The sequence below is a fragment of the Blautia sp. CAG:257 genome (genome assembly GCF_000433815.1).
GTDB classification, from domain to species: Bacteria; Bacillota; Clostridia; order Lachnospirales; family Lachnospiraceae; genus Blautia_A; species Blautia_A caecimuris.
Map to the genome: position 1 here is coordinate 22,749 of NZ_HF999085.1, position 49,090 is coordinate 71,838.

The window sequence follows — 49,090 nt, forward strand, 5'->3', positions numbered from 1 at the left end:
GTTGTGCCAAAGTCAGAACCCCAGATATCAGGCTCCTTTTCTCAGTCTTTGATTTTCCTTTAAGTGTTGTTATTTTCAGAACATAATATACAATCATACTTATCAGGTTTCAGGCATACTTTCTATTCTCTGCTGCTTGCTTTTATTCCATAATCCACGCACATACATTACTGCTGCAAATACTACTATATCCACAATGATTCTGCATATTATATTTATGTATATATTTTCTGATATAAGCCAGATTCTTTTCATCCATGTACTGTCAATCCCATGTATCACAAGCATATAAAGAGAATTTTTCCCCAAATACAGCAAAGGACTGATTATCTTTTTTTGCTTACAAAGTATTACACTAAGCTCTGCAATCATTAATGTTCCTAAAATAGCGGGCAAAAAGCAAAACGGATATGATGGGTATTGTCTGCTGGCATAAACCATATAGGGATATCCATTACATCCCTCGTTTATTTTATAACATAAATAAAATGTTACAAACCAACCAGTTCCAAATATCAATAGTTTCAATACCGGCTTATGTTCTACACAAAACTTCCTCAAAATATATCCAATATAAAACATTGGCATAATTGTTAGTACAATATCAAAAGACAATGGTAACCATTGTAATCGACTGATTGCCACTCCTGTTACTGAAAGGAGTAAACAACCTACAATCAGTTTTCTTTCTGATAATTTTAAATGCATATAGTCAAACAATGTTTTTCCCAAAAACATAACTACTAAAAACCATGGAATACCCAAACCTTTAATTTCCGCTGATAATACATGTAAGTTAACTCCGGATGAAAAAACCATTGTCAATAAACTTTCTTTTAGAAATTTTCTCACAAATTCCCAGGAACGAAATTCTGAAATGCACTTAGAACTAACATAAATTAAAACTGTAATATATATAAACAATGCCGGAAGAATTAAATGTTTAAAACCTTTTTCTGTTTTTTTCACAAATTCATCGTTACTATTTGAAAGTTTTCCTGTAACACAGCTTACTACAAAAAACAGCGTCATGTGAAAAGAAAATATTCCTGCTCTTACCATATTTGAAGCATCAGTACTTACTGTATGCCCTATAATAACAAGCAACAAAGTAATTCCTTTTGCGCAATCCACCCAATCTATTCTATTCTTTTTCATACATATCCTTCCCCTTGATTCTACCATATCATATCTTTAAGTACCGTTGCCCTTCTCCAATTTTATAATTTTTCACAGTAGATATTATTTTTATAATTTTATCATACTGCCTTCAAAAAGAAAACAAAAACTTATTTTACTCAGGGATTTCGCTTTTAACTCTGCATATTTATAAAACCCTTCTTTTTTCTGCTGCTTTCCGACTTTTCTCTTTCCATACGGAAGAATACGCACAAACTGCCCCTATCGCATCTATTATGGATTTTGGGATTTCCCATCCTGTTCTCAAAGTTCCTTATCATCTCCAGTTCCTATCCGTTTTCTCCATACAAGATATTCTTTACCTTCTCTGTCTGCAGATCATCACAAAAAATCCGGCTTATGCTCTTTCTGACCATCTCATACCCTTTTTTGACATAAGCATCTTGATAGAGATGCTTTTCCGGAGAACATTTATTGCGTTCCGGACAGCCGTTGCAGACATAAGGCGGTTTAGAGAGTCTGGGGCAAATATATTTTTCATAAAAAGGCAGGAAAAGGAACATTTGACACAGAATCACTCTTTGCGGAAGGAACATTCACGACAAACCATTTGTGCAGAGCACCAATGTAGAAAATCCAGGCGTCAAACATTGAAAGCTCTGCCATATGCCCCACTGTTTTCAAAGCAGATGTGATTTTTCACTTCTTCGGAGATGGTCGTACAATTCTTACTTAAAAACCGACCAATCGCTTTAAAGCTTTCTTCCTTGATTAAATTGCCATTAAGTGTATTACCCTCTTCCTTGGTATCTGTACCAAAAAATCCTCAAAAATCACAGATATTTTGTCCTGTACAACATATGCCTCTGATTTTTCCCGTGGTAAAATACAGATATGAATTTCAAGTATACTTACAGGAGGGTTTTTAATATGAAAGTTGTTGTTGCAGTTGATTCTTTTAAGGGAAGTATGACATCTATGGAAGCCGGTAGTGCAGTGAAGTCCGGTATTCTGGCTGCCCACCCTGATGCGGAGGTAATAGTCAGACCTCTGGCTGACGGAGGAGAAGGAACTACCGATGCCCTGACGGAGGGCTTAAACGGAAAACGAATCAATCTGACTGTTACAGGGCCCATGGGAGAGCCTGTGGACGCTTACTACGGCTATCTGGAAGATTCAAACACTGCAGTTATGGAAATGGCCTCTGCTGCAGGAATCACAATTTCAGATCACGCTGATCCCATGAAAGCAACCACCTTTGGAGTTGGAGAAATGATTCTTCACGCCATAGACAATGGTATCCGCAACTTTATTATCGGAATCGGAGGCAGCGCCACAAACGACGGAGGAATCGGAATGTTAAAAGCCCTGGGCTTTACATTTCTGGATAGAGACGGAAATGACGTAGGCGAAGGCGGACAGGCTCTTGCAAAAATCTCCTCTGTAAGGAGCTCTGACAAACAAGAACTCCTTGCCCAATGCTGTTTTCAGATCGCCTGCGATGTGACAAATCCCCTTTGTGGGCCCCGGGGCGCTACCTATATCTATGGCCCCCAAAAAGGAGTTACAGAAGAAATGGCTCCGGTTCTTGACGCCGGCATGAAAAATTATGCAGAGGTTACTGCCTCTCTGACCGGAAAAGATCATTCCCCGGCAGAGGGCGCAGGCGCAGCCGGCGGACTTGGCTTTGCCTTTTTAAGTTATCTGAATGGCCAGCTTACTCCCGGAATCCAGCTGATTCTGAGTGCGGTTCATCTGGAAGATGAAATGAAAGATGCAGATATTGTGGTTACCGGAGAGGGCCGCCTTGACCATCAGACTGCTATGGGAAAGGCTCCTGTAGGGGTTGCAAAGCTGGGAAAGAAATATGGAGCAAAAACAATTGCTTTTGCAGGCAGTGTTACAAAAGATGCCGCAGACTGCAACCAGGCAGGGATTGACGCTTTCTTTCCAATAGTAAGAGGAATCACCACTCTGGAAGAAGCCATGGATACAGAAACAGCAAAATACAATATGCGCTCCTGCGCCGAGCAGGTATTCCGCCTTCTGTAAAAAGTCTCCCGGATGAAAAAGGACAGCTTCTGACTGAAACATATCCTTATTTTAGGCTTTTTTAAATAATTCTGCCCGTTCGACAACCGCTTTCCGCTCTGGTATAATAGGCCATATACCCAATACCTTTTATAATATTATTTCAGGAGGAAAGCATGAATCCATATATCAGCAAGTCGCTTGCCTGTCAGATTGTAAATACTGTCAGTGATCTCTGCGGGCAGAATGTAAATTTTATAGACTGTTCGGGTATTATCTTTGCGAGCACAAATGAAGAACGGATCGGAAATTTTCACGAAATCGGCAGACAGGCGGCAGTCAGCGGCAAAGTAATCGAAGTAACAGAAACTGACAGATTTACCGGAACCCAACAGGGAGTCAATCTTCCTGTTTATCATAATCATAAGGTAATTGCTGTCATCGGAATTACCGGAAATCCGGATGAGATCCGAAAATATGCTCATCTTGCAGAACGTATTACCAGACTTCTGATCCGCGAGAAAGAACTGGATGCTTTTCATCGCACAGAAGCCGAAAAGAAAAACCATATTCTCCAGGGTCTGATCGAGCATAAGGATATTCATCCGGATTATCTGGCAGAAAATTTTTCCCGTTGGGGAATACAGGAAAACAGCCGGTATCATTTAATCCGTATTTATATTAATCACGAAAATACGCTTTCCGGTTCCCATGCAGACTCTCATAACGATACAGCTTTTCTGCTTCCGGAACCGGTGATACATCAGCTTTTTCAGAAACTTGGGATCACTCTTTATACATTTATGTATCCTGATCAGTATCTGGCAGTACTGGAACATTCTGTTTTTGAAAACAGCAGACATATCCTAAAAGCTTTTCCGGAAAGCTCAGGTCTTCCTGTACAAATTGCTGTTGGAAATGCCGTGCCTATTCGTCAGATCAGCGATTCTTATGACGAATCTGAAACGGTTCTGCAAAGTCTCCTGACTTCCGGCAGAACCTTTGCAGAATTCAGCGACCTGACCCTGGAACTGATTCTTTCCTCTGCGCCGGCCAGAATCCGCTCCGCCTATCTTTCAAAGACTGTCAGCAGCCTTTCGGACAAAGATCTGGACCTTCTGAACACTTATTTTAAATGTAATATGTCACTGAAGGACACCTGCGAAAAAGCTTTTCTTCACAAAAACACACTTCAGTACAGACTGAATCAGATTTATCACCGCTGCGGCTACAATCCCCGCAGCTTTCAGGATGCAGTTGTATTGTATATGGCTCTGAAATTATCAGGCAGGTAGTTTTTATAATTCACAGATTTTTTTCCATATCTCAGGATCAACCGGAATGCCCAGCTCTGTATTCTCTTTCCTGCGAATCAGAGTCCCCTCTCCCGGATAACGGATTTTTTTATTTGCATGTTCCGGCACAGAGTTCTGAATGTCTTTCAGGGTTTCCTCTGCAAGTGCTTTGGCTGCCTCCGCATCCCCGCTGAGAAGCTCCGGCTTCACAGCAATAAATACCTGCGTCAGCCCATATTCTTCTTTACACTCTTTCCCGATTTTAGATACTGTTCTCCCAAGGGTGAGAGCTGCACCTGCAAGATCCAAAAGGATTGACATTCCGGATCCTTTCCAATATCCGATAGGAAGGACGCGCCTTGTCTTTTCAATAGCTGCCGGATCACAGGTCAGAACTCCGGCTTCATCATATCCGCCCGGATAAGGAAGATCTGTCTGAGCCTGTCGGCATACAGCCAGCTTCCCATAAGAATACTGAGCCATAGCCATATCAACCACCACAGGTTTTCCCTGGGGCCCGGGAACTGCCATCACAAAAGGATTATTCCCGATCTTACTGTCAACGGCTCCCCAGGCAGGCATATTTGGCATGGTGTTTGTCCAGCATATTCCAATATATCCGGACTCTGCTGCCTGCCATCCGTAAGTGCCTCCTCTCATCCAGTGATTCGTATTACACATTGCCACAAGGCCAATTCCAAACTCTCCGGCCAGCTCCATAGCTCTTTTCATAGCAGACGCTGCATTCAGATTTCCCATTCCGAGATGTCCGTCCCAGCGTTCTGCCGCGCCGACTCCCGCAAGCTTTTCCGGTATCGCATTTACATGAATATATCCCTTGTCAATATATTCTATCACACGGGGAAATCTCTGATACCCGTGTGAGTAAACACCGTCAAGAGACGTATCTGCAAACATTTTTGCCGAAGTCTCCGCTCTTTCCTGACTGAATCCTTTTTTCAGAAGAACCCGTTCAAATTCCCTTTTCATATCCTCGTAAAAAATTCTCATACTTATCCACAGTCCTCCTTTTTTTGCTGTTTTATATCCACATATCTGTATTTATAAAGCTTTTTGCCTCACCTGTTTGTACAAAAAATGCTGTCCTCACATATCCGGTGGATTTATATCTGGGGGTATCGCCGGATACATAAGGCAGCATTTTTATTTACAGGCTCAGAACTCTTTCTGAACCTTTATACCAGTTTCATTTCTGCAAGAACCTGATGGAGCTTTTCTTTCTCCTCCGGTTTAAGCTCTGCAATCGGTGAAAGACATTTTCCTACCGGAATTCCCTCCTGTACAAGACCTTCCTTAATAACGGCCGGAAATGTTCCCATACTGCAGGCAATACGCAGAGGCGCTAAAGTAAATTGGGCATCCAGAGAGCCTTTCAGATCTCCCGCCATATACTTATCATAAATATCGGCAGTGATACGGGGAGCTACATTGGCACAGGATGCAATGGCGCCTGATGCTCCATAGCAGAGCGCAGCATGAATCAGAGTATCTCTTCCCATCAGTACATGGAAATTATCATTATCACGCGTCAGACGGATATACTCTGCAGTATTGGTCATATCTCCTGTACTGTCTTTGACCGCAATAATGTTGTCGATCTCTGCCAGCCTTGCTACAGTTCCCGGGGCGATCGTAACATTTGTCTTCGGAGCATTATTATAAAGAATGATCGGAAGCTTTGTACTGGCTGCTATCTCTGCAAAATAATCATAAAGCTCTTCCTGTGTCTGAGATACAAACATCGGTGTCAGAACAGAGACTGCATCTACTCCAACCTCTTCACAGATTTTTACAAGGCAGATTACGCCTCTTGTTGTAATATGGTTTGCTCCGCCATATACCGGAACACGTCCTCTTGTTTCGTCCTTTACTGTTTCCAGTATCTTACGGTATGTGTCATCGTCAAACGCATAAAACTCGCCGGTTGTTCCAAGCGGAAACAAACCGTGCACTCCATTGTCTATCAGATGATTTACCATCTGTCTCAGAACAGGATAGTTGACTTCACCCTCGTCAGTAAGAGGAGTGATAATCGGGGGAATAATACCTCTTGGCACAAATCCCATTTTTGGTACCTCCTTCGCCTAAAAGCGATAAATTATTTTTCTTTTTCTACTGAAACCTTAGATATTTTTTCATAATATTTTACAATACTGCTGTGATCTTCCTTTTCACAGCCATCCGCTTTCAGAGACTGCATGATTTCCATAAGCTCTGCTGTAAGAGGAAGTGCTGCATTCACTGCATGTCCTGCATTTAATGCATTGTTCAGATCTTTCATATGCAGTTCAATACGAAATCCCGGCTTAAAATTTCTGTCCATCATCATCGGAGCTTTTGCATCAAGCACCGTGGATCCTGCAAGTCCTCCTCGGATCGCCTGATATACAAGCTCAGGATCTGTACCTGCTTTTGTCGCCAGAGTCAGAGCTTCTGAAACAGCCGCTATATTCACTGCTACAATAATCTGATTGGCAAGCTTGGCTACATTTCCGGAGCCTATCGGACCTACATAGACAGCTGACCCTGCCATATTCATAAGAAGTTCATAGTATTTATCAAAGGTTTCTCTTTTTCCGCCAACCATAACTGAAATCGTTCCGTCAATGGCTTTCGGCTCCCCTCCGGATACAGGTGCATCCAGCATATCGATTCCCTTTTCTGCAAGTACTGCCGAAATCGCTTTGCTCTCTGTAGGGTCAATGGAACTCATATCAATCAGAACAATTCCCCTTCTGCCACCTTCAATAATTCCGCCTTTTCCAAGCGCAACTTCTCTGACCTGAGGAGAGTTTGGAAGCATGGTAATAATCACTTCTGCTTCTTCTGCTACCTCTTTTCCATTATGAACTGCTTTGGCGCCCAGCGCCTCCATCTCTTTTAAGGTATCCGGATTATGAGTAGTAACGATAAGATCATGACCTGCTTTAATCAGATTTTTGCACATAGGTTTTCCCATAATTCCAAGTCCGATAAATCCAACCTTCATCTTTTACCTCCCAATTTCAATAAATTGTCTTACAGAAACTATTAAAATACTGTTCTTCTGCTACTCTGTTTCATTGATTTTACTGTCCCTATTGTAAAATATTTTTCTGTAAAATTCCATTGACAAAAGACTCAAAAAAAGAAAAGTTTTTTATCACACAATTCCTTTATTTCATATTTTGAAATATTTATTTCATCCTAATCCATTAATCGCAGCAGATTTTGTTTTTCTGTTTGATTTTTTATCATAAAAACTCTTCCGGCAATTAATTTTATTAAATTACTCATCCAGCATATCCTTAAAAAAATTTAAAAATGATATGCTACTATAGATTTTGTGCCAAATACCGCGAAATCGAAACTTAGCTACATAAAACTGTCCGTAAATCAAAACATCGGAACTTTCTTGATTTTAATACCTGGCGTACACTGTTTCTACTTACTATAGTCTACGATCCTCTGCAATGTCCAAACTGTAAAAAAGAAATGCTCTTTCATCTTCAATCTTTTCCATACTGTACTTATTACAGATAGTACAAAAAAGAGATGCTCCCTTACGAAACATCTCTTTCTAAATCATTATATTTACTTTTATTTAACTAAACAGATCTGCAAGAATCTGATCTGCTGTTTTATTTTTATATCCGTGGGGATCACTCAGGGTGGAAGAATTCCATCTGAAGTAATTTCCTCTACGGACATAAGCGCCTGATGAAGTATGGTAGAAGCTACTGTTGGTCTTCTGCATTTTCTGATACCCCGGGAAACGTTCCATATACTTTTCTGCAAGGGCAATTGCCTGGCTTCCATAATTTCCATTCGGTGTAGGCGTTCCGGAAATCTGTACACCTGCATTCGGTGTGGAGTGAAGGATCACCGCACTCTTATCTTTACATTGTCCCAGAATCATCCAGGTATGATTCTCATCATATCCTATATCCCCCGGATACAGTTTATAAGCATGACTGCTTAGATAATTTTGATTACAGATAGTACCCCAACCGTATCCTTTATACAAACTTCCAATGTTTCCTGAAACGTCTGTGGAATAACGTCCTGTTACCTGATAAGTAGCCCAGCCTATATATCCCGAGCAGTCAAGTCCAAGCTCTGTCTGATATCTGTAATTATTGTAATTATAGCTGCTGTTCTGACTACTGAAGAATGATGTCCACTTAGGGCTGATTCCCTTTCGTGTGGAATCTGTGTCATTATGCCCTCCACCCCAGATGTACAATGTTCTTCCTACCGGTTGCAATGCATTTAAAAGATAGTTCTTAACAGTACGTTCAGAAGTAGGAGTTGATGGAGTTACAGGCTTATTATAATCATCCTCTGAAGAAATCAAAAGTCCCTTGGAATCAAACGTATAAGTTTTTCCGTCAATGACCCTTGTTCCTGTTACCATAATTAATGTTTTAGGATCAAAGTATCTTTTTCGACCGTCTTCATTCAGCCATCCGCCTTTGGCAACACCATCGATTTTGCTGAAATAATACCAGTTTCCGTCAACTTCTTTTTTTGCCTTACTCATGACACCTGTTTTAGGGTCAAAATATCTTTTCTCTCCCTCTGGTGAAGTATGCCATCCTGTTGCCATAGCATAGGTTCCTCCACCATAAAAATATCTCATTCCAACCTCGAACTCAATGAATCCCTGTTTTGCAGCTCCTGTCTTAGGATCAAAATAATAGTATCTTCCATCAATAGGACGCAATCCTGTCTTCATTCGTCCGTTTCCTTTTTCAAAATACCATTTCTGATTTTTTGAATTTTTCATCCATCCGGTAGACATGGTAAATGTTGCAGGCTGAAAATATCGTGTATATCCGTTGACTGTCTGGAACCCCTTCTGAGCCCATCCTGTTTTTGCATCAAAGTAATAATACTCACTGTTAATCGGTCTCAGTCCGGTTCGCATTTCCCCTGTCTTTTTGTCGAAATAACGTCTGTCACCCTTACTGTTCTTGTACCATCCTTTCAACATTGCACCTGACTGATTGGGATCAAAATAATAATACTTATTATTCACTTTCTGAGTCCCGGTCATTTTCTTGCCATTCTTATAATAATATGTTTTTCCACCTACTGTATGAAATCCATTCACAGGTGCCGCCTGAACTTCTACAGTAGTGGAATGCATGGAAAAGCCGGCTGCAAATAGCATCAGCCCCAGTAAAATACCCCAGAATTTCCAGCGCTTGCATACCTTATTCATAAACATTTCCTCTTCTCGGACTTTATTTTTTACAATCTTGTTACAATATTGTGTAATTATTATATCTCAACTTTTTCCATGCGTCAATATTTTTATTACAAATTGTAAAACAGAACAAAAAAGAGCAAAGTCTTTCTGACTTCACTCTTTTGTAATATTTGTCTTATTTATTTTTAAAGGAGGTGTTTTCTCAGCTCTGCTCCGTCCATAGCGCTCAGATATGCCGGCGCAACATCAAAAACAGTTTTGCAGCCTTTCTGTCCTTCCTGGCTCATACGGTATGCAGCTCTTGCATATGCCACGATCACGGAAGATGTAAATTCCGGATTAGAATCCAGCTTCAGGCTGTACTCGATCACATGCTTATTTTCGTTATCCCATCCGGTGCTTCCGGTACGAATAACAAAACCGCCATGAGGAATCCCGCTGTGATCACGTTTCAGCTCTTCTTCAGAAATAAAATGTACGGTTGTATCATAGTCGGCAAAGTAGTTTGGCATGGTCTTGATCTCCTGCTCGATGCGGGCCAGATCTGCGCCTTCTTCAGCAACAACAAAACATTCTCTTGTATGTTTCTGTCTTGTTGTCAGCTCAGGATTTTCTCCGTTTCTTACAGATTCCAGAGCAGCCTCTACCGGAATTGTATACTGCTTGCCGTCTTTTACTCCGTCAATTCTTCGAATTGCATCAGAGTGCCCCTGGCTTACGCCTTTTCCCCAGAAAGTATAATCTTTTCCATTGGTAAGAATGGCATTTGCATACATTCTGTTCAGAGAGAACATTCCCGGATCCCAGCCTACAGAGATGATTCCCACATGGCCGCTTTCTTTTGCCGCTTTATCCACATTTTCGAAATGCTCCGGAATTCTTGCATGTGTATCAAAGCTGTCTACAACATTGAACCACTGTGCATATTTAGGTGTCTGTACCGGAAGATCTGTTGCGCTTCCGCCGCAGATGATCAGAACGTCGATCTCGTCCTTCATCTTCTCTGCTTCGTCCACATGGCAGACCTTAGCTGTCTCTGTAAGTATTTTTACTGTCTCAGGATCACGGCGTGTAAAAACTGCCGCAAGTTCCAGATCCGGATTGTGTTTCACTGCACATTCCACGCCTCTGCCCAGGTTGCCATATCCCATGATTCCAATTCGAATACTCATAATAATTTCCTCCTCGTTTTTTCTGCTTATATATTAATCTTCCAGAGGAATAATGTCAATTTTTTTCTTTTGTTCCTGACAAATTTCTGCCGCATCAGTTACTGTTCGCTTCATTTACGGCAGCCTGGTCAGAATACATTACAAATAATCTTCGGTAATGGCATATTACATTACCATTCGCGGCGGCCTGTACCATCGCTGTCAGCAGCAGATGACTCCGCTTCCCGGACAGCAGCAGCTGCAGGCAAGATTTGCCATCAGACATTTCATACAGAGATCATTGCCAGCTGTGGGCATTCCGCCAAATGGATTCTGCTGTTCCTGATACCAGCTTCCGCCGCCCTCCATACGCTGAAGCATCATGCGGTACTGCATATTATCAGGCTCCAGACGCACAGCCTCACGGATATGATTCATGGCATTTACATTATTTCCAAGTCCCATATTTGCAACTGCTGACAGATAATACCACTGAGCATTTCTTTCTTTTAATGAGGACAGAACATTCATTGCTTCCTGATAATGACCGCTCTGAACATAATTGGAAGCAGCCTGTCTGCGAATGGCCTCCTCATCCTGATATCCGCTATTGCTCTGACTTCCGCCATAGCCGCCAAATCCGCCGAAGCCTCCATATCCCGTATTTCCGCCATATCCATAATTTCCCGAAGAACCATACTCCCGTTCTTTCATGATCTGATCATAGGCCTGCTGGATCTCTTTAAACTTTTCCTCCGCCTGGTCCTTATTGGGGTTATTGATATTTGCATCCGGATGATACTTCCGGCTGAGCTTTCTGTATGCCTTTTTTATTTCCTCATCAGATGCATCCCTCGACACACCCAGAATACTATACGGATCAAACATGTTCTTTCTCCTGTTTCTTCTTCCTTTGCTCTGAAACTGCCTCAAACCGGCACCATACGCCGGAGTACAAAATATTTCGCAGAATATCTGCATATTTAATAATAGGAAGTTTCTCAAATTCCCGGCACGCCTCAGCCATCATCATAATCAGTATCTGGCATACGCGTTCCTGAAACCCTTCCATTATATAATCCTGAGCAAAAGGATTGTAATTTCCTTTTTCCAGATCCTTCTCCACATCATCATAGGCATCCATCAGATAGATAAATTTTCCCAGATAAAACCCCATTCGCCTTAAGGCAGGTTCCCATTCGTCCTCCCTCCAGGCAAGAATCTCCTCCATAATTTTCCCAAAGCATCCGGATATTTTATCAATATCCGTTTCTCCTGCTTTTTCCATGGCAGAAATCTCATTCAAATGTTTTATAATGACTGCTGTCTTTTTCTTCCAGAGAGCCTCTGCCTTTTTGTCCTTATTTTTCAAAAGTCTGCTGTATGCCAGTCTGGAAAGCTTTTTTTCATCCTTCCAGTCGTCCACACATTTGTAATAAGCAAGAAACACGTTCATGTCAGCCGCATATTCTGTCACTTTATTTTTGCGTACCGGCTGTTTTCTCACCGGATGAACCATGCAGCGGCTGGTTCCTTTTTTTGTGGGCGGTTCATACAGACCGCTGAGAAGAAGGATTACAAAAGTCATATCATAGGTCAGTGTGATCTGACCTGAGATTCCATAGCGCTCCCTCAGTTCCCTGCATAATCCACAGTAAAAAGACCGATACAGATCATAATCTTTAAATTTTATTTCCGGCCGGTTCATCACAACATACCCAAACATAACTCCTCCTGCTTATCCTCAGGCTTTTCAGCTTTTTTTGATGAATTTTGTATGACACTTCGGACAGTCGATCTCAATTTTTCCCTTTCCCCTGGGTATCCTGATTTTCTGTCCACAGCTGGGGCAGGTATAAATATGATGCGTTTTTCTCTGTTCCATCATATTTTTTTCTTTTCTGAACCACTGTCTTATATTTGCTGTCATGGAAAGATATTTCTGATTTTCCGCATAGCGTTTCTGAATGTTTCTGGAAAGCATACGAAAATATGTATAAATGATGGCAGCCAGACCCACTGTATTCAGAATTGCCCCCATGGTACTTCCATTACGGAAAAAAACAGAAGCCACAATGCATACCAGGGCAACTCCCATGGTAAACCGTGCAAATCCATCTACACCATAACGTCCTTCCATAAATTTTATAAATTTTTCCTTCATGTCAATGCATCTCCTGTCTTTACTTATCGTTCACTGCACACCTGAAAAATATAAAACTTCAGATAATAGGATTCATCAGATGACCATAAGATTGGGTGATCCGGAGCCTGTGTTCTGTATTCTACCTGTCTCAGTCTCTTATGTGCGCTGCGCGCTGCCTGACCGATTGTTTTTGTAAAAAGCTCATAGGTCATAAAATGTGAACAGGAACAGGTTGCCAGAAAGCCGCCGTCTTTTACCAGCTTCATAGCTCTGAGATTGATCTCTCTGTACCCCTTCACCGCATTCTTTACAGAATTTCTGGACTTTGTAAAAGCAGGAGGATCCAGAATCACAACGTCAAACTTTTCTCCGCGTTCCTCAAGCTCAGGAAGAAGTTCAAATACATCCTCACAGATGAACTTAACCGTACCGTCAAGCCCATTCAGCCGTGCATTGGCAGACGCCTGATCCACAGCAAGCTGAGAAGCATCTACTCCGGTCACTTCACTGGCGCCTGCAATTCCCGCATTCAGGGCAAAGGAACCTGTATGGGTAAAGCAGTCCAGTACTTTTGCATTTTTGCAGAGCTTCTGGATAGCCAGACGGTTATATTTCTGATCCAGGAAAAATCCTGTTTTTTGCCCGTCTTTGATATCCACCTGATATTTTACCCCATTTTCTTCAATTTCTACCAGTGTAGGAAATTCCGGACCGATAAAGCCCTTGTAAAGCTCCATTCCCTCCTGACGCCTGACTTTTGCATCGCTTCTCTCATAAATTCCTCTGACCGTAATGCCGTCTTCTTCCAGAACCTTCTTAAGAAGTTCCAGGATCTGCAGCTTCAGGCGGTCAATTCCCATGGCAAGAGACTGAACAACAAGCACGTCAGAAAATTTGTCAACAACAAGACCGGGAAGAAAATCAGCTTCTCCGAAGATCAGCCTGCAGCTTCCTGTATCTGTTACCTTTTTTCGGTATTCCCAGGCATCTCTTACTCTCTGCTCAAGAAATTTCTCATCAATCTTCTGATTTTCATCCCGTGTGAGCAGTCTCACTGTAATCTTGGAGTTCGTATTAATAAATCCTCTTCCCAGAGGATATCCGTCAAAATCTCTTACCAGGACAATATCTCCGTTGAGAAAGCTTCCCATCACAGAAGCTATCTCGTTGTCAAACACCCACATTCCGCCGGATTTCAGGAGACGTCCTTCCCCTTTTTTCAGCGTTACTACTGCCAGACTCATGTATTTTTCTCCTTTCGGAAACATATTTCCACTGTATTCGTCAGCATTTCCATTTATTGTAGCACACACAGTCTGAATTTTCCAGTATTTCCGCTAAGACACAAAATAATCACATTCTATGAAGGATGATATTCTGGCGTGACTTTTCCGTATTTTGTAAAAACAAAAAGGACAGATCTGCTTATCCTAAAATCTTTGTGGAATGTTTTGTTATACTAAAAAGTTTGTACCTGAGATACTCTCTCCTGATAAGTAAAAGATCCCAGTATTATTTCTAATACTGAGATCTTAATATGTTATCTTAACTCATATCTGCTCCTGGGCATAACACCCTTCTCACCGATATGGCACAGCCTCCATATGCAGGATTATTCCATTACTTCTTCCTGTGTGGTTTCAGCAGAAACGCTGCTCTCTCCATACAGATTTTCAAAGAATTTCATAGTGTCACTGTAGAGTGCCTGTCTTGTCTCCGGTGTTTCATTTACCAGAATGTCATCCTCAGCCGGATCCAGTTCCATACTGAAGATCAGTCTCATCTCTGCATTTACCATGTTCAGCTCTGCTGACAGATATATGTCTGTATCAGCCGGAACATAGCTCATTCCTCCATCTTTCAGTACCTTGATATAGGATTCCAGTACCTTCTGAGTCAGATCTGCACCAACCTCCGGTGTAATTGTAACTGATGCCATGGCATCCTCTCCCATTACACTCTGAAGAGAAGCCGTATCTCCCTCATACTCTCCCTTACAGAAGCTTTTTGCCTGTTCAAAGGATGCTTTTGCTTCTTCACTTAAAGAATCTGTATTCAGAGGATCTTCTGCTGTATTTTCCTCCGGTGTCACACTCATGTCATCCTGGGCTGTTCCGTCAAGAACAGTTCCGTCCTCTGTGGCTTCAGGAATCTCCTCTGTATTTTCTTCCGGAGCTACAGCCATATCATCCTGGGCTGTTCCGTCAAGAGCGGTTCCGTCCTCTGTCGCTTCCGGGATTCCTGTTTCTTCATCAACTGCGCCGTCCTCGCCTTCCACAGCCTCTCCCATGGTTTCTTCCTGAAGAGACGGATCCTCTGTGGAGCTTTCTTTAATGTCTTCACCAAGAGCGTCCGGATCTACATTCTGTGTAATATCTTCTCCGTCTGTACTGTCCTCGTCTACCAGATTGTCATCCTCTGCATCAACTACGCCGTCATCCTGAGCTGTTCCGTCAAGAACAGGATCATCTGCAGCTTCTTTATCCAGATTCTGCTGGATATTTTCCAGAGTCTCTTTCATCTGCTCGATATCGTAGCTCTGCTGCGCGATCTCCTGAAGAAGAGCAACGATCGTTTCCATTTCCTCCTGGCTTAAAGTAACATTATTCTGAACAGCAATGTTGTTTACAATATTATAAATTTCATCTGCGTTCTGGATATTATCGCCAATGATCTGAAGCTTTGCCTGATTGATGATATTGGTCGCATTATCGTTTCCTACCTGCTGCGCAAGATCACCGGTCACCACAACCTCTTTTGTTGCAAGATCTTTTTTGGTGCTGTCAAGCTTCTGTCCGCTTGCGCTTTCGTATGCCATGATCACACCTGTCAGAGCGCCTGTTCCGGATACTTCATAAGGGCATGCCGCAACAGCTTCACAGTTGGTTACTCCTGCAGTAGAAAGTGCATTGGCGATCATATTTCCGGTTACATAATTCAGATTTGCAGTACGGACCTTGATTCCGCCTGACTGTGTAGGTTTTACATAAGCGCAGCTCAGGGTTCTTGTTCCGATCTGCTCCAGCGGGATATAATCTCCCAGATGCTCTCTTTCATCCTGATTGGTGATAGTAAGGATCTGAACCTGGCTGGCATCTGTTTTAAAATAGCGCATCATGGTATCCTTCTGATCCTGGGTAAGGTCTGCGCCAAGTGTTACAACTCTGGCTGAATCTGCCATAGCCGGAACCGCACCTCCGGCTGTCAGACACAAGCTGCAAAGTAATGCTGCGATCACACTTCTTTTTTTCATAATCCTGTCCTCCGTTTAATTAAAAGTAAAATATACTGATACTGACATTCTGATATTCTCTGTTCCGTTTACAGTTTTGCGGAACCTGCTGTGAGTTTTATTATAACACACCTTCCGGCATATTTGTATTCCATATTTTCTCACGGCAGTTATATACCCTTAAAACTGCCGTTTCCCTTTTTGGCGCCATACGGCATTCATTTCCTGCTATAGAATCATCTGAATATATCAGAAAATCTTCCTGTTTATTCCATAATGTCCGCAACCCTGTGATAATATCTCCACTCCGCAGTCTGATCACTGTATTTTCGGATACACGCTTACAGTACTTCCAGAAAAACCCTGATCCTTCCTCCACAGACGAGCCCCTCCTCTTCTGCCTCCTGTCCGGACATGTCCTCAAGCACAAGACGGCTTTGGGGTTTTTCCTCTTTCAGCATATGAAGACACTGATTCCGGATGCGGCTTTCCATACATCCGCCTCCGATCGTACCAACGATTCTTCCGTCTGAAAGTACTGCCATCTTTGTTCCGATTTCTCTGGGAGCAGAGCCCTGCCTTGCCACAATAGTCGCAAGAGCCTTTTTCTGCTCCGGATAGCTTTCCCCTGTCAGGCATGCCAGAAGTTCTTTATCATATCCGCCTGTTTTTTTTATACTGTTTTTTACCATAATCAGTTCTGCTACTATGGAGACTGCAATTTCCTCCGGAGTCTCCGCATGAATGGAAAGTCCTACCGGCGTATGGAGAAGTTCTACCTCACTTTCCGGAAATCCCTCTTCCACCAGCTTTTTTTTCAGAAGGATCCCACGCTTCCGGCTTGCCATCATTCCCACATATGCCCGTTCCTTTTTCAAAATTGCAGTAAGGCAGATTCCATCATACCGATGGCCTCTTGTAACAACCAGAAAATAAGTATCACTGCCTCCAGGAATTTTTTCCAGGGCTGAAGCAAAATCATCACAGATTACCTGATCTGCCCCTGCCGCCCGGGCCTGATCCGCAAAAAACGGACGATCTTCAAGCACAGTCACATGAAACCCTGTATGTTTTGCCAGAATTACTGCCTGCTGCGCCACATGACCTCCGCCACAGATCACAAGCTTTCCGGGTTTTCCCAACAGTTCCACAAAAATCCGGCATCCGTCCGCTTCAATAATACTGCTTTGCTCTGTCTCTGCCAGCCGGCTTATCAGCTCTGGTGAAAGCCTGTCTTCTCCGCTTTCGGCCACAAGCCTGCCCTCAGTAAAAAAAAGTCGTTTTCCTGTATTTTCTCCTTCTATTACTGTGGCCAGCATATTTTTATTCTTCTCCATATGGTCTGCCATAATCTGATACAGTTCCTGATTCTTCACCCGTTTTCCCCCTTAATCATAATGCTGAACTTCACAAAACTGTGTACTTTATCCTTTTCTGTCTGTTGCTTAACAGAAGAAACCAGTTCCTCTTCATTAAATATGGTCACTATTCCCCATAACCTGCTCAGAATACATCCCGGATTATCTGCTGTAAATGATCAAATTATAAAGTACACATTCTCGTTATTCTGTCTTTGCAGGATGCACATATATAGTTTAAAATTTATTCGTGTCCGTATATTATTGTGCAAAATTCTGTACTGCCTTATTTAGCGATATAAATTTTAATATTTATTCACTTACAGTTACCTGTTTATTTTATCATACATCCACTGAAAAATCAGTATGGAATGTACGACTTTCCCGGCAGACAAAAAAGGATCCCGGATTCTTTGCGAACCCCTGATCCTTCTTTTTACAGGCTGTGGTTTCACAGCCTCTTTTCTGAATTTTCTGTTGCTGTAAGAAATATAAACAGCAGCTTATCTCTACTCCAGTATATGTTCCCTTCCCTGGGCGATCATTGTTCGTACATGATCGTCTGCCAGAGAATAAAACATGGATTTTCCTTCTCTTCTGTTCTTTACCAGACGGCTCTGTTTCAGGATCCGAAGCTGATGGGAAACTGCCGACTGGGTCATATTCAACGCTCTTGCCAGATCACAGACACACACCTCTGTCTCAAAAAGAACAAACAGGATCCTGATTCTGGTAGGATCTCCGAAAACCTTAAAAAGCTCTGCCAGCGAATCCAGTTCTGTCTCATCAGGCATTGTCTCATCCACAATCTTTAAAAGCTCCTCATGAATTTCCTCTGTATCACAGCACAGACTCTCTTTTGTTTCTGCCATGTAATTTCCCTGCCTTTCCTTTTTATCATATCACATGCAGGGATTTTCTGCACGGGTATTATAATTTTTTTACAAACAGCGCGCGAATAGCATTCAGAACTGCAATTACCATAACGCCTACATCTGCAAAAATAGCAATCCACATATTTGCGATTCCCACTGCGCCCAGAAGCAGGCACAGAATCTTGATTCCAATAGCAAAATAAATATTCTGGTAAACGATCCTCATACATTTTTTTGCAATCCTGACTGCCTTTACTACTTTCAGAGGATCATCGTCCATCAGAACCACATCTGCCGCCTCAATGGCAGCGTCTGAACCCAGAGCTCCCATTGCAATTCCGATATCTGCCCTGGAAAGAACTGGGGCGTCATTGATTCCGTCACCTACAAATGCAAGCTTTTCTCTGGGGTTCTTTTTCTCCAGAAGCTCTTCTACTTTTGTTACTTTATCAGCCGGAAGCAGCTCACTGTATACCTGGTCTACTCCCGTTTCTGCTGCTGCCTGCTGAGCGACCCGGTCAATATCACCTGTCAGCATTACTGTTTCACGAATACCTGACTTCTTCAGCTCTGCTACCGCAGCTTTTGCAGTTGGCTTCAAAACATCTGCAATCAGGATATGGCCTGCATAGGAACCGTCAATGGCAACATGGACAATGGTTCCTACTTGATGACACTCCTTAAAGGCAACTCCCAGCCGCTCCATAAGCCGGCTGTTTCCGACTGCAACGGGAATCCCGTCCACTCTGGCTGTCACGCCGTTTCCGCTGATCTCTTCAATGTCCTCTACACGGGTACGGTCTATTTCTTTTCCGTAAGCTCTCTGGAGACTCCGGCTGATAGGATGGGAAGAAGAACACTCTGCCAGAGCCGCATATTCCAGGATTTTATGGTCTTCCATTACATTGTGATGCACACCGCAGACCTCAAACACACCTTTTGTCAGTGTTCCTGTTTTATCAAACACCACATATCTGGTCTGAGCAAGAGTTTCCATATAATTGGATCCCTTTACCAGTACACCGGCATTGCTTGCTCCGCCGATTCCTGCAAAAAAGCTGAGGGGAATACTGATCACAAGGGCGCAGGGACAGCTGATTACCAGAAATGTCAGCGCACGGTAAACCCAGTCTCCCCACTGGGGATCCAGTCCCATAAACATCAGCCGGACAAGCGGCGGAAGAATTGCCAGCGCCAGCGCACTGTAACAGACTACAGGCGTATAATAACGGGCAAATTTGGATATAAAATTTTCGGATCTGGATTTCCTTGAACTGGAATTCTCCACCAGATCAAGGATTTTGGAAACCGTAGATTCCCCAAACTCTCTTGTGGTGCGGATTTTCAGAACACCTGTCATATTAATGCATCCACTGATGATCTCGTCGCCCTCTTTTGCATCTCTGGGCAGGCTTTCTCCTGTAAGAGCGCTTGTGTTAAGCGTTGTTTTTCCCTCTGTGATAATTCCGTCAATGGGAACCTTTTCTCCCGGCTGCACTACAATGATACTGCCGATCTCCACTTCATCAGGATCTACTTTTTCCAGACTTCCGTTTCTTTCTACATTGGCATAGTCCGGACGGATATCCATAAGCTCGCTGATATTCCGGCGGCTTTTTCCCACCGCGTAGCTCTGAAACAGTTCCCCGATCTGGTAAAACAGCATAACTGCTGTTCCCTCTTTAAAATCTCCCAGACAGATGGCGCCCACTGTAGCTACTGCCATGAGAAAGTTTTCATCAAATACCTGTCTGTTTCTGATTCCCTTCCATGCTTTTAAAAGAATATCATATCCGATCACCAGATACGGAATCATGTACAGAACTGCCCTTAGATACCCCTGAACAGGTACCAGAGACAACGCTGCAACCATTATTGCTGCAATAAGGATACGAGTCAGCATTTTTTTCTGTTTTTTGTTCATATCCGCACCTTATCCTTTCACTTATTACAGATAGATCTCACAGTCATCTTCCACTTTTTTACAGTTTTTCAGAACCTCTTTCATAACAGCCTTCGGATCCTGTCCGTCCTCAAATTCCACGTTCATTTTTAACATCATAAAATTCACAGTGGCATCTTTTACTCCGGCTGTTCTTTTTGCAGCCTCTTCCATTTTGTTTGCGCAGTTTGCACAGTCTACTTCGATCTTATAGGTTTTCTTCATTTTTTATCTCCTTTTCGTTTACGTTTTATCATATGAACAGTTATTCATATGTTTGTTTATATTATATACAGGAAAAAGGAAAAAGTCAATTACTTTCTGTTTTATTTCACCGGTATTTTCAAAAAGTGTTTCTTCCTATATAATAGTCTTATTCAAATAACTGATTACCTTAAAAAGGAGACTTCCATGGATACACCTCTCAGGCATCAAAATCTTAAAAAACTGAAAACTCTTTTTCTTTCCACTTTATATATCAGCGCTTTTACCTTTGGAGGCGGATTTGTGATCGTGGGATTTATGCGCAGAAAATTTGTCCATGATCTTCACTGGATCGATGAGGAGGAAATGCTTGATTTCGCAGCTCTGGCTCAGTCCTGTCCCGGAGCAGTAGCTGTAAATGCCGCCATTTTAATAGGCTGGAAAATCTGCGGATTTGCAGGAATGCTTACTGCTGTTCTGGGAACCATTCTCCCTCCTATGATCATTCTTTCAGTGATCTCCTTGTTTTATTCCGCCTTTGCCTCCAGCCCTCTGATATCCGCTGTCCTTCACGGCATGGAAGCCGGAGTTGCCGCCACAGTTCTGGATGTTGCCTGCGACCTTGGCTTGGCAACTGTTAAAACAAAAAGCAGCCTTTCCGTTTTTATTATGGCAGGGGCTTTTGTTCTGAATTTTGTTTTTCATGTAAGCGTCATCTATATTATTCTGGCTGCTGCAGTCATTGGGACTGTCAGGCTTCTGATAATCCGGCGCTTTCACAGGGAGGTATCCAGATGATCTATATACAGCTTTTTTTCAGCTTTCTGAAAATAGGACTTTTCAGTGTAGGAGGTGGCTATGCAGCTATTCCGCTCATCCAGAGTGAAATTGTAAACGGTCACGGCTGGCTCAGTATGCAGGAATTTACCAATCTTATCACGATTTCTTCCATGACCCCCGGCCCTGTGGCAATTAATTCTGCTACTTTTGTAGGACTTCGTATTGCCGGACTGCCCGGAGCTGTAACAGCCACTCTTGGCTCCATTTTTCCTGCCGTTATCCTGGTTTCCCTTCTTTCACTGATTTACAGAAAGTATAAAGGAACCACTGCCATTGATACAGTTCTCGGATGTCTGAGACCTGCTGTTGTGGCTTTGATTACTGCCGCAGGCCTTTCTCTTATCCAGACCGCATTGTGGGGAGAGTTTCCTGTGTCTCTCTCTTCTGTTGACTGGATCAATGCACTGCTTTTCCTTGGAGCCTTTTTCATTCTCAGAAAGTGGAAGTGGAATCCCATCCTTGTTATGTGCCTTTGTGGGGCAGGCGGTCTTATTTCTTTTCTGGCCGGTAAGTTTTTCTGATATTTCATATTTTCTGAACAAAACAACTTCACGGAACCAGAATAAAACAGGCTGATCCTGTTTTCCCCTGAATCAAAACAAATAAAAGAGCTGTGTCCCAGGGCCACAGCTCTTTTATATTTCTTCTTGTATATATTTTTATAATTTTTCCATCAGTTCTTCCCTGCTGAAATTCACAAGTACAGTCAGGGCTACCGGAAAGGCAACCAGCCCCACCAGACCAAAAAGCTTCAGTCCCAGGAAAAGCGCTGCCAGTGTTGCCAGAGGATGCAGCCCGATCTGCTTTCCTACAATTCTTGGCTCTACCATATTTCTCACAACAAGGATCACCAGATACAGAATCAGTATCCCCACTGCCAGTCCATGTTCTTTCATAATAAAAAGAATTGCCGCCCAGGGAAGAAGCACACCGCCGGTTCCCAGAACCGGAAGAATATCAAACACTGCAATACACAGGGCCAGAAGCGCCGGATAAGGCATTTTCAGAAGGAACATTCCGATGCACAGCTCTGTAAAGGTCAGAAGGAACAGAAAGCTGTAGGATCTGATATAAATAAACAGAACGTTTTTTACATAGGATTGTCCTTTTTCCACCAGCGCTACCTGTTTCGGTGTCAGAAGCTTCTTAAAAAATGCAATAATTCCATCATAATCCCCAACAAAGAAAAAAGTTGCCACAACAGTGATCACAAGCTTAATAACAAATCCCGGTACTCCGCTGATCCCTCCGGATATGATCTGTACAACTTTTACAGACAGACTGGATACATAGGAGCCCAGATTATTTGTCATTTCCTCAAAGGAATTTTCAATGGTATTTGCCACAGAAGGATGTACCGATGTCATGGACTCCTCCAGATAATTGGAAATTGTCTCAAATACCGGAACTATTGTAGTATTATAAAAATGCGGAACCTGCCGTATCAGATTTTCCACTCCGTCCAGAAACTTCAGACTGGCCCAGGCTGCCAGCAAAAGCAAAAGCCCGTAAAATACAGCACAAAAAACAATAGACAAAAGCTTTTTCTGCTTTTTTGATACCTTGAACTTCCTTACCGGTACCTGGATCAGAGCCGCTACCAGAAAAGCAATGATAAACGGCATCATCGGTGAAACCAGATATTTGCATCCGACCCATACAAGTACCGCAATCAGGGCATAAAATACAACGTTTATAATAAATTTTTTCTTTCGCTCCACTTTGTTTTCCATGCCTATCACTCCCTGACAAATACCGCCACAGCCTCCGTCCAGACTGTCTGACAGAACTGATCTACACAGCAGGCTTTTTCCAGACGATAGCCTGCATGAAGAAAGGTTTCCATATCTCTGGCAAGACTGGTGGCCTTACAGGATACATACACAATCCTCTTTACCCCATAGGAAAGGATTTTCGGAAGCGCTTTTGGATGAATCCCCTCTCTGGGCGGATCCAGAACAATCATATCCGGCTTTACCTCCAGGTCATCAAGAACCTTCAGTACGTCTCCCGCAATAAAACGGCAGTTGGACAGCCCGTTCAGAGCAGCATTCTGTCTGGCTGCTTCCACTGCTTCTTCTACAATCTCCACACCGATCACTTCTTTTGCTACCGGCGCCAGAAGCTGGGCAATGGTTCCGGTTCCGCTGTAAAGATCAAAGACCTCCATGCCTCTTGCATCTTCAACATATGTGCGGACAATCGAATACAGAACCTCCGCCGCCAGGGAATTTGGCTGAAAAAAGGAAAACGTACTGATCCGGAATCTCAGCCCCAGGAGAGTTTCATAAAACCAGTCCTGACCATACAGGATTCTGGTCTCGTCACTTTTTACCACATCGGAAAGAGAGTCATTGATGATATGCATGATCCCTACAATTTTTCCTTCCAGAGGCAGTGCAAGAAGAAGATCCTTTAAAGGTTCCAGATCATGCTCCTCCTGACTTGTAGTTACCAGATGGATCAGAATTTCTCCTGTAGTTACCCCTCTTCTCAGAAGCAGATGACGCAGATATCCTGTATGCTGCATTTTTTTATAATAGGGTACCCCTTTTTCCAGAAAATAATCACGCACACAGGTAAGAATATCTGTCATGTCTTTATGGACCAGTTTGCAGTCGTCTGTATTTAGCACATCATAGGTACTTCCTTTTTTGTGAAGTCCCAGAGACAAAGGCCCGTCCTTATATTCATCTCCAAAAGAAAATTCCATTTTATTTCTGTAACAGAACTCTTCCGGACTTCCATGGATTCCCTCCCACACAAAATCTGCTTTTCCATTCAGGTCTGTCTGTCCTTCCTTTACCAGGACTTCCTCCAGAAGCTCACGAATCTGTCTTTCCTTCATATGAAGCTGCTCTTCATATGGCATTGTCTGGTACATGCAGCCTCCACACTGGGGAAATGAAGAACATACAGGCTCTCTTTTTTCCAGAGGTGATTTTTCCAGTACCTCCAGAATACGGCCCTGAGCTCTTCCTGAACGTTTTTTCTGAATAACAAAGCGGATCTTCTGACCAGGCATTCCGTTTTTTACAAGTACTTTCTGATCCTCCACCATTACATAACCTTTATTGGGAAAATCCACTTTTTCTATGATTCCTTCGTATATCTCGCCTTTTTTCATATAATGTCTATCCTTAATATCTCCTTTTCTGTGATTCTCAGGTATGGCATGTTTTTTGCCCAACGGACCTGCAAGAAAACAGCCCCGGTATCAACCGGAGCTGTCGGTTTTTATTCTTCCTCATCCTCAAAATAATCGTCAAAATCATCATCGAAATCTTCTTCAAAATCCTCCAGATAATCCGGAGCGAAGAAACGGTAAACGGCAAACGCGATTCCTGCTACTGCTGCCACAGCACCAATGATCGCCAACACCCAGAGGACTGTATTTTTCTGTTTGTCGTCTTCCTTTTTCTTTAAAACTGCCAGCAATTCTTCGATTTTTGTATTCATATTCATATGCACACCATCCTCTCTTTCTTTATCGGCATCCATGCTGCCGTTACGCAGGTCAGACATCCGAATACTCTGCCCGCACTGTTTTCCTGTAAGCTATAGTATATCACTATCCTGTGGATTTTACCATAAGATATGTAAAATTTTAGATTTTCTTAAGTTATGACTGATTGTTATGAATTTGAATAGTATTCCCCTGTCTCCTATGCTATAATAATTCCGATTACATCGTGTACTCACGAGAAAGAGAGGAAAAGAGTGGAAAGACAAATTATCCAAGTAGAAGAAAAAGTACCTGTAAAACTGTTGATACCATTGAGTATCCAGCACATGTTTGCCATGTTCGGAGCTTCTGTGCTGGTTCCTTTTATGTTCGGAATCAATCCGGCCGTGGTACTTCTGATGAACGGTGTGGGAACGCTGCTGTTCATTCTTATCACAAAGGGAAAAGCGCCTGCCTATCTGGGATCCAGCTTCGCATTTTTATCCCCGGGCCTTCTGGTTGCAGACAAGTTCGGTTATGAATATGCACTGGGCGGATTCGTGGTTCTCGGAATCGCCGGAATGATCCTTGCACTGATCATCCGCCGCTGCGGAACTGACTGGATCAACGTTGTTCTGCCTACAGCCGCTATGGGACCTGTTGTGGCCCTCATCGGACTGGAGCTTGCAGGAAGCGCTGCCAGCACTGCCGGACTTCTGGATGACAAAATTGACTCCAGAAACGTGATCGTATTTCTGGTGACTCTGGGAGTGGCTGTATTTGGCCAGATTCTTTTCCGAGGCTTCCTGTCTGTTATTCCGATTCTGATCGCGATCATTGCCGGATATGCAGCAGCAGGCTTCTGCGGCATTCTGGATTTCACGGCAGTAAAAGAAGCTTCCTTTTTTGCTCTGCCCAACTTCCAGGCGCCGTCCTTTAATATTGAAGCGATCCTGACAATTCTGCCAGCGCTTCTTCTGGTTACCTCAGAGCATATTGGTCATCAGATCGTTACCAGTAAAATTGTAGAAAAAGATCTTCTGAAAGATCCAGGACTTCACCGTTCTCTTTTTGCAGACTTTTTCTCATCTACCCTTTCCGGTCTGGTAGGCTCTGTTCCTACTACCACTTATGGGGAAAACATTGGCGTAATGGCAATGACAAAAGTCTACAGCGTACAGGTCATCGGCGGAGCAGCCGTACTTTCTATCTGCTGTTCCTTCCTTGGCAAGCTTGCAGCCCTGATCAACACCATCCCGGGGCCTGTTATTGGCGGAATCTCCTTCCTGCTGTATGGAATGATCGGAACCTCAGGTCTTCGTATGCTGGTAGATAATCAGGTGGATTACGGAAAATCCCGGAATCTGGCGCTGACTTCTGTGGTATTTATTGTAGGACTTTCCGGAATCGCTCTGAATCTGGGAAATGTAAAACTTACCGGAATGGTTCTTGCCTGTGTGGTTGCCATGATACTGAGCCTTGTATTTTATGTACTTGATAAACTGCATCTGACAAACGATCTGTAAAATATTTTTAAGGCGGTGATTTTATGCCATCATTTATATCCAAAGTAAAGAAAAAACTCAAAAGTGGAGCCTGGTATCCATTTTATAATACTTTCTATGAAAAAGTTCCTGTTGACAAAAAAGAAATTCTTCTTGTTTCACGAAGCGGCCTTGCGCTGGAGAGCAATATCCTTGCTATTTTAAAGGAACTGAATCAGCCGGAATATAAAGAATTTTATAAAGTCCTGGCTGTTCAGAAAAACAAAAAAGAGCAGATTCAGAAAAAACTGGAACGGTACGGGATCTCAGTAGATAAATTTGTTTACACCAGAGAACCCTCCTATTACTATCATCTGGCAAAAGCCGGATGGCTGATCAATGATACTACTTTCCCCGGCCGCTACATAAAAAAAGACGGTCAGACCTATCTGAATGTATGGCACGGAACACCGCTGAAGCGAATGGGACAGGACAATCCGGAGGAACGGTATGATACCGGAAACGTAATGCGGAATCTTCTTCAATCTGATTATCTTGTATTCCCTAATCTTTATATGGAAGAAAAAATGTCCGGAGCATATAATCTGAAAGAGCTCTATCAGGGGACTGTTCTTCATGAAGGCTATCCCCGCAACTGCATATTCTTTCATCCTGAGCAGGGTACAAAACTGAAAGAACTTCTCGGATATGCCGGCACACAGCTGAGTATCTATATGCCCACTTTCCGTGGAACCTCCTCTTCCGTGCAGGAAGAGGATTATGTAAATCAGATAAAAGACTATCTGAACCGCATTGATATACTGCTTCATGAAAATCAGATCATGCTGGTAAAGCTACATCCATTTGTACAGAGCCAGTTGACATTAGATTCCTACCATCATATCCGTCTCTTTCCAGAAGGATATGACACTTATGAAGTTCTCAATGCCTGTGATGTGCTGATTACAGACTACTCCAGTGTCATGTATGATTTTGCCGTTACCGGCCGCAGGATCCTGCTTTTTGCTTATGATCTTGAATACTATCAGGGAAGCAGAGGAATGTATGAAGATATCTCTGATTACCCCTTCCCACTGGTACGTACACCTGATGAGCTGGTAAAAGAGCTGAATACTGATTCCGGACATCCGGATGATGCTTTTCTCCAGAAATACTGCACTTTCGAACAGACAAATGCAACCAGAAATATCTGTCATCATGTTCTTCTGGGAGAAAAAATATGTAAAAGTACATCTATGCCCGGCACAAAAAAGAAAAAAGTCCTTATTTATACAGGCAGCCTTCTCCCTAATGGGATTACCACTGCCTTTTATAGCCTTATACATCATTTGGATCCATCCTCCTGTGAATACTATATTGTTTTCCGAACCCCTTCTATAAAGGATCATCCGGAAAAACTTAATAATATCCCAGAGGGATACCATTTCTATCCACTTGCCACTGAGATGAATCTTGATATACTGACTGCTGCTGCTCAGATTCTTTATATGAACTGGGGGATTACAGCTTTTGGCATTGGCAAACGCCTTGATCACGCATATAAAAGGGAATGGAAAAAACACTTTGGATGTATCTCTTTTGACCATGCCGTTCATTATGACGGATACGGAAACTATATGATTGCACTTTTTAGTTATGCCCCGTGTAAAAAAAGCATCTGGGCCCATAATGATATGGAAATGGAAATTACAAAAAAACATAATGTCAGTCGTCCTCTTCTCCAAAAAGCCTATTCAACCTATGATCACGTAATACCTGTAGGAGAGGATATAAGGGGCGCAGCAGAACGAATCGGAGGGCATCCAGAAAAAATCCAGGTCATTTCCAATTATATGGATCTTGATCTCATTCGTTCTAAATCTGAAAAACCACTTATCTTTGATAAAAATACAGAGTCCACTGTTTCCATTGAAAAACTTCAGGAAATCCTGAACAGCAGTGACCGCAAGTTTATCAATGTAGGCCGTTTTTCCCCGGAAAAAGGTCATGAGAGACTGATCCGGGCATTTGACCGTTTCTGGGTAAATCATCCTGATACCTGGCTGATCATCATTGGAGGAATGGGAAACCTGTACACAAGTACCTGTGAACTGGCAGCATCTGTGAAATCCAGCAGTCACATTATCCTGATCAAATATATGAGCAATCCCTTCCCTGTCGTAAAAGCCTGCGACTTTTTCCTGCTGTCTTCTTACTATGAAGGCCAGGTACTGGTAGTTCCTGAAGCCGATATTCTCGGTGTTCCCGCAGCTGCCTGTGATATAAACGGGGCAAGAGCTTTTATCCGGCAGTACGGAGGAACGCTTCTTCCCAACAGCGAAGACGGTCTTGTTCAGGGAATGGAAATGTTTGTTGAAGGAAAGATCCATACCATGCATGTAGATTACGAAAAAAGAAATCAGGACATACTTTCAAAATGTGAAAAACTTTTTATGGAATAGTAAAAACAGGAGGCTATTTCTATTATGAAATCCTATCATCAGAAATTTGTATCCGAAACGCCTCTGGAGGTTTATCCAACCGGAGAAATCTCCGGATTTCCGGTCAGTCCGGGAATGTTTGATCTGAACGGGGCTACTCCTCTTCAGAACGGCGTGAATTTTACCATACACACCTGTGGCGGAACAGCCTGTGAGCTTCTTCTTTTCCACCGTGAAGAGGAAGAACCTTTTGCTGTTCTTCCCTTTCCGGAGGCTTATAAAATCGGCGACGTATATTCCATGATCGTCTACGGTCTGGATATCCGGGACTTTGAATACGCCTACCGCGTAGACGGCCCCTGGGATCCTGAAAAGGGACTGCTTTTTGACAAAAAAAATATTCTTCTGGATCCATATGCAAAGGCAGTTTCCGGCCAGAGGACCTGGGGTACTCACTGGGATCCAACCTACCACGCCCGTGTTGTAAAAGATTCCTTTAACTGGGGCGATATGCCTCAGTCCAAAAAAGAACTCTGCGACCTTATTATTTACGAGCTTCATGTAAGAGGTTTTACCGTACATGAATCCTCCGGAGTCCAGAACAGAGGCACCTTTGCAGGGCTGATGGAAAAGATTCCCTATCTCAGAGAGCTGGGAATCAATGCCGTAGAGCTGATGCCTATTTTTGAGTTTGACGAAACCATGAATGCCAGAGAAATCAACGGGGAGCGTCTTCTGGAATACTGGGGCTATAATACTGTCAGCTTTTTTGCCCCCAATACAAGCTTTACCTCTGTCAATGAATACAACCGGGAAGGAACGGAACTGAAAACTCTGATCAAAGCCCTTCACGACAACGGAATTGAAGTAATCCTGGACGTGGTGTTCAATCATACTGCAGAGGGCAATGAACTGGGAAGAACCTTCTGTTTCAAAGGATTCGATAATAATATTTATTACATGCTGACGCCGGACGGCAATTACTATAATTTCAGCGGCTGCGGAAATACTCTGAACTGCAATCATCCGGTAGTACAGCAGATGATCCTGGAATGTCTCCGGTACTGGACAGTCAACTACCGTGTAGACGGGTTCCGGTTTGATCTGGCCAGCATCCTTGGAAGAAATGAGGACGGTTCCCCTATGAACAATCCTCCTCTTCTCCGTACCCTTGCCTCAGATCCTCTTCTGCGCAATGTCAAGCTGATCGCAGAAGCCTGGGATGCAGGCGGAATGTATCAGGTGGGGAGCTTTCCCGCAAGCGGACGCTGGGCAGAGTGGAACGGAAGATACAGAGATTCTCTCAGAAGCTTTCTGAAGGGAGACTGCTGGAGTTCCTGGGATGCTGCCTGGAGTATTTCCGGCTCCGGCGATCTTTACGGTATGTACAAGGATTCACAGGGGGGCAATTACGCAGGCTATAATTCCAGTGTCAACTTTCTGACCTGCCACGACGGCTTTACTCTGTATGATCTTTATTCTTATAACGAAAAGCACAATCAAAATAACGGCTGGGACAACACAGACGGGGCAAACGACAACCGAAGCTGGAACTGCGGCGCAGAGGGTGAGACAAACGATCCCGAGGTTCTGAAGCTTCGATACCGCATGATACGAAACGCCTGCGCAGTGCTTTTGTGCAGCCGCGGAACACCTATGTTCCTTGCCGGTGACGAATTCGGAAATACCAAGTACGGAAATAACAACAGTTACTGTCAGGATAACGAAATTTCCTGGCTGGACTGGACTCTTCTGGAAAAAAACAAAGATCTGTTTGAATTTTTCAGGTTTATGATTTCCTACAGAAAAGATCATCTTGTTATCCGTAAAAAACTTCCTGATGCAGTATGCGGCATGGACTCTATCCACACCCATAATGTAAACGCACAGGATATCTCCATTCCAAGAGATGCTTATACCTTTGCTGTAAGCTTTGCAGGATATGACCGTGAAAAAGGAAAAGATGATCTTGTATATATTGCGGTTAATTCCTACTGGGAAGATGTTTCCATCACACTTCCTGATCTTCACAAACGTGGATTCTGGTATCTGAGCGTCAATACTTACGGCGATGGACAGGGACGATATTTTTACCCTCAGGGGCAGGAAATACGGATTACAGGAAATTTCATTATGAGGCCGAGATCTGTAGCTATTTTTACCGGAAGACCTTATTAAAACTGTACTTTATAACTGCTTTGAACATACCTCATAGCCATGATCAGCAGTTTCTGTAACAAGACAAAAAGTTCCCGATTTTCGTACAAATGAAAATCGGGAACTTTTTTATTTTGTTATTTTTACCAGATTTCAGACTCTACTGCTGCTTTTTCAATGTTCAGACCTTTCATATATCTTTCCATAAATATATTAAAGCCTTCCACACCTTCCGGCTTTGGATCCAGAGTACTTCCCTCATTTCCGGCAAACACCCTGCTGTCCAGGAAGTCCGGAAGAGTCTCTCCCTCTTCTTTATTGATCAGATAGGAAGCCAGAAGAGCAATTCCCCAGGCGCCGCCCTCTCCTGCTGTCTCCATAACAGAAACCGGGGCATTTACAGCGTCTGCAAGGATCTGCTGTCCAACGCCTTTTGTTTTAAACAGACCTCCGTGTCCCAGAAGCCGGTCAATCTTTACCTGCTCCTTATCAAGCAGAATATTCAGGCCTACTCTCATGGCGCCAAGGCAGGTATACAGATTGGTTCTCATAAAGTTTGCCAGTGTGAATCTGCTTTCCGGAGAACGGACAAACAGAGGACGTCCTTCCTCAAATCCGGTCATATGCTCTCCGGAGAAATAACAGTAGGACAGAAGACCGCCGCAGTCCGCATCACCTTCCATAGCCTTGTTGTACAGTGTTCCAAACAGTTTGTTCATGTCCACTTCCATGCCCATAGCTTCTGCAAATTCCTTAAATACATTTACCCAGGCATTCAGATCTGAAGTACAGTTGTTGGAATGTGCCATGGCAACCGGATCTCCGGCCGGTGTTGTGACCATATCAATTTCTTTATAAGGTCTGGAAAGAGCTTTTTCCAGAACGATCATAGCAAAAACAGAAGTTCCTGCTGAAACATTTCCGGTTCTCTGTCTTACGCTGTTTGTGGCAACCATTCCTGTTCCCGCATCACCCTCAGGAGGACACATGGGAATTCCGGCCTGAAGCTTTCCGGAAGGATCCAGAAGTCTTGCGCCTTCCTCTGTAAGACAGCCTGCGTCCTGTCCTGCTACCATGACCTGAGGCATAATATCGCGAAGCTTCCACGGGAAGCCATATGGCTCCACCAGCTTATCAAACTTCTGCACCATTTCCTCGTTGTAATCTTTTGTTTCAGAATCAACCGGGAACATTCCGGCAGCGTCTCCGATTCCCTGGATCCTTTTCCCTGTCAGCTTCCAGTGGATATATGCCTCCAGAGTTGTCATATAATCAATATCTTTCACATGCTCTTCCTTATTCAGGATTGCCTGATAAAGATGCGCAATACTCCATCTCTGAGGAACATTATACTGAAACAGCTCCATCAGTTCCTCAGAAGCCTGTCCTGTGATATTGTTTCTCCAGGTACGGAAAGGAACCAGAAGCTCGCCGTCTTTATTAAACGGCATGTATCCGTGCATCATGGCGCTGACACCAAGCGCGCCCACGCTGGTAAGCTCTTCGCCATACTGTTCTTTTACATTCTCGGCAAGAGCCCGGTAGCTGCCCTGAAGTCCTGCATGAATATCCTCCAGATGATAGGTCCAGATTCCGTTTTCCAGACGGTTCTCCCAGTCATAGCTTCCTGATGCAATAGGCATGTTATTTTCATCTACCAGGACCGCCTTGATCCTTGTAGAACCAAACTCAATACCCAGAGCTGTTTTATTATTCTTTATTGAATTCTTTGCTTCGTTTACACCCATTGTAAATCCTCCCGAATTTTCCTTAGTCCTCCATCCGGTTATTTACGGAATGCAACCTCGTTCCATCTCAGTTCATTCTTAAAATTACGGATGGTTGTGTCTTTGTCAATGTATACAGCCTCAATTCCCATTGCAGCCGCCCAGTCACCCATCTGTTCCGCTGTCAGGTCATAGGAAAATGCAGTATGATGTGCGCCTCCCGCAAGGATCCATGCCTCTGCTCCTGTTGCCAGATCCGGCATCGGAGTCCAGAACGCACTTCCTACCGGAAGCTTCGGCATTGGTTTCTCTGCTTTTTTACACTCTACATCATTGATGATCAGTCGGAAACGGTCTCCCAAATCTACAAGAGAGGTGGCAATGGCCGGACCTGTTTTGGAAGTAAACACAAGTCTTGCCGGATCCTCTCTGTCCCCCATGGAAAGCGGGCAAACCTTAATGCCGACTTTTCCATCGGAAATGCTCGGACAAACTTCCAGCATATGAGACTGCAGAATTCCTTCTCTGCCGGGCACCAGATTGTATGTATAATCTTCCATAAAGGAGGTTCCCTTTGCATCCCTGATCCCTGCTGTCATGATCTTCATAAGACGGACCATCGCGGCTGTTTTCCAGTCGCCTTCCGCTCCAAATCCGTAGCCTTTTTCCATCAGGCGCTGCATTGCCAGTCCCGGAAGCTGCTGCAAAGCTCCCAGATCACCGAAATGTGTCACTATTGCCTGATAATTATTTTCTTCCAGGAAGCGTTCGAAACCGATCTCAATACCTGCCTGAACTGCCACATGACGTCTGAATTCTTCCGGGTCTCTTCCCTCAAGAAGAATGTCATATTTATTATAATATTCTTCCACTAAAACATCAATATCTGCTTTGCTTACATCTTTTACATATTCTGCAACCTCATTGACCGGATAAGCGTCAACTTCCCAGCCGAATTTGATCTGCGCCTCTACTTTGTCCCCTTCCGTAACTGCCACGTTTCTCATATTGTCAGCCACACGGCACACACGGATATGGCTGCTTTCCATGATTCCCACTGCTGTACGCATCCAGGATGCCAGCCGTTCCTGAACCTTTCTGTCTGCCCAGTGTCCTACGATCACCTTTCTCTCAATTCCCATACGCGACACAATATGGCCATACTCTCTGCCTCCGTGAGCAGACTGGTTTTCATTCATAAAGTCCATATCAATGGTATCGTAGGGAATCTCCTGATTAAACTGGGTATGCAGATGGCAAAGAGGCTTTCTGTATTCCTTCAGTCCCAAAATCCAGGATTTTGCAGGAGAAAATGTGTGCATCCAGGTAATCACACCTGCACAGTCTTCATCTGCATTGGCTTCATTAAAGGTTTTGCGAATCAGCTCATTGGTGATCAGAGTGGGTTTCCACACCAGTTCAAAAGGAAATATGCCGGATTTATTCAGCTCTTCCACAATGATCCTGGAATGTTCTGCAACCTTTCTAAGACACTCATCCCCATACAGATCCTGAGATCCTGTACAAAACCAGAATTTATAATTTCTCCCTGTCTTCATTTCACATTTCCTCCTCGATATCAGGGCTGCTTAAAAGCAGCCCATTTCTTTTTCTCGCGCCGGTTATTACGGTCCGATCATCTTTCTTTTTTATTTTTTCTTTTTTGCAGAAGCCAGTACAGACTGGATCACAATAAAGAAGCACAGAAGCGCGGAAAGCACGATTCTTACCCACCAGCTGGAAAGTGTTCCCTGCGCTGTAATAAGACTTGAGATAGTTCCCTTGATCAGAACACCGAACATGGTTCCGATCGGAGTTCCCACACCTCCGGAAAGCAGTGTTCCGCCGATAACTGCCGAAGAGATCGCATCCATTTCCAGTCCTTTTGCCTGCTCAACAAAACCTGCACAGCTGTTCAGGCAGAATAAGAAACCGCCCAGACCTGCCAGAAATCCGTCAAGAACATAAGCCTTAAACATTGTTTTTTTCACATCAAGTCCCATCATCAGAGCGCTCTGCTTGTTTCCGCCGATAGCGTAAAGCTTACGTCCGAATTTACGGTATTTCAAAAGGATTGCACAGAGAACCACTACGATCAGCGCAATAATAACGGTAGGCGGTATGTATGCCGGAATAAATTTACCTTTTTTGTTGGTGGAACCAAAAGGCATATAAAAACGGTAGTTTGCCCAGCTGAGAAATACCTTGTTTTTAATAGCGATCATATCTGTGCTGATGATAGCAGTAAGGCCTCGTCCGAAGAACATTCCTGCCAGTGTTACGATAAAGGGCTGGATACCCATATAGGTTACAAGAAAGCCCTGTACAATACCGAACAGAAGTCCGATGCCAAGAGCAACTGCAACTGCAACATAAGCGCTTGCACCTTTGTTTTCCATAAGGTCTGCCATTACCATACACACAAGGGCCGTTACAGAGCCTACGGAAATATCAATTCCTCCTGTTATCATAACAATGGTAAGTCCGCAGGAAATAACAAGGAGTCCTGCATTGGATACAAACAGGTTCAAAAACGTCTGAATCTTATTAAATCCGCTGTCCCAGAATACTACCATTCCCGCAGCGTACATTGCAAAAAACAGGATGATTGTGATCAGCAAAAGGAAGCCTGTATTTGTCATTTTCTTTTTCTGTTTCATGCCTTCTGACCTCCTTCTGCTGCTGCGCCGGATACTTTTCTGCTTTTCAGTCCGGCGATAAATTTCTTAAATACTTCACTCTGAAGAGTTACGATGATAATAACTACAATAGCCTTGTATACCGGAAGCTGATCCGCCTTTACATTCATTGCGTAAAGAGTTGTTGTAAGAGCCTGAATGGTATAGGCGCCGATCACAGAACCTACCAGGCTGAATTTACCGCCGCCCAGGAAGTTTCCGCCGAGAGCAACCGCAAGGATCGCATCCATCTCAAGATTCAGACCAATGTTATTTGCATCTGCAGAATAAATACGACTGGATGCAACGATTCCTGCAATACCTGCCAGAACGCCGCAGATCACATAGGTCAGAAATTTAATCATCGTGGAATTCAAACCGACCAGACGGGCTGCCTTGCCGTTAATACCAACGCTTTCAATATAAAGCCCAAGAGCTGTTTTTTTCAGGATCAGAGCAACAACAATGACTGTTATTACAGCAAAGAAAACCGGTGTGGGGATCGGGCATCTGCCAATGTAGCCTCCTGCCATTTTGTAGGAATCCACGCGGACATAAGTAATCTGTCCTGCTGTAACAAGCTGTGCGATACCACGTCCTGCCGTATACAGGATCAGTGTTGCTACCATAGGCTGGATACGCAGCTTGGCTACCAGGAATCCATTAAAGGCGCCGCAGAGAGCTGATGCAAGAAGAGCTGCCACTACTGCAAGGATAATGGAATTCTGATACTCGGTAACAGAGGCCTGTCCGCCGGAAAGGATCTGACAGCAAACCGCTGCCGCCACTGCCATTACTGCGCCTACACTGATATCCTGTCCGCCGGAAGCGGCTGTAACAAGAGTCATGCCCACTGCAAGGATAACCAGCTCGGAAGCACGGTTGATAACATCAATAATGTATCCGTAAAGGACGCCGTTCTGAATAGATACATGGAAGAAGTCCGGTGTTTTTATTACATTGATCAGAAGCACGGCGATCAGGCATACGATGGGGAGAAAAAGCCTTGCGCCTGTGATCTGTTTTAATCTGCTTTTATTCATCTTTATCGTCACCTCCTGCAATGGCTTTCATAATGCTGCTCTGAGAAAGCTCATGTTCTTCCAGCTCTCCCACCTTTTCTCCGTCCCGGAGCACTGCCATACGGGAACAGGTACGGAGCATTTCCTCTACCTCTGAGGAAATAAAGGTCACTGCCATTCCCTGATCCGCAAGATCAAGGACAATTTTCTGGATCTCTGTCTTTGTACCAATGTCAATACCTCTTGTGGGCTCGTCCAGAATCAGGTATTCCGGGTTTGTCAGAAGCCATCTGCCAAGGATCACCTTCTGCTGATTGCCGCCGGAAAGGCTCTTGATCGGAGTCTCGCGGTCAGCTGTTTTAATCTGAAGCATGTCAATGTATTTATCTGCCGCCTCTTCCATTTCCTTTCTGCTTAACGGATGGAACATACCTTTTTTTGCCTGAAGGGCAATGATGATATTTTCTCTTACGGAAAGGTCTGCGATAATACCTTCTGCTTTGCGGTCTTCAGGAAGATATGCCATACCAAGCTTCATGGCCTCCAGAGGACTGTTGATCTTTACTTCTTTTCCGTTGACCTTCAGTTTTCCGCAGTCTGCCTTGTCTGCACCGTAAATAGCGCGTACCAGCTCGGAACGGCCGGAGCCCAGAAGACCGGTAAGACCGATTACCTCGCCTTTATTGATCTTAATATTGAATGGTTTAATGGTTCCCTTATGTCCAAGTCCTTCTGCTTCAATTACCGGAACTGAAGCCTCCGGCTTCTTTCCTTCATGAGCGCTCTTAATATCAGCAAGATCATCAAAGTCTTTGCCCATCATCTTGGCTACCAGCATGACTCTCGGCAGATCCTTTGTCTCATATTCGCCTACCAGCTCGCCGTTACGAAGAACTGTGATCCTGTCGCAAACTGCATAAACCTGTTCCAGGAAATGAGTAACAAAGATAATTCCAACTCCCTCATCCCGAAGTCTTCTCATAAGGACAAACAGCTTTTCAACCTCGTCATCATCAAGCGAAGAGGTCGGCTCATCCAGGATCAGTACCTGACATTTCATATCCACTGCACGGGCAATGGCGATCATCTGCTGAATAGCCACTGAACACTCATCCAGCATCTGGGTAGGCGGTACGTGAATGTCAAGACTTTCCAGAAGCTTTTCAGAACGGTTATTCATTTCTTTCCAGTTGATCATTCCCATTTTACGGGGTTCACGCCCAATAAAAAGATTCTCAGCCACAGTCAGGTTCGGGCACAGATTGACCTCCTGATATACGGTACTGATTCCGTTTTCCTGCGCCTCCTGCGGGGAATGATTGATGATATTTTTTTCTTTGTCAGCCATGCGGATGCTTCCGCTTTCAAATTCATGAACGCCTGTCAGAACCTTGATCAACGTAGATTTTCCTGCACCGTTTTCTCCCATTAACGCATGGATCTCGCCTTTACGCAAAGTGAAATCCACATGGGAAAGAGCACGGACACCGGTGAAATTTTTACTGATATCACGCATTTCCAGCACAACATTCTGTTCCATATTCTTTCCACCTGCTTTCCCTAAATTTTTATAATTATCTGTAAAATCATATAAAATATGCCAAAAACAGATTTTCTTCTCTGATTTTGAGCGCAAAAGGAGCGTGGTCCACTGATCCGGGTTCTCCGAATTATGTACCACGCTCCGGATTCACTTCCTGTTTCTCAGACTTTCCTATCTGCTTCCACTTTTGTTGTCAGTCTGCTCTGTAATTAATATGCACGTCCGTCAATGATTTCCTGTGTGATCGGTGTAACTGCATATTCGCCTTCTTCTTCAAGGCTGTTTACTGCTGTTACAGAAGCAACAGTATCGTCAGATGCAAAGATTTCCTCGTCTACATAGTTCAGTTTCTCAACTTCTTCACCAGCTTCAAGAGCTTTGATCAGTTCTTCTGCACGTGGTCCGTGAAGTGGGTTGCACTCTACATCACAGGCAATTTTTCCGTTCAGAGTGTCTGTAAGACCAGCGTTTGTTGTATCAAAGGAGATAACCAGGATTTCACCGTTTGCAATGTCAGTTCCTACTGTTTTGCCGGCAGCCTCAATAGCGTCGATTGCGCCGAATGCTTCGTTGTCGTTCTCACAGTATACAACATTGATATTGTCATATTTCTTCAGCATGGACTCCATAACTTCCTGTCCTTTTGCCTGAGTAAACTCACCGGACTGCTGCTCGAGAAGATCCCAGCCATATTTCTCTACGCCTTCCTCAAGACCCTGTGTACGTCCGATCTGAGCTGTGGAACCGATTGTTCCCTGAATATCTACAATATGAAGATCCTCTGGTTTGATCTCTTTTGCTGTTGCGTATGCGTTCAGCCATTCTGCTGCTTTACGACCCTCCAGAAGAGCGTCTGTTCCGATCCATGTAGTATAAAGGCTGTCATCAGAAACATCAACCATACGGTCAACAATGATAACCGGGATTCCGGCATCCTTTGCTTCCTGAAGAACTGTATCCCATCCGGTTTCAGTTACAGGAGCAAGAAGAATATAATCAACCTCCTGCTGGATGAAGTTACGGATTGCAGTCAGCTGGTTCTCCTGTTTCTGCTGTGCATCGTCAAAGATCAGCTCATATCCGTTTTCCTCAGAGAATGTGGATTTCATGGACTCAGTATTTGCTGTACGCCAGTCAGATTCTGCGCCAACCTGTGAAAATCCAACTGTAATAGTATCCTCTGCCGCATATACGCTTGTTGCGCCTGCAAGTCCTGCTACCATTGCTGCTGTCATAACTGCTGCCATAATTTTTTTCTTCATGTTCCGTTTCCTCCCTTTACTTTTTGGTTCGGTGTTTTTTAAGATGTCTTTATTATAGCGAAAACCACCAAAAACTCCATAGAATATTTTCGGAAAAATGTATGGTCTTTTATCAATTTTTTGTTTTCAATTTAACAAATTGATTTTTTTACGATTAAAGTTGATTTATTTATGATGAGAGGTTAATTTTTTTACCAATACGAATTTCAATTACAGTACCTCTGCCTTCCTCTGAATGAATCTCCATTCCATATCCGGCCCCATAATAAAGTCTCAGCCGCTCTGCCACTGCCGAAAGTCCAAATCCGGCCCGTTCTCCTGTGCGGATCGCATGCTGAATTTCCAGAAGACGCTCTTTTTTCATACCCTGCCCATTATCCGTTACCCTCAGGATCAGATCGTCCCCTCTTTTCTCTCCCTCGATCAGTATTTTTCCCCCGCCTCTTTTGTTTTTTATTCCATGATACAGAGCGTTTTCAGCCAAAGGCTGAAGCGTCAGCTTTGGAACCATAACTTCATTAAATTCTTCCGGAATATGAATCTCAAATTCCAGAATATCCCGGTATCTGGACTGCTGGATCTCCAGATAACTGACTGTATGTCTTTTTTCCTCGGAAAGGGTGATCACATCGTTTCCCTTTGAAAGTGAGGTCCTGAAAAATACAGACAGATTGGAGATCATTTCCACAGCATCGTCATTCTGTCCCCCTTCGATCAGCCAGATAATGGTGTCCAGCGTATTATAGAGAAAGTGAGGGTTCACCTGAGCCTGAAGAAGCTGAAGCTGTGTCAGATGCTGCATTTCTTCTTCCTTTTTTACACTCTGCAGCAGTTGCTCGATCTTCTCTGCCATCCTTCGGATTCCTGCATCCAGCTCCTCAATTTCCATACTGTCAGTATCGACTTCAGAAATCTCAAAATTTCCCCGTCCTACTTCCCTGACATTTCCAAGGATTTCTGTCACAGGTCTTGTAATGCTTCTTGAAAACCGAAAAGAACGGCGCAGCATAATACCTACTGTAACCACAAACAGAACCACAACGCCGCCCACCAGCATATAGACTCTTTGTGTCATAAGAGACTCCATATGAACCAGATACATGGATTCGTTATAAATAAAATTCTGCATTTCCTCTACAATAAGACGGGTCAGAATCCGGATATTGTTGTCCATGGAAGCCATTTTCTGGTCATACTCAGTGATCTCTGTCAATTCCACCATTCTTTTTTCAAGGTTTTTCAGATAACTTTCCAGATGCTTCAGATTTTTACGGCTCTCACTGCTGGATGTATTTTCTTTCAGCTTGTTCAAGATTTTTTCTGCATCCCTGACACTTTTCATCACTTCAGGCAAATAGCTGTTTTCCTCTGTTCCTACAGCAATAGAGTACATGCCAAGATCAACATCATCCTTAAAATGAAGATTAAATTCACTGCTGATAGCAAGATTCTCAAGAAGTCTGTCATACTGTGAAATATACCTGGAAACAATAGCCAGAAGCAGAAGCATTAATACCACCATGGGCACCAGCGTACCGAGAAGGATTCTTTTTATTTTTGTTTCCAGCCGGATCTTCTTCATCCTCTGTCCTCCCTGGTTTTACGGTATTCACTTGGCGTCATTCCCTGTGTCTTCTTAAATAGATAGCTGAAATAATGGGCGTCTTTATATCCAACCTCTGCTGCGATCTCACTGGAACGTTTTCCGGTACACCGGAGCAGCTCCCTTGCATGCTCCATTCTGAGAGCTGTCAGATATTCTATAAATGTCTGTCCCATATTCTGACTGAACAGAGCACTGAAATGATTGGCGCTGATGTTTGCCACCTGAGCGGCAGTATTCAGAGAAAGACTTTCATTCATATAATGAGTATCAATATATTCAATGGCTGATTTCAGGATACTCCGGTTTCTGTTTCCCGAGTTCTCATCCCGAAGCATAATTGCCTTCCGGATAATATCCTGAGCGTATTTTTTGGCAGTTTCCATGGATTGAGCCCTTTCCATCAACTCCTGCTCTGTATCCTGTCCTTCCAGTCTGCCCGGTTCGCAGCCTAATTTCTGCAAAAATCCCAGAACAGAAAACCTTACATTCAATATCACATAATTGCGGAACACCAGAGATTCCATTGCCTCATAGCCGATAGCCTGAAAATAATCTCTTACAAAGTCCTCTGTCTCATCCAGAAGCCCACTTCCCAGAAATCGTTCCAGAGTGGCCGGATTCAGGGCATTGATGTCAATTTTTTTCAGAAAAGGGCTGTTATCCCTTTTGGTATCTTCCTGTTTCAGATCCTTATAATAGAGAACAGAGCCGTCATAAAGATAACGCCTTGCAAAGGTTTTGGAAGCTGTATAATAACTGGATTTGATACTGCTCAGTCTTTCTACCGGCTGTCCCACTGCCAGAAACCAGTCCTGCTCCCTTTCGCCCTTCATAATCCCCTTAAAAAACTCCACACATTTTTCTGTATTTTCAGAAAGCGCGTCTCTCTTTTCCTTTACAAGAACGCCATAGCTGAACGCATTGTTACGGAAGAGCATGGCATTTGCATTGTCCACAAAAAAAGCTTCCATTTTTTCTCTTCTCTGAGCTTCACACTCAGAGTACGCTTCAGAAATATCATAGCTTTCCGTTCCGGTATCCATTGTAAAAAGAATGATATTGTAGACTTCTGCAACAATATCAAGCCCTAGCCGCTCTGCCTGTCTGTAGATTTCTCCCACATCCATTTTTCCGCTGACAAGAGCTTCAAAAAAATCTCTGCTTGCATTTCTTTCGTATTCCTGAATCTCCCTGCGGAACTTTTCATAATAGTCCCGCTGTCCTTTTTCTCTCTCCCAGCGTTCCCGTATTTCTGTCAGACGCTCCAGAAATGCATTTTTTGTAATGGGCTTTAAAAGATAATCTTCTACCCCTATGGCTATCGCCTGCTTTGCATAATTAAAATCGTCATATCCGCTGAGAATCACTATTTTCATCTCAGGAAAATCCTTTCTCACCATACGGCACAGGGTCAGCCCGTCCATAAACGGCATTTTAATATCCGTGATCAGAAGATCCGGCTTCAAATTTTTTATCATTGGAAGAGCCACTTCCCCGTCCGGAGCCTCGCCAACCAGCTCATATCCATACTGCTCCCAGGGAATCATCTTTTTTATGGTCTCCCTGACAACAATTTCATCTTCCACAAGAAAAGTTCGTAACATGTTTCCTGCCTCCTGCCTTTTTGTACTGGTTTCCCTTTTCATAAAAACATGATCAGACCATCTGTTTTTTATTTTATAACCTGGAAAGAATGTATACAAGCTATTTTTACGGAACAGCCCTAAAAAATCATCCTTCTGTTTCCATGAAATTTACCGGACCTTCTGAATTGTTTTATGGAAATTTAATATTTCAAAAACTATTATGATTTCTTTCTGTATGATAAAATATCAGTAATTCTATGCATACACATTTATCAGATATTAAGCAGAAAGCTCTGTGTCAGACAGGCATAAAGGAAGAATCCTTCCATGTTCCCCATAATAAACACAGATTTTCAAAATCCTTATTCAGCTTTAAAAAATATGTTTGCTTATAGAATAAAACTTTCTTCTGATATACAGAGGAAGTCTGCACAAAAATAAAATAACGTTCATAACGATTTCGGGAGATAAACATGACAAAAAAAGAATTTCTTAATATTTTATACGAGCAGCTTTCAGACCAGATGCCGGAGGCAAAAGCCTCTGCGCATACACAATATTACCATGATTATATACAGGATGCCATAAAAAGGGGACAGAAGGAAAAACAGGTTCTGGATTCACTGGGCGATCCCAGACTGATTGCCAAAACCCTGATCGATACCGATGCAGAGCCTTCTGTTTTTTCCGGAACCAATACCTCGGATTATTCAGGACAGGATATTTACCATACCGAAAACACAGGTTATGGAAATCAGTCGGACAGTGAATACGGCCAGCCCAAACACCGGCACTACCATCTGGATCTTTCCACCTGGTACGGAAAGCTGATCGTGATCGCGGCGGCGGCAGCTGTTCTTGCGCTTCTGTTTATGGTACTCAGCTTTCTGCTGCCTGTTATCCTGGTGGTGGGCGTAGTCCTGTTTCTGGTTTCTCAGTTCCGGAAAAGACACTGATAAAAATGTTCTTTATATCCAATCTGGAAGATAATAAATCTGAAGCTTTCCAGTTGCCGGATTCCGGGAAATCTGAGCCCTGATCTGAAAATATTTCCAGAGGTTCTCTGAAGTGAGAACCTCTTCCGGAGTTCCGTCGTCCACGATCTTCCCCTGATACATAAAAAGAATCCTGTCACAGTAAAGAGCTGCCAGATTCAGATCATGAACAGAAGAAAATACTGTTGCCTCCTGTTTTTTCAAAATATCCATAATCTGATACTGATAACTGATATCCAGGTGATTGGTCGGCTCATCCAGAATAATGTACCGACTTTCCTGAATCAGCACTCTGGCCAAAAGCACTCTCTGTTTTTCGCCTCCTGACAGACTGAGATAAGATCTGTTTTCATATCCCTCCAGTCCCACTTCCGCAAGATATTCCGCACATAATTCCCTGTCCCGGGACGTATCTCCCTGAAGAAATTTTTTATGAGAATAACGTCCGAACATTACCATATCCTGAACCTTAAAATCAAATTCCATATTATTTTCCTGAGCCATTACTGCAAGCTCCCGGGCCATTTTTCTGGAAGACAGTTTTAAAATATCATTTCCGTCAATAAATACTGTATTATACTTTGGACGAAGAGTTCGGTAAATATTTTTCAGAAGAGTGGATTTGCCACAGCCATTTGGTCCTACCAGCCCTACGAATTCTTTCGTATGAATTTCAAGAGAAATATCCTTTAAAATTTCTTTTCCCCGGATCTCATAATCCAAAGTTTTTACCTCTAAACTCACTGTCTCATAACCTCCCTCACATCTTTTCTCTGCTCCCTTTCCGGATCAGATACAGGAAAAAAGGCGCTCCAAAAAAAGCCGATATCACTCCCACCGGCAATTCTTCCGGAGCAATCAGCACTCTGGAAAGAAGATCTGCGATCACAGCAAACAGTCCGCCTCCCAGAAGTGCCAGCGGAATCAGTCTTCTATGTGCTGAACCGGCAACTCCCCTCATCATATGAGGCACAACAAGACCGATAAATCCGATTACTCCGCTGACCGATACCACCACTCCTGTAAGTACTGTAGAAGCAGCAATAATAACCCATTTTAACTTCCGGGTATCCACTCCCAGATTTTCTGCCGCATCATCTCCCAAAAGAAGTACATCCAGCTCTTTTGCAAACAGAAAAATCACTGCCACTGCAATAATAAATACCACTGCCACATAATGCAGCCGGGACCAGGTAGCTCCGCTCAGAGACCCTACCATCCAGTAAAGCGCTGTCTTTGTCTTATCTGACGCGCCCCCGCCATACACTATTAAATTTGTTATGGCTGAAAACAGAGCCGAAGTGGCTATTCCTGCCAATACCAGCTGGGTGGATGTGATACGTCCCCGAACAGAAGCGATCTTCATGGACATAATAATCGAAAGCGCTGCTCCGGCTGTCGCTCCCACAATCACAGAATAGCCTCCAAAAATGCTGAACATTCCAAGTACCATAGCGCAGACCGCTCCTGCCGATGCTCCAGAAGAAATTCCAAGCACATAAGGATCAGCCAGGGAATTTTTTGTGAGAGCCTGCATCAGAACTCCGCACAGCGACAGTCCGGCTCCTACAATAAATGCCAGCAGAACTCTCGGGAAACGGATATTCCAGATAATATTTTCTGTTTTTGTCTCCCATGCTGCATCAAAAATTTCACGCCCAAAACTTTTATTAATAATGATCTTCACAATATTTACCGGTGATATTTCTACTGCCCCCATAGTCACAGAAATACAGGTAAAAACAGCGATCATCCCTAATATAAAAAGCAGAAGGACGGCAAAATGCCTCCTCCCGCCTGCTGTTGATCTCTTTTTCATAACATCCTCTTATTTAAACATATCCGGATAAAGCTGCTGTGCAATCTGCTCCACTGTAGCCGCGCTTCCTGCTGACCCCTGCATGTCACTGCAGCTTGCGGAATAAATTCTGCCTTCTTTTACTGCTGTGAGATCTTTTGTATACTCGCTGGTTTCCAGAAATTCTTTTTTGGCAGCAATATCATCCTTACCTGTATAATCCAGAATTACAATAGCTTCCGGATCACGTTCAATCACTTCTTCCCAGGAAGGAGTTGCCCAGCCTTTTTCAATATCATCAAAAATGGAAATACCGCCTGCAAGCTTCAGGATATCTCCCGGCATTCCCTGGCATGCAGTAAAAGGTGCATCCTCACCGGAATCATAAACAAACACTTCTACCGGATCTTTATAAGCATCCTCGCCAATGGTTTCCTTCACTGACTGAATCTTGTCCTTCATAGCCTGTACTTTTTCTGCTGCCACATCCTCTGCCTGAAAAATCTTTCCAAGAGTTTCGTAATCTTTATAAAGATCTTCAAAGGTGGCCTGATCTGAACATACATACGGGAAATACATTGCAATACCATTTTCCTCGCAGAAGTCTTTATTAAAGCTTTTATCTGCAAATACAGAATCCCAGCCAATCAGAAAATCACAACCAGTTTCCAGAAGTTTTTCTTTTGACATATTAGAAAGAGCCTGTCCCGGTTCCAGAAGCTGAGGAACTTTCTCGCTTGCCGGAAATTCTGATTTTGTGCTCCAGCAGTTTCCTTTTGTATAGCCTGCCATCTGATCCTCCAGCCCCAGATCAAAGAAAAGATCCGCCATTTGTTCCCCGGATGCTACTACCGCAGATGGCTTTTCTGTAAATGTATACTCTACATTCTCTCCCAGACCTGAACGCTGTAAATTCAAAGTAATAGTTACTGGTTCATAATCAGTCTCTGCTGATACCGTCCCTGCACTCACTCCCACTGTCATAACCGCAGCCATCATCATACTGAGCATTTTTTTGTTACACATTGTTTTTTCCTCCTGAAAATATAATCCGGCCCATCTTTACTTATCCTCTACAGAACAAAGCGGACAAGTCCGCTTATCACTCCCTAAATCCCTCAATCCTTGAGGGACTTGTTCTGCTTTGCGTGCCAGATGCAGACTGCCGTAGGCAGTCATATTCCGCATGCATCCGGTCGCATCCTCGCGGAGCGTTTTGTGTTTACTAGGAAGATTAGTACAGAATGTACTACTTTCCTGGTAAACAAAAAAACACTGCCGCCTTTCGGCCGACAGTGCATCTGTTTTCCCATATATGGATACAGTATCCCCTTGTTTTTCTGCATGACCATGGCCCGTGGATGCAAAAAAGAACTAAGCAGGTCTTCTGGCTTCGCGCAGCAATATTGTTCTGCTCCTTCCCACATTCCTGTATGAAATGCAGTGAAGCAAAACTGCTTCTATGCGCTCACAGCGGCGGCACCGCACAGTATTCTCACCTGTTTCCCTTTTCACCGATTCTTACAGCTATCTCCGGATATCTGTAAAATCAACACTTAATTCTATTTTTTTATATCATGGTCTTTCAAAAATGTCAAGATATTCACAATTCTACAGACCTATCTGACTGTGCTTTGGTGCTGTTCATATAGCATTCTGACCAGGCTGATGCGAATAGCAGCATATTATTTATTATATCGACAAATCCGGATATTGTTCACAGAATCCAGCGTGTCTCTTCTTTTCTTTATAGGTATCCATTACGCTTTTATTGGCATCTGTTCATTTCATATTTATGCCACCATGTGATATTGCAGCAGGAACATCCACCTGTCACACTGTTATTTTTTAATATTTTCTTAAAATGCAGATTATTCTTTTTTTTCAGAATTTTCTGTGATAAAATCATTATATTACACTTACATCTCAGGAGGAATCTATCTATGAAAGATGAAAACTCTCAGGTACCTGAAACCTTTGACGAGCAGGAACAGTTCCGCCCTGAAAAAAGAGGGCTTCGACTGTTTTTTGCCGGATGGGTCTGTGTTTTTATCAGCTTTGTTTGTATCCTGATAGCCGTTTTGATCAATGATCTTCATTTAAGTAATTCTCCGGATGGAGACCGCATTTTCATTATAGGATTTTTTATTTTCTCTACTATAGGCCTATTCCTTATTGTAAAAAATTTCTTCGATGGTCTGATGTGGGAATCTGCTGTTAAAAAGAACAAGCTCATACGCCGCAAATTAACTGTGCTTCCTTCTATCAGCCATCCATCCCTTCAGTATCTCCTTCTCTCCAACCAGTTTAAAAACGACGGAAATGGCTATTATTACCGAAAAAAATTTTCCTTCTGGCAGCTTTGCTTTGTCCATTACTACTTTCGGCTGATTCCGTCCTGGAATCTGGAAGAAACCATAGATCAGGAAGTTGACAGATTTGACGGTATCTGTCGGAAAGGAAGAAACACTGCCTCCTGTCTGATTCTCGTAATGTATATGGACAATCTCACAGCAGCTACCAAAAAATTACTGAAAGATTCTTCTATAAACATTATTATTGCAGACACTGTTATATCCCCCAAAAATGATTCATCCTTTCTTCCTGTTGCTGTCAACAGCCAGACTGGAAACGGCTATTTCTTTGACCTTCGCAACAAACGCCTTTCCTGGTATTTCCACGGCTGCCGACTTCTGAAAAAACTTACAGAAACAGCAAAATAAAAATTCTTTCAAAGAGCCGTCTGTCACACTGTTATTTTTTTAATAATTCCATAAAAACCTCAGAATTATTCTTTTTTTCCTGAATCTCCTGTGATAAAATCATTATATTACACTTACATCTCAGGAGAAATCTGTATATGAAAGATGAAAATTCTCAGGTACCTGAAACATTTGACGAACAGGAACAGCTCCGTTCTGAAAAAAGAGGTCTTCTGCTGTTTTTTGCCGGTCTGGTCTGTTTCTTTATTGCCTTTGGCTTTATTATTGCCGGAATATTTTTCCAGAAGTATCATGTAAAAAACGGCGATGCAATTGCTATAGGCGGCTTTGTTATCTTTGGTATCGCAGCAGTTATTCTTCTTCTGAAAAATATCGGTTATGCTGTGCTGTGGGAAGCAGACCGTAAGGAGAAAAAACTGAACGGTCAGGAACTTACTTCTCTTCCTGCCATGAGCAGAACGACTTTACAGCAGAGTCTGAGCGAAAATAAATTCCAGTATGAAAACGGTTATTATTACCGCAAAAAATTCTCTTTCTGGAAAGACTCGGTTCGCTATTATATAAAGCTTACAGATTCCACCGACCTGTCTGCAACACTTGACCGTGAAATTGACAGCTTTAACAGTTCTGACTGCAGCAGGCAAAATGCCTGTCTGATCATTATTATGTATCAGAATGGGGTAACAGAAGACACAAAAACAACCCTGAAAGAAATTTCCACCAACAGCGCTATTGCAGAAACTGTTATTGATCCTCATCTGAACGCAACCTTTCTTTCAGTTGCTGTTGACAGCTTTACAGGAACAGGATATTTCTTTGACCTTCACAAAAGCCACATTTCCCTGTACAGTCACGGCTGCAGGCTTCTGAAAAAACTCACCGGAACTTCCAGGTAATTCTCTGACGGTTCCCGATTTACAATCACAGTCGTATCACACTTTACTTGTGCAATGTATATAAAGTTCATCCAGTTTTTTTATATCAGATATACAAATACAACATAATATTTGATATTTTTTTGACAAACTATTGACAAACCATAATTAATGTGTTACCATTTCATCATCAATTTAAAACATCTCTGACAACTGGCGGAGACGTGGATAACCACAGGGGAGTCAGAGATTTGTGAAGCCGACCGTCTGGGCAGTATTTGACACTTTCAGATACTGCCCTTTTTTACTCAGACAGTCT

39 protein-coding genes and 2 riboswitches are annotated in these 49,090 nt (G+C 43.2%); of the genes, 10 read left to right on the top strand and 29 right to left on the bottom strand.

The annotated features are described in order from the left end of the window. Positions 1–102 precede the first annotated feature (102 nt). Positions 103–1,158, bottom strand: coding sequence for an acyltransferase family protein (locus QVP40_RS10305; protein ID WP_022068346.1), 1,056 nt, complete (start codon positions 1,156–1,158; stop codon positions 103–105). Between the two features lie 912 nt (positions 1,159–2,070). On the opposite strand from QVP40_RS10305, the gene QVP40_RS10310 reads away from it, so the two are divergent. Then, entirely contained in the window at positions 2,071–3,192 is a 1,122-nt protein-coding gene (locus QVP40_RS10310) for a glycerate kinase family protein (RefSeq protein WP_022068347.1), read from the top strand. A gap of 155 nt (positions 3,193–3,347) precedes the next feature. Further along, on the top strand, positions 3,348–4,466 hold the full coding sequence (locus tag QVP40_RS10315) for a CdaR family transcriptional regulator (RefSeq protein ID WP_022068348.1): 1,119 nt from the start codon (positions 3,348–3,350) through the stop codon (positions 4,464–4,466). Positions 4,467–4,469: 3 nt separating this feature from the next. On the opposite strand, the gene yiaK is transcribed toward QVP40_RS10315, so the two are convergent. The 14 genes from yiaK to QVP40_RS10385 all read right to left on the bottom strand — a co-directional run bounded on the left by yiaK (position 4,470) and on the right by QVP40_RS10385 (position 20,610). Continuing rightward, complete coding sequence (gene yiaK / locus QVP40_RS10320; protein ID WP_022068349.1) at positions 4,470–5,477, bottom strand: 3-dehydro-L-gulonate 2-dehydrogenase; 1,008 nt, start codon at positions 5,475–5,477, stop codon at positions 4,470–4,472. Positions 5,478–5,662: 185 nt separating this feature from the next. After that, on the bottom strand, positions 5,663–6,553 hold the full coding sequence (locus QVP40_RS10325) for a dihydrodipicolinate synthase family protein (protein ID WP_022068350.1): 891 nt from the start codon (positions 6,551–6,553) through the stop codon (positions 5,663–5,665). A 32-nt stretch (positions 6,554–6,585) separates the two neighbouring features. Further along, on the bottom strand, positions 6,586–7,476 hold the full coding sequence (garR, locus tag QVP40_RS10330; RefSeq protein WP_022068351.1) for a 2-hydroxy-3-oxopropionate reductase: 891 nt from the start codon (positions 7,474–7,476) through the stop codon (positions 6,586–6,588). 594 nt (positions 7,477–8,070) lie between these two features. Further along, positions 8,071–9,693: an N-acetylmuramoyl-L-alanine amidase family protein gene (locus QVP40_RS10335; RefSeq protein ID WP_022068352.1), complete on the bottom strand. Its 1,623-nt coding sequence runs from the start codon at positions 9,691–9,693 to the stop codon at positions 8,071–8,073. Positions 9,694–9,866: 173 nt separating this feature from the next. Then, entirely contained in the window at positions 9,867–10,853 is a 987-nt protein-coding gene (locus QVP40_RS10340; RefSeq protein ID WP_022068353.1) for a diaminopimelate dehydrogenase, read from the bottom strand. Positions 10,854–11,054: 201 nt separating this feature from the next. After that, positions 11,055–11,720, bottom strand: a complete 666-nt coding sequence (locus tag QVP40_RS10345) for a J domain-containing protein (protein WP_022068354.1) — start codon at positions 11,718–11,720, stop codon at positions 11,055–11,057. After that, on the bottom strand, positions 11,713–12,558 hold the full coding sequence (locus tag QVP40_RS10350; RefSeq protein ID WP_022068355.1) for a DUF5685 family protein: 846 nt from the start codon (positions 12,556–12,558) through the stop codon (positions 11,713–11,715). The genes QVP40_RS10345 and QVP40_RS10350 overlap by 8 nt, the downstream gene beginning before the upstream one ends. A 27-nt stretch (positions 12,559–12,585) precedes the next feature. Then, positions 12,586–12,996, bottom strand: coding sequence for a hypothetical protein (locus QVP40_RS10355; RefSeq protein ID WP_022068356.1), 411 nt, complete (start codon positions 12,994–12,996; stop codon positions 12,586–12,588). 23 nt (positions 12,997–13,019) lie between these two features. Beyond that, positions 13,020–14,222, bottom strand: a complete 1,203-nt coding sequence (locus QVP40_RS10360; RefSeq protein ID WP_022068357.1) for a class I SAM-dependent rRNA methyltransferase — start codon at positions 14,220–14,222, stop codon at positions 13,020–13,022. A gap of 368 nt (positions 14,223–14,590) precedes the next feature. Next, positions 14,591–16,231, bottom strand: coding sequence for a DUF1002 domain-containing protein (locus QVP40_RS10365; protein ID WP_022068358.1), 1,641 nt, complete (start codon positions 16,229–16,231; stop codon positions 14,591–14,593). Positions 16,232–16,551: 320 nt separating this feature from the next. Beyond that, complete coding sequence (locus tag QVP40_RS10370) at positions 16,552–17,586, bottom strand: XdhC family protein (RefSeq protein ID WP_022068360.1); 1,035 nt, start codon at positions 17,584–17,586, stop codon at positions 16,552–16,554. Positions 17,587–18,077: 491 nt separating this feature from the next. Beyond that, positions 18,078–18,440: an ArsR/SmtB family transcription factor gene (locus tag QVP40_RS10375; RefSeq protein WP_022068361.1), complete on the bottom strand. Its 363-nt coding sequence runs from the start codon at positions 18,438–18,440 to the stop codon at positions 18,078–18,080. A 58-nt stretch (positions 18,441–18,498) separates the two neighbouring features. After that, on the bottom strand, positions 18,499–20,367 hold the full coding sequence (locus tag QVP40_RS10380) for a heavy metal translocating P-type ATPase (protein ID WP_022068362.1): 1,869 nt from the start codon (positions 20,365–20,367) through the stop codon (positions 18,499–18,501). A gap of 24 nt (positions 20,368–20,391) precedes the next feature. Further along, on the bottom strand, positions 20,392–20,610 hold the full coding sequence (locus QVP40_RS10385) for a cation transporter (RefSeq protein ID WP_022068363.1): 219 nt from the start codon (positions 20,608–20,610) through the stop codon (positions 20,392–20,394). 186 nt (positions 20,611–20,796) lie between these two features. On the opposite strand from QVP40_RS10385, the gene QVP40_RS10390 reads away from it, so the two are divergent. Then, complete coding sequence (locus QVP40_RS10390; protein WP_022068364.1) at positions 20,797–21,387, top strand: chromate transporter; 591 nt, start codon at positions 20,797–20,799, stop codon at positions 21,385–21,387. Then, on the top strand, positions 21,384–21,950 hold the full coding sequence (locus QVP40_RS10395; RefSeq protein ID WP_022068365.1) for a chromate transporter: 567 nt from the start codon (positions 21,384–21,386) through the stop codon (positions 21,948–21,950). Before QVP40_RS10390 ends, QVP40_RS10395 begins: the two co-directional genes overlap by 4 nt. A 138-nt stretch (positions 21,951–22,088) precedes the next feature. Here the strand turns inward: QVP40_RS10395 and ytvI are convergent, their stop codons facing one another. The 3 genes from ytvI to QVP40_RS10410 form a co-directional block, all read right to left on the bottom strand. After that, complete coding sequence (ytvI, locus tag QVP40_RS10400; protein ID WP_022068366.1) at positions 22,089–23,162, bottom strand: sporulation integral membrane protein YtvI; 1,074 nt, start codon at positions 23,160–23,162, stop codon at positions 22,089–22,091. Between the two features lie 5 nt (positions 23,163–23,167). Next, positions 23,168–24,556 (bottom strand): 23S rRNA (uracil(1939)-C(5))-methyltransferase RlmD, encoded by a 1,389-nt coding sequence (rlmD, locus tag QVP40_RS10405; protein WP_022068367.1) that lies wholly within the window; start codon positions 24,554–24,556, stop codon positions 23,168–23,170. Positions 24,557–24,666: 110 nt separating this feature from the next. Continuing rightward, entirely contained in the window at positions 24,667–24,888 is a 222-nt protein-coding gene (locus QVP40_RS10410; RefSeq protein ID WP_138271598.1) for a hypothetical protein, read from the bottom strand. A 261-nt stretch (positions 24,889–25,149) separates the two neighbouring features. Between QVP40_RS10410 and uraA the strand changes: the two genes are divergently transcribed. Genes uraA through QVP40_RS10425 form a run of 3 tightly spaced genes read left to right on the top strand, consistent with a single transcriptional unit; the run spans position 25,150 to position 30,977 of the window. Next, positions 25,150–26,400 carry a uracil permease gene (gene uraA / locus QVP40_RS10415; RefSeq protein WP_138271591.1) on the top strand — a complete coding sequence of 417 codons (1,251 nt, stop codon included), beginning with the start codon at positions 25,150–25,152 and terminating at the stop codon, positions 26,398–26,400. A 23-nt stretch (positions 26,401–26,423) separates the two neighbouring features. Then, positions 26,424–28,820 carry a CDP-glycerol glycerophosphotransferase family protein gene (locus tag QVP40_RS10420; protein ID WP_022068370.1) on the top strand — a complete coding sequence of 799 codons (2,397 nt, stop codon included), beginning with the start codon at positions 26,424–26,426 and terminating at the stop codon, positions 28,818–28,820. A 24-nt stretch (positions 28,821–28,844) separates the two neighbouring features. Then, complete coding sequence (locus QVP40_RS10425) at positions 28,845–30,977, top strand: glycogen debranching protein (protein ID WP_022068371.1); 2,133 nt, start codon at positions 28,845–28,847, stop codon at positions 30,975–30,977. Between the two features lie 122 nt (positions 30,978–31,099). Here QVP40_RS10425 and QVP40_RS10430 read toward each other — a convergent pair whose 3' ends face one another. The 8 genes from QVP40_RS10430 to QVP40_RS10465 form a co-directional block, all read right to left on the bottom strand. After that, entirely contained in the window at positions 31,100–32,704 is a 1,605-nt protein-coding gene (locus tag QVP40_RS10430; protein WP_022068372.1) for a xylulokinase, read from the bottom strand. Between the two features lie 38 nt (positions 32,705–32,742). Then, the gene (araA, locus tag QVP40_RS10435) at positions 32,743–34,242 is read right to left on the bottom strand and encodes an L-arabinose isomerase (RefSeq protein ID WP_022068373.1); all 1,500 of its coding nucleotides are present in this window, start codon (positions 34,240–34,242) and stop codon (positions 32,743–32,745) included. A gap of 90 nt (positions 34,243–34,332) precedes the next feature. Further along, a complete protein-coding gene (locus QVP40_RS10440; RefSeq protein WP_022068374.1) occupies positions 34,333–35,343 on the bottom strand; it encodes an ABC transporter permease subunit in 1,011 nt (336 codons plus the stop codon). Beyond that, entirely contained in the window at positions 35,340–36,404 is a 1,065-nt protein-coding gene (locus tag QVP40_RS10445) for an ABC transporter permease (RefSeq protein WP_022010593.1), read from the bottom strand. Before QVP40_RS10445 ends, QVP40_RS10440 begins: the two co-directional genes overlap by 4 nt. Beyond that, complete coding sequence (locus QVP40_RS10450) at positions 36,397–37,923, bottom strand: sugar ABC transporter ATP-binding protein (protein ID WP_022068375.1); 1,527 nt, start codon at positions 37,921–37,923, stop codon at positions 36,397–36,399. Before QVP40_RS10450 ends, QVP40_RS10445 begins: the two co-directional genes overlap by 8 nt. Positions 37,924–38,135: 212 nt before the next feature. Further along, positions 38,136–39,188: an ABC transporter substrate-binding protein gene (locus tag QVP40_RS10455; protein ID WP_022008326.1), complete on the bottom strand. Its 1,053-nt coding sequence runs from the start codon at positions 39,186–39,188 to the stop codon at positions 38,136–38,138. A 169-nt stretch (positions 39,189–39,357) separates the two neighbouring features. Further along, positions 39,358–40,770, bottom strand: a complete 1,413-nt coding sequence (locus tag QVP40_RS10460) for a sensor histidine kinase (protein WP_022008325.1) — start codon at positions 40,768–40,770, stop codon at positions 39,358–39,360. Then, positions 40,767–42,398, bottom strand: coding sequence for a response regulator transcription factor (locus QVP40_RS10465; RefSeq protein WP_022008324.1), 1,632 nt, complete (start codon positions 42,396–42,398; stop codon positions 40,767–40,769). The genes QVP40_RS10460 and QVP40_RS10465 overlap by 4 nt, the downstream gene beginning before the upstream one ends. A gap of 455 nt (positions 42,399–42,853) precedes the next feature. Between QVP40_RS10465 and QVP40_RS10470 the strand changes: the two genes are divergently transcribed. Next, positions 42,854–43,336 (top strand): DUF1700 domain-containing protein, encoded by a 483-nt coding sequence (locus QVP40_RS10470; protein WP_022008323.1) that lies wholly within the window; start codon positions 42,854–42,856, stop codon positions 43,334–43,336. Between the two features lie 12 nt (positions 43,337–43,348). Here the strand turns inward: QVP40_RS10470 and QVP40_RS10475 are convergent, their stop codons facing one another. Genes QVP40_RS10475 through QVP40_RS10485 form a run of 3 tightly spaced genes read right to left on the bottom strand, consistent with a single transcriptional unit; the run spans position 43,349 to position 46,199 of the window. Then, a complete protein-coding gene (locus QVP40_RS10475) occupies positions 43,349–44,119 on the bottom strand; it encodes an ABC transporter ATP-binding protein (protein WP_022008322.1) in 771 nt (256 codons plus the stop codon). A gap of 16 nt (positions 44,120–44,135) precedes the next feature. Next, positions 44,136–45,194 carry a FecCD family ABC transporter permease gene (locus QVP40_RS10480; protein ID WP_022008321.1) on the bottom strand — a complete coding sequence of 353 codons (1,059 nt, stop codon included), beginning with the start codon at positions 45,192–45,194 and terminating at the stop codon, positions 44,136–44,138. 9 nt (positions 45,195–45,203) lie between these two features. Next, complete coding sequence (locus tag QVP40_RS10485; RefSeq protein WP_022008320.1) at positions 45,204–46,199, bottom strand: ABC transporter substrate-binding protein; 996 nt, start codon at positions 46,197–46,199, stop codon at positions 45,204–45,206. Between the two features lie 334 nt (positions 46,200–46,533). Next, a riboswitch (cobalamin riboswitch) is annotated at positions 46,534–46,742 on the bottom strand. Between the two features lie 374 nt (positions 46,743–47,116). Between QVP40_RS10485 and QVP40_RS10490 the strand changes: the two genes are divergently transcribed. Both QVP40_RS10490 and QVP40_RS10495 read left to right on the top strand, forming a co-directional pair. After that, entirely contained in the window at positions 47,117–47,896 is a 780-nt protein-coding gene (locus QVP40_RS10490; RefSeq protein ID WP_022008415.1) for a hypothetical protein, read from the top strand. Positions 47,897–48,033: 137 nt separating this feature from the next. Next, positions 48,034–48,792: a phage holin family protein gene (locus QVP40_RS10495; protein WP_022008381.1), complete on the top strand. Its 759-nt coding sequence runs from the start codon at positions 48,034–48,036 to the stop codon at positions 48,790–48,792. A gap of 178 nt (positions 48,793–48,970) precedes the next feature. Further along, positions 48,971–49,051: riboswitch (ZMP/ZTP riboswitch) on the top strand. The last annotated feature ends 39 nt before the right edge of the window (positions 49,052–49,090 follow it).

Excerpts from the sequence above, each read along its gene's own strand:
- QVP40_RS10310 (WP_022068347.1), top strand. The coding sequence starts at position 2,071 with ATGAAAGTTGTTGTTGCAGTTGATTCTTTTAAGGGAAGTATGACATCT.
- QVP40_RS10305 (WP_022068346.1), bottom strand. The coding sequence starts at position 1,158 with ATGAAAAAGAATAGAATAGATTGGGTGGATTGCGCAAAAGGAATTACT.
- QVP40_RS10380 (WP_022068362.1), bottom strand. The coding sequence starts at position 20,367 with ATGAACAAAAAACAGAAAAAAATGCTGACTCGTATCCTTATTGCAGCA.
- QVP40_RS10485 (WP_022008320.1), bottom strand. The coding sequence starts at position 46,199 with ATGTGTAACAAAAAAATGCTCAGTATGATGATGGCTGCGGTTATGACA.
- QVP40_RS10440 (WP_022068374.1), bottom strand. The coding sequence starts at position 35,343 with ATGAAACAGAAAAAGAAAATGACAAATACAGGCTTCCTTTTGCTGATC.
- araA (WP_022068373.1), bottom strand. The coding sequence starts at position 34,242 with ATGAAGACAGGGAGAAATTATAAATTCTGGTTTTGTACAGGATCTCAG.
- QVP40_RS10450 (WP_022068375.1), bottom strand. The coding sequence starts at position 37,923 with ATGGAACAGAATGTTGTGCTGGAAATGCGTGATATCAGTAAAAATTTC.
- QVP40_RS10445 (WP_022010593.1), bottom strand. The coding sequence starts at position 36,404 with ATGAATAAAAGCAGATTAAAACAGATCACAGGCGCAAGGCTTTTTCTC.
- QVP40_RS10410 (WP_138271598.1), bottom strand. The coding sequence starts at position 24,888 with ATGAATACAAAAATCGAAGAATTGCTGGCAGTTTTAAAGAAAAAGGAA.
- QVP40_RS10470 (WP_022008323.1), top strand. The coding sequence starts at position 42,854 with ATGACAAAAAAAGAATTTCTTAATATTTTATACGAGCAGCTTTCAGAC.
- QVP40_RS10360 (WP_022068357.1), bottom strand. The coding sequence starts at position 14,222 with ATGAGTCTGGCAGTAGTAACGCTGAAAAAAGGGGAAGGACGTCTCCTG.
- QVP40_RS10355 (WP_022068356.1), bottom strand. The coding sequence starts at position 12,996 with ATGAAGGAAAAATTTATAAAATTTATGGAAGGACGTTATGGTGTAGAT.
- ytvI (WP_022068366.1), bottom strand. The coding sequence starts at position 23,162 with ATGGAAAACAAAGTGGAGCGAAAGAAAAAATTTATTATAAACGTTGTA.
- QVP40_RS10335 (WP_022068352.1), bottom strand. The coding sequence starts at position 9,693 with ATGAATAAGGTATGCAAGCGCTGGAAATTCTGGGGTATTTTACTGGGG.
- QVP40_RS10420 (WP_022068370.1), top strand. The coding sequence starts at position 26,424 with ATGCCATCATTTATATCCAAAGTAAAGAAAAAACTCAAAAGTGGAGCC.
- QVP40_RS10425 (WP_022068371.1), top strand. The coding sequence starts at position 28,845 with ATGAAATCCTATCATCAGAAATTTGTATCCGAAACGCCTCTGGAGGTT.
- QVP40_RS10315 (WP_022068348.1), top strand. The coding sequence starts at position 3,348 with ATGAATCCATATATCAGCAAGTCGCTTGCCTGTCAGATTGTAAATACT.
- QVP40_RS10345 (WP_022068354.1), bottom strand. The coding sequence starts at position 11,720 with ATGTTTGATCCGTATAGTATTCTGGGTGTGTCGAGGGATGCATCTGAT.
- QVP40_RS10395 (WP_022068365.1), top strand. The coding sequence starts at position 21,384 with ATGATCTATATACAGCTTTTTTTCAGCTTTCTGAAAATAGGACTTTTC.
- garR (WP_022068351.1), bottom strand. The coding sequence starts at position 7,476 with ATGAAGGTTGGATTTATCGGACTTGGAATTATGGGAAAACCTATGTGC.
- QVP40_RS10390 (WP_022068364.1), top strand. The coding sequence starts at position 20,797 with ATGGATACACCTCTCAGGCATCAAAATCTTAAAAAACTGAAAACTCTT.
- QVP40_RS10490 (WP_022008415.1), top strand. The coding sequence starts at position 47,117 with ATGAAAGATGAAAACTCTCAGGTACCTGAAACCTTTGACGAGCAGGAA.
- QVP40_RS10340 (WP_022068353.1), bottom strand. The coding sequence starts at position 10,853 with ATGAGTATTCGAATTGGAATCATGGGATATGGCAACCTGGGCAGAGGC.
- QVP40_RS10375 (WP_022068361.1), bottom strand. The coding sequence starts at position 18,440 with ATGGCAGAAACAAAAGAGAGTCTGTGCTGTGATACAGAGGAAATTCAT.
- QVP40_RS10365 (WP_022068358.1), bottom strand. The coding sequence starts at position 16,231 with ATGAAAAAAAGAAGTGTGATCGCAGCATTACTTTGCAGCTTGTGTCTG.
- rlmD (WP_022068367.1), bottom strand. The coding sequence starts at position 24,556 with ATGAAAAAAGGCGAGATATACGAAGGAATCATAGAAAAAGTGGATTTT.
- QVP40_RS10385 (WP_022068363.1), bottom strand. The coding sequence starts at position 20,610 with ATGAAGAAAACCTATAAGATCGAAGTAGACTGTGCAAACTGCGCAAAC.
- QVP40_RS10350 (WP_022068355.1), bottom strand. The coding sequence starts at position 12,558 with ATGTTTGGGTATGTTGTGATGAACCGGCCGGAAATAAAATTTAAAGAT.
- QVP40_RS10480 (WP_022008321.1), bottom strand. The coding sequence starts at position 45,194 with ATGAAAAAGAGATCAACAGCAGGCGGGAGGAGGCATTTTGCCGTCCTT.
- yiaK (WP_022068349.1), bottom strand. The coding sequence starts at position 5,477 with ATGAGAATTTTTTACGAGGATATGAAAAGGGAATTTGAACGGGTTCTT.
- QVP40_RS10455 (WP_022008326.1), bottom strand. The coding sequence starts at position 39,188 with ATGAAGAAAAAAATTATGGCAGCAGTTATGACAGCAGCAATGGTAGCA.
- QVP40_RS10465 (WP_022008324.1), bottom strand. The coding sequence starts at position 42,398 with ATGTTACGAACTTTTCTTGTGGAAGATGAAATTGTTGTCAGGGAGACC.
- QVP40_RS10495 (WP_022008381.1), top strand. The coding sequence starts at position 48,034 with ATGAAAGATGAAAATTCTCAGGTACCTGAAACATTTGACGAACAGGAA.
- QVP40_RS10460 (WP_022008325.1), bottom strand. The coding sequence starts at position 40,770 with ATGAAGAAGATCCGGCTGGAAACAAAAATAAAAAGAATCCTTCTCGGT.
- QVP40_RS10430 (WP_022068372.1), bottom strand. The coding sequence starts at position 32,704 with ATGGGTGTAAACGAAGCAAAGAATTCAATAAAGAATAATAAAACAGCT.
- QVP40_RS10325 (WP_022068350.1), bottom strand. The coding sequence starts at position 6,553 with ATGGGATTTGTGCCAAGAGGTATTATTCCCCCGATTATCACTCCTCTT.